Source organism: Streptomyces sp. NPDC060028 (genome assembly GCF_042736725.1).
GTDB lineage: Bacteria > Actinomycetota > Actinomycetes > Streptomycetales > Streptomycetaceae > Streptomyces.
The window spans coordinates 1-47,858 of sequence record NZ_JBHWVJ010000059.1 but is presented as its reverse complement, the minus strand read 5'-3'; the positions used below and the strand labels follow the sequence as shown (position 1 = coordinate 47,858).

At 72.4% G+C, this 47,858-nt stretch carries 44 protein-coding genes and 1 pseudogene; 25 read left to right on the top strand and 20 right to left on the bottom strand.

All coding sequences use genetic code 11. The annotated features are described in order from the left end of the window. The 6 genes and pseudogenes from ACFWBF_RS25930 to ACFWBF_RS25905 form a co-directional block, all read left to right on the top strand. Window positions 1-303, top strand: a pseudogene (locus ACFWBF_RS25930) (exopolyphosphatase); the annotation flags it as partial. Then, on the top strand, window positions 300-1,898 hold the full coding sequence (locus tag ACFWBF_RS25925; protein ID WP_385606072.1) for an acyl-CoA carboxylase subunit beta: 1,599 nt from the start codon (window positions 300-302) through the stop codon (window positions 1,896-1,898). The pseudogene ACFWBF_RS25930 and the gene ACFWBF_RS25925, both read left to right, overlap by 4 nt. Window positions 1,899-1,906: 8 nt before the next feature. Further along, window positions 1,907-3,835: a biotin carboxylase N-terminal domain-containing protein gene (locus tag ACFWBF_RS25920; RefSeq protein WP_385606082.1), complete on the top strand. Its 1,929-nt coding sequence runs from the start codon at window positions 1,907-1,909 to the stop codon at window positions 3,833-3,835. Continuing rightward, window positions 3,832-5,007, top strand: a complete 1,176-nt coding sequence (locus ACFWBF_RS25915) for an acyl-CoA dehydrogenase family protein (RefSeq protein WP_385606070.1) — start codon at window positions 3,832-3,834, stop codon at window positions 5,005-5,007. The genes ACFWBF_RS25920 and ACFWBF_RS25915 overlap by 4 nt, the downstream gene beginning before the upstream one ends. Window positions 5,008-5,017: 10 nt before the next feature. Beyond that, window positions 5,018-5,755: an enoyl-CoA hydratase family protein gene (locus ACFWBF_RS25910; RefSeq protein ID WP_385606068.1), complete on the top strand. Its 738-nt coding sequence runs from the start codon at window positions 5,018-5,020 to the stop codon at window positions 5,753-5,755. Then, window positions 5,743-6,384, top strand: a complete 642-nt coding sequence (locus ACFWBF_RS25905) for a TetR/AcrR family transcriptional regulator (RefSeq protein ID WP_385606066.1) — start codon at window positions 5,743-5,745, stop codon at window positions 6,382-6,384. The genes ACFWBF_RS25910 and ACFWBF_RS25905 overlap by 13 nt, the downstream gene beginning before the upstream one ends. Before the next feature lie 57 nt (window positions 6,385-6,441). On the opposite strand, the gene ACFWBF_RS25900 is transcribed toward ACFWBF_RS25905, so the two are convergent. Beyond that, window positions 6,442-7,548 (bottom strand): citrate synthase 2, encoded by a 1,107-nt coding sequence (locus ACFWBF_RS25900; protein ID WP_385606065.1) that lies wholly within the window; start codon window positions 7,546-7,548, stop codon window positions 6,442-6,444. Between the two features lie 241 nt (window positions 7,549-7,789). Here ACFWBF_RS25900 and pdxH point away from each other — a divergent pair, with 241 nt between their 5' ends. Together pdxH and ACFWBF_RS25890 are read left to right on the top strand one after the other, a co-directional pair. Next, window positions 7,790-8,413: a pyridoxamine 5'-phosphate oxidase gene (pdxH, locus tag ACFWBF_RS25895; RefSeq protein WP_385606080.1), complete on the top strand. Its 624-nt coding sequence runs from the start codon at window positions 7,790-7,792 to the stop codon at window positions 8,411-8,413. A gap of 448 nt (window positions 8,414-8,861) precedes the next feature. Further along, complete coding sequence (locus tag ACFWBF_RS25890; RefSeq protein WP_385606064.1) at window positions 8,862-10,190, top strand: PAS domain-containing protein; 1,329 nt, start codon at window positions 8,862-8,864, stop codon at window positions 10,188-10,190. Here ACFWBF_RS25890 and ACFWBF_RS25885 read toward each other — a convergent pair. Beyond that, complete coding sequence (locus ACFWBF_RS25885) at window positions 10,187-10,942, bottom strand: SIS domain-containing protein (protein WP_385606062.1); 756 nt, start codon at window positions 10,940-10,942, stop codon at window positions 10,187-10,189. The genes ACFWBF_RS25890 and ACFWBF_RS25885 overlap by 4 nt on opposite strands. A 225-nt stretch (window positions 10,943-11,167) precedes the next feature. On the opposite strand from ACFWBF_RS25885, the gene ACFWBF_RS25880 reads away from it, so the two are divergent. Beyond that, window positions 11,168-11,860, top strand: a complete 693-nt coding sequence (locus ACFWBF_RS25880; RefSeq protein WP_385225301.1) for a metal-dependent transcriptional regulator — start codon at window positions 11,168-11,170, stop codon at window positions 11,858-11,860. A gap of 404 nt (window positions 11,861-12,264) precedes the next feature. Then, entirely contained in the window at window positions 12,265-13,137 is an 873-nt protein-coding gene (locus tag ACFWBF_RS25875) for an alpha/beta fold hydrolase (RefSeq protein WP_385606060.1), read from the top strand. 44 nt (window positions 13,138-13,181) lie between these two features. Here ACFWBF_RS25875 and ACFWBF_RS25870 read toward each other — a convergent pair whose 3' ends face one another. From ACFWBF_RS25870 to ACFWBF_RS25855, 4 genes are all read right to left on the bottom strand, one after another. Continuing rightward, window positions 13,182-14,102 (bottom strand): hypothetical protein, encoded by a 921-nt coding sequence (locus ACFWBF_RS25870; RefSeq protein WP_385606058.1) that lies wholly within the window; start codon window positions 14,100-14,102, stop codon window positions 13,182-13,184. Between the two features lie 106 nt (window positions 14,103-14,208). Further along, window positions 14,209-15,813 carry a transporter gene (locus tag ACFWBF_RS25865; protein WP_385606057.1) on the bottom strand — a complete coding sequence of 535 codons (1,605 nt, stop codon included), beginning with the start codon at window positions 15,811-15,813 and terminating at the stop codon, window positions 14,209-14,211. Further along, window positions 15,810-16,727, bottom strand: coding sequence for an ABC transporter ATP-binding protein (locus ACFWBF_RS25860; protein WP_385606055.1), 918 nt, complete (start codon window positions 16,725-16,727; stop codon window positions 15,810-15,812). Before ACFWBF_RS25860 ends, ACFWBF_RS25865 begins: the two co-directional genes overlap by 4 nt. 133 nt (window positions 16,728-16,860) lie before the next feature. Beyond that, window positions 16,861-17,529, bottom strand: a complete 669-nt coding sequence (locus ACFWBF_RS25855; RefSeq protein ID WP_385606053.1) for a bifunctional DNA primase/polymerase — start codon at window positions 17,527-17,529, stop codon at window positions 16,861-16,863. A 233-nt stretch (window positions 17,530-17,762) separates the two neighbouring features. Between ACFWBF_RS25855 and ACFWBF_RS25850 the strand changes: the two genes are divergently transcribed. Both ACFWBF_RS25850 and ACFWBF_RS25845 read left to right on the top strand, forming a co-directional pair. Continuing rightward, window positions 17,763-19,145, top strand: coding sequence for a transcriptional regulator (locus ACFWBF_RS25850; RefSeq protein ID WP_385606051.1), 1,383 nt, complete (start codon window positions 17,763-17,765; stop codon window positions 19,143-19,145). 115 nt (window positions 19,146-19,260) lie between these two features. Continuing rightward, entirely contained in the window at window positions 19,261-20,637 is a 1,377-nt protein-coding gene (locus ACFWBF_RS25845) for a hypothetical protein (RefSeq protein WP_385606049.1), read from the top strand. Between the two features lie 40 nt (window positions 20,638-20,677). Here ACFWBF_RS25845 and ACFWBF_RS25840 read toward each other — a convergent pair whose 3' ends face one another. Then, window positions 20,678-21,955: an ABC transporter substrate-binding protein gene (locus ACFWBF_RS25840; protein WP_385606047.1), complete on the bottom strand. Its 1,278-nt coding sequence runs from the start codon at window positions 21,953-21,955 to the stop codon at window positions 20,678-20,680. A gap of 195 nt (window positions 21,956-22,150) precedes the next feature. On the opposite strand from ACFWBF_RS25840, the gene ACFWBF_RS25835 reads away from it, so the two are divergent. Both ACFWBF_RS25835 and purU read left to right on the top strand, forming a co-directional pair. After that, window positions 22,151-22,597 carry a hypothetical protein gene (locus tag ACFWBF_RS25835; protein ID WP_385606078.1) on the top strand — a complete coding sequence of 149 codons (447 nt, stop codon included), beginning with the start codon at window positions 22,151-22,153 and terminating at the stop codon, window positions 22,595-22,597. Window positions 22,598-22,611: 14 nt separating this feature from the next. After that, window positions 22,612-23,487, top strand: coding sequence for a formyltetrahydrofolate deformylase (purU, locus tag ACFWBF_RS25830; RefSeq protein WP_385606045.1), 876 nt, complete (start codon window positions 22,612-22,614; stop codon window positions 23,485-23,487). 108 nt (window positions 23,488-23,595) lie between these two features. Here the strand turns inward: purU and ACFWBF_RS25825 are convergent, their stop codons facing one another. Together ACFWBF_RS25825 and ACFWBF_RS25820 are read right to left on the bottom strand one after the other, a co-directional pair. Further along, on the bottom strand, window positions 23,596-24,864 hold the full coding sequence (locus ACFWBF_RS25825) for a maleylpyruvate isomerase N-terminal domain-containing protein (RefSeq protein WP_385606043.1): 1,269 nt from the start codon (window positions 24,862-24,864) through the stop codon (window positions 23,596-23,598). Next, the gene (locus ACFWBF_RS25820) at window positions 24,861-25,424 is read right to left on the bottom strand and encodes a sigma-70 family RNA polymerase sigma factor (RefSeq protein ID WP_385225452.1); all 564 of its coding nucleotides are present in this window, start codon (window positions 25,422-25,424) and stop codon (window positions 24,861-24,863) included. The genes ACFWBF_RS25825 and ACFWBF_RS25820 overlap by 4 nt, the downstream gene beginning before the upstream one ends. Window positions 25,425-25,744: 320 nt before the next feature. Between ACFWBF_RS25820 and ACFWBF_RS25815 the strand changes: the two genes are divergently transcribed. Next, window positions 25,745-26,269 (top strand): EF-hand domain-containing protein, encoded by a 525-nt coding sequence (locus tag ACFWBF_RS25815; RefSeq protein WP_385606041.1) that lies wholly within the window; start codon window positions 25,745-25,747, stop codon window positions 26,267-26,269. Window positions 26,270-26,462: 193 nt separating this feature from the next. Here ACFWBF_RS25815 and ACFWBF_RS25810 read toward each other — a convergent pair whose 3' ends face one another. Then, entirely contained in the window at window positions 26,463-28,010 is a 1,548-nt protein-coding gene (locus tag ACFWBF_RS25810) for a class I adenylate-forming enzyme family protein (protein ID WP_385606076.1), read from the bottom strand. A gap of 145 nt (window positions 28,011-28,155) precedes the next feature. Here ACFWBF_RS25810 and ACFWBF_RS25805 point away from each other — a divergent pair, with 145 nt between their 5' ends. The 4 genes from ACFWBF_RS25805 to ACFWBF_RS25790 all read left to right on the top strand — a co-directional run bounded on the left by ACFWBF_RS25805 (window position 28,156) and on the right by ACFWBF_RS25790 (window position 32,299). Further along, on the top strand, window positions 28,156-29,388 hold the full coding sequence (locus ACFWBF_RS25805; protein ID WP_385606039.1) for an amidohydrolase family protein: 1,233 nt from the start codon (window positions 28,156-28,158) through the stop codon (window positions 29,386-29,388). Then, on the top strand, window positions 29,388-30,545 hold the full coding sequence (locus tag ACFWBF_RS25800) for an acyl-CoA dehydrogenase (protein ID WP_385606037.1): 1,158 nt from the start codon (window positions 29,388-29,390) through the stop codon (window positions 30,543-30,545). The genes ACFWBF_RS25805 and ACFWBF_RS25800 overlap by 1 nt, the downstream gene beginning before the upstream one ends. A gap of 5 nt (window positions 30,546-30,550) precedes the next feature. Next, window positions 30,551-31,537 carry an acyl-CoA dehydrogenase family protein gene (locus tag ACFWBF_RS25795; protein WP_385606035.1) on the top strand — a complete coding sequence of 329 codons (987 nt, stop codon included), beginning with the start codon at window positions 30,551-30,553 and terminating at the stop codon, window positions 31,535-31,537. 312 nt (window positions 31,538-31,849) lie between these two features. After that, the gene (locus ACFWBF_RS25790) at window positions 31,850-32,299 is read left to right on the top strand and encodes an ATP-binding protein (protein WP_385606033.1); all 450 of its coding nucleotides are present in this window, start codon (window positions 31,850-31,852) and stop codon (window positions 32,297-32,299) included. A gap of 174 nt (window positions 32,300-32,473) precedes the next feature. Here the strand turns inward: ACFWBF_RS25790 and ACFWBF_RS25785 are convergent, their stop codons facing one another. The 3 genes from ACFWBF_RS25785 to ACFWBF_RS25775 all read right to left on the bottom strand — a co-directional run bounded on the left by ACFWBF_RS25785 (window position 32,474) and on the right by ACFWBF_RS25775 (window position 34,435). Further along, window positions 32,474-33,340, bottom strand: a complete 867-nt coding sequence (locus ACFWBF_RS25785) for an immunity 49 family protein (protein WP_385606031.1) — start codon at window positions 33,338-33,340, stop codon at window positions 32,474-32,476. A gap of 170 nt (window positions 33,341-33,510) precedes the next feature. After that, window positions 33,511-33,966: a hypothetical protein gene (locus tag ACFWBF_RS25780; RefSeq protein WP_385606029.1), complete on the bottom strand. Its 456-nt coding sequence runs from the start codon at window positions 33,964-33,966 to the stop codon at window positions 33,511-33,513. Window positions 33,967-34,183: 217 nt separating this feature from the next. After that, on the bottom strand, window positions 34,184-34,435 hold the full coding sequence (locus ACFWBF_RS25775; protein WP_385606027.1) for a hypothetical protein: 252 nt from the start codon (window positions 34,433-34,435) through the stop codon (window positions 34,184-34,186). Window positions 34,436-34,691: 256 nt separating this feature from the next. On the opposite strand from ACFWBF_RS25775, the gene ACFWBF_RS25770 reads away from it, so the two are divergent. Then, window positions 34,692-35,144, top strand: a complete 453-nt coding sequence (locus tag ACFWBF_RS25770; RefSeq protein WP_385606025.1) for a hypothetical protein — start codon at window positions 34,692-34,694, stop codon at window positions 35,142-35,144. A gap of 11 nt (window positions 35,145-35,155) precedes the next feature. On the opposite strand, the gene ACFWBF_RS25765 is transcribed toward ACFWBF_RS25770, so the two are convergent. Together ACFWBF_RS25765 and ACFWBF_RS25760 are read right to left on the bottom strand one after the other, a co-directional pair. Next, a complete protein-coding gene (locus ACFWBF_RS25765) occupies window positions 35,156-35,623 on the bottom strand; it encodes a hypothetical protein (protein WP_385606023.1) in 468 nt (155 codons plus the stop codon). Window positions 35,624-35,688: 65 nt separating this feature from the next. After that, the gene (locus ACFWBF_RS25760; protein WP_385606022.1) at window positions 35,689-36,615 is read right to left on the bottom strand and encodes a cyclase family protein; all 927 of its coding nucleotides are present in this window, start codon (window positions 36,613-36,615) and stop codon (window positions 35,689-35,691) included. Window positions 36,616-36,724: 109 nt separating this feature from the next. Here ACFWBF_RS25760 and ACFWBF_RS25755 point away from each other — a divergent pair, with 109 nt between their 5' ends. From ACFWBF_RS25755 to ACFWBF_RS25745, 3 genes are read left to right on the top strand one after another with little or no spacing between them, the layout of a single operon-like run. After that, complete coding sequence (locus tag ACFWBF_RS25755; protein WP_385606021.1) at window positions 36,725-37,636, top strand: SDR family oxidoreductase; 912 nt, start codon at window positions 36,725-36,727, stop codon at window positions 37,634-37,636. Window positions 37,637-37,648: 12 nt separating this feature from the next. Further along, on the top strand, window positions 37,649-38,887 hold the full coding sequence (locus ACFWBF_RS25750; protein ID WP_385606020.1) for an acyl-CoA dehydrogenase family protein: 1,239 nt from the start codon (window positions 37,649-37,651) through the stop codon (window positions 38,885-38,887). Beyond that, window positions 38,884-39,951 (top strand): Zn-dependent alcohol dehydrogenase, encoded by a 1,068-nt coding sequence (locus ACFWBF_RS25745; protein ID WP_385606019.1) that lies wholly within the window; start codon window positions 38,884-38,886, stop codon window positions 39,949-39,951. The genes ACFWBF_RS25750 and ACFWBF_RS25745 overlap by 4 nt, the downstream gene beginning before the upstream one ends. Window positions 39,952-40,066: 115 nt before the next feature. Here the strand turns inward: ACFWBF_RS25745 and ACFWBF_RS25740 are convergent, their stop codons facing one another. Further along, a complete protein-coding gene (locus ACFWBF_RS25740; protein ID WP_385606074.1) occupies window positions 40,067-40,678 on the bottom strand; it encodes a flavin reductase family protein in 612 nt (203 codons plus the stop codon). Window positions 40,679-41,083: 405 nt separating this feature from the next. On the opposite strand from ACFWBF_RS25740, the gene ACFWBF_RS25735 reads away from it, so the two are divergent. After that, window positions 41,084-41,881 (top strand): VOC family protein, encoded by a 798-nt coding sequence (locus ACFWBF_RS25735; RefSeq protein WP_385606018.1) that lies wholly within the window; start codon window positions 41,084-41,086, stop codon window positions 41,879-41,881. Window positions 41,882-41,897: 16 nt separating this feature from the next. On the opposite strand, the gene ACFWBF_RS25730 is transcribed toward ACFWBF_RS25735, so the two are convergent. The 3 genes from ACFWBF_RS25730 to ACFWBF_RS25720 form a co-directional block, all read right to left on the bottom strand. Next, the gene (locus tag ACFWBF_RS25730) at window positions 41,898-42,686 is read right to left on the bottom strand and encodes an enoyl-CoA hydratase/isomerase family protein (protein ID WP_385606017.1); all 789 of its coding nucleotides are present in this window, start codon (window positions 42,684-42,686) and stop codon (window positions 41,898-41,900) included. Window positions 42,687-42,788: 102 nt separating this feature from the next. Then, on the bottom strand, window positions 42,789-45,023 hold the full coding sequence (locus ACFWBF_RS25725; protein ID WP_385606015.1) for an acetate--CoA ligase family protein: 2,235 nt from the start codon (window positions 45,021-45,023) through the stop codon (window positions 42,789-42,791). Window positions 45,024-45,200: 177 nt separating this feature from the next. Then, window positions 45,201-46,382 carry a flavin-containing monooxygenase gene (locus ACFWBF_RS25720; RefSeq protein WP_385606013.1) on the bottom strand — a complete coding sequence of 394 codons (1,182 nt, stop codon included), beginning with the start codon at window positions 46,380-46,382 and terminating at the stop codon, window positions 45,201-45,203. Window positions 46,383-46,570: 188 nt separating this feature from the next. Between ACFWBF_RS25720 and ACFWBF_RS25715 the strand changes: the two genes are divergently transcribed. Next, complete coding sequence (locus ACFWBF_RS25715) at window positions 46,571-47,035, top strand: Zn-ribbon domain-containing OB-fold protein (RefSeq protein ID WP_385606011.1); 465 nt, start codon at window positions 46,571-46,573, stop codon at window positions 47,033-47,035. A 45-nt stretch (window positions 47,036-47,080) separates the two neighbouring features. Here ACFWBF_RS25715 and ACFWBF_RS25710 read toward each other — a convergent pair whose 3' ends face one another. Beyond that, entirely contained in the window at window positions 47,081-47,737 is a 657-nt protein-coding gene (locus ACFWBF_RS25710) for a pyridoxal 5'-phosphate synthase (protein WP_385606009.1), read from the bottom strand. Window positions 47,738-47,858 lie beyond the last annotated feature (121 nt).

The following is a 47,858-nucleotide window of genomic DNA, read 5'->3' as shown; positions in this document are numbered from 1 at the left end:
ACCTTCCGCACCCTGCTCCCCGAGACCTCCGGTCTCCCCGTCACCCGCCACCCCCTCCCGCACCTGCGCGCCCTGAACTTCACAGTCGAAGGCATCCTCGGCGACGGCGTGGCCGCGGGCCACCGCTTCGACCCCCAGGCCAAAGCCCTCGGCGAATGGCTCCGCGCCCGCCACCTCGACATCCCCACCCACCTGCTGCCGCCCCCGGCCCCGGCCCCGGGCGTCGGCTCCGTACCCACCCCCACCCCGCCGCCCGCCCAGGGCCAAGGCCCCGTACCCGCCCCGGAGGGGACCGGATCATGACCCGTCTCGGCACGACCGTCGACCCGCACGCCCCCGACCACGTCGGGTACCGCGCCGCCGCCCTGGAACGTCTCGCCGCCCTCGACGCCGAGCACGCCAAGGCCCTGCAGGGCGGCGGCGAGAAGTACACCGCCCGCCACAAGCAGCGCGACAAGCTCCTGGCCCGCGAGCGCATCGAGCTGCTCCTCGACCCGGACACCCCCTTCCTGGAGCTGTCCCCGCTCGCGGCCTGGGGCAGCGATTACCCCGTCGGCGCCTCCATGGTCACCGGGATCGGCACCGTCGAGGGCGTCGAATGCCTGGTCACCGCCAACGACCCCACCGTCCGCGGCGGAGCGAGCAACCCCTGGACCCTGAAGAAGGCCCTGCGGGCCAACGAGATCGCCCGCCAGAACCGCCTGCCCTGCATCAGCCTCGTCGAGTCCGGCGGCGCCGATCTCCCCTCCCAGAAGGAGATCTTCATCCCGGGCGGCGCGATCTTCCGCGACCTCACCCGCCTCTCGGCCGAGGGCATCCCCACCATCGCCGTCGTCTTCGGCAACTCCACCGCCGGAGGCGCGTACATCCCCGGGATGTCCGATCACACCATCATGATCAAGGACCGGTCGAAGGTGTTCCTCGGCGGTCCGCCGCTCGTCAAGATGGCCACCGGCGAGGAGAGCGACGACGAGTCCCTCGGCGGCGCCGACATGCACGCCCGCACCTCCGGCCTCGCCGACTACCACGCCCTCGACGAGCACGACGCCATCCGCCGGGCCCGCCGCGTCGTGGCCCGCCTGAACCACCGCAAGGCCCGCCAGGACCCGCCGAAGGCCGAGGAGCCGGCGTACGACCCCGAGGAACTCCTCGGCATCGTCCCCGCCGACCTCAAGACCCCCTTCGACCCCCGCGAGGTCATCGCCCGCATCGTCGACGGTTCCGACTTCGACGAGTTCAAGCCCCTCTACGGCACCAGCCTGGTCACCGGCTGGGCCGAGCTGCACGGCTACCCGGTGGGCATCCTCGCCAACGCCCAGGGCGTGCTGTTCAGCGCCGAGTCGCAGAAGGCCGCCCAGTTCATCCAGCTCGCCAACCAGCGCGACATCCCGCTGCTCTTCCTCCACAACACCACCGGCTACATGGTCGGCAAGGAGTACGAACAGGGCGGCATCATCAAGCACGGCTCGATGATGATCAACGCGGTCTCCAACTCCCGCGTCCCGCACCTGTCCGTCCTCATCGGCGCGAGCTACGGCGCCGGCCACTACGGCATGTGCGGCCGCGCCTTCGAGCCCCGGTTCCTCTTCGCCTGGCCCAGCGCCAAGTCCGCCGTCATGGGACCCCAGCAGCTCGCCGGAGTCCTCTCCATCGTGGCCCGGCAGTCCGCCGCCGCGAAGGGGCAGCCGTACGACGACGAGGCCGACGCCGGCATGCGCGCCTTCGTGGAGGCGCAGATCGAGTCCGAGTCCCTGCCGACCTTCCTGTCCGGACGGCTGTACGACGACGGGATCATCGACCCCCGCGACACCCGAACCGTCCTCGGCCTGTGCCTGTCGGCCGTCCACAACGCCCCCGTCGAGGGCGCCCGTGGCGGCTTCGGCATCTTCCGGATGTGAGCGCCCCCATGACCATCACCTCCCTCCTCGTCGCCAACCGGGGCGAGATCGCCGTCCGCATCTTCCGCACGGCCCGCGCCCAGGGCCTGGCCACCGTCGCCGTCCACTCCGACCCCGACGAGAACGCCCTGCACGTACGCGACGCCGACGCGGCCGTACGCCTGCCCGGCGCGGCCCCCGCCGACACCTACCTGCGCGGCGACCTGATCATCAAGGCCGCCCTCGCCGCGGGCGCCGACGCCGTCCACCCCGGCTACGGATTCCTCTCCGAGAACGCCGGATTCGCCCGCGAGGTCCTGGCCGCGGGCCTGACCTGGATCGGCCCGTCCCCCGAGGCCATCGAGGCCATGGCCTCCAAGACCCGCGCCAAGGAACTGATGCGCTCCGCCGGGGTGCCCCTCCTGGAGCCCGTCGACCCCGCCACCGCCACCGGCGCGGACCTGCCGCTGCTCCTGAAGGCCGCGGCGGGCGGCGGCGGCCGCGGGATGCGCGTCGTACGGGACCTCGACGTCCTGAAGGAGGAGCTGGAGGCCGCGTCCGCGGAGGCCCGCTCGGCCTTCGGGGACGGAGAGGTCTTCGCCGAGCCCTACGTCGAACGGGGCCGCCACGTCGAGGTGCAGATCCTCGCCGACGCGCACGGCACCGTCTGGGCACTCGGCACCCGCGACTGCTCCCTCCAGCGACGCCACCAGAAGGTCATCGAGGAAGCCCCGGCGCCCGGCCTGCCCGAGCAACTGCGCACGAGCCTCCACGAGGCCGCCGTGGCCGCCGCCCGCGCGGTCTCCTACCAGGGCGCGGGCACCGTCGAGTTCCTCGTCGCCGCCGACGGCCGCCCGTACTTCCTGGAGATGAACACCCGCCTCCAGGTGGAACACCCCGTCACCGAAGCCGTCTTCGGGCTCGACCTCGTGGCCCTGCAACTGCGGATCGCCGAAGGTGCGGCCCTGCCGCTCACGCCCCCGCAGCCGTCCGGCCACGCCGTCGAGGCCCGCCTGTACGCCGAGGACCCCGCCCACAACTGGCGTCCGCAGACCGGCGTACTGCACACCCTCGCCGTCCCCGGCGAGGTCCGCGTGGACACCGGCTTCGCCGACGGGGATCCGGTCGGCATCCACTACGACCCGATGCTCGCCAAGGTCGTCGCGCACGCCCCGACCCGCGCCGAGGCCGTGCGCGCCCTCGCCCACGCCCTCGCCGGGGCCCGGATCCACGGGCTCACCACCAACCGCGAGCTCCTCGTACGGTCCCTGCGGCACCCGGAGTTCACCGCCGGGCGCCTCGACACCGGCTTCTACGAACGCCACCTCGGCGAGCTGACCGAAGACGCCCCGGACGCAGGCCGGGCCACCACCCTGTCGGCCCTCGCCGCCGCCCTCGCCGAAGCGGCACCCGGCCCCGACGCCCCTCTCGCCGCCCGCCTCGGCGGCTGGCGCAACCTCCGCTCCCAGCCGCAGACCCGCCGCTACACCGCGGCCGGCGCCGCATACGAGGCCCGCTACCAGCCCCTGGACCACCCCGGCGTCCGGGTCCTGGCCGCGAATCCCGAGCTCGTCACCCTCGAAGTCGAGGGAATCCGGCGGCTGTTCCACGTGAAACAAAATTCGAACACCGCCGGTGTGCGTGAGATGTACGTCGACTCCGCACTCGGCTCCCACACCCTCGTCCCCGTGCCCCGGTTCGCCGATCCCCAGGACCGCACCGAGCCCGGCTCCCTCCTCGCGCCCATGCCCGGCACCGTCGTCCGCGTCGCCGAGGGCCTCGCCCCCGGCAGCGCCGTCACCGCCGGGCAGCCCCTGCTCTGGCTGGAGGCCATGAAGATGGAGCACCGCATCCTCGCTCCGGCCTCCGGCACGCTCACCGCGCTCCACGCCGCCACCGGCCAACAGGTCGAGTTCGGCGCCCTGCTCGCCGTAGTCCAGGAGGAACAGCAAGCATGAGCCCCGCCATCGGCACCACCGTTCTGGAAACCGAAGAGCACAAGGCCCTGCGCGCCGCCGTCGCCGCCCTCGGGCAGCGCTACGGCCGCGAGTACCTCACCCGCGTCGCCCGCGAAGGCGGCCACCCCGACGAGCTGTGGGCCGACGCCGCCAAGCTCGGCTACCTCGGGGTGAACCTGCCCGAGGAGTACGGTGGCGGAGGCGGCGGCATCGCCGAACTGTCCATCGTCCTGGAAGAACTGGGCGCCGCGGGCTGCCCCCTCCTGATGATGGTGGTCTCGCCCGCCATCTGCGGCACGGTCATCTCCCGCTTCGGCACCGAGGCCCAGAAGCAGGCCTGGCTCCCCGGCCTCGCCGACGGCAGCCGCACGATGGCCTTCGGCATCACCGAGCCCGACGCCGGCTCCAACTCCCACCGCATCACCACCACCGCCCGCCGCGACGGCGACGCGTGGGTGCTGACCGGCCGCAAGGTCTTCATCTCCGGCGTGGACATCGCCGACGCCACCCTCATCGTCGGCCGTACCGAGGACGCCAAGAGCGGGCGCCTGAAGCCCTGCCTGTTCATCGTCCCGCGGGACACCCCCGGCTTCACCCGGTCGGTCATGGACATGGAACTCCAGGCCGCGGAGAAACAGTTCGAGCTCGTCCTGGACGAGGTCCGGCTCCCCGCCGAAGCCCTCGTCGGAGACGAGGACGCGGGCCTGCTCCAGCTCTTCGCCGGCCTCAACCCCGAACGCATCATGACCGCCGCCTTCGCCATCGGCATGGGCCGCCACGCACTGGCCAAGGCCGTGGACTACGCCAAGACCCGCCAGGTGTGGAAGGAGCCCATCGGCAGCCACCAGGCCGTCGCCCACCCCCTCGCCGCCGCGCACATCGAGCTGGAACTCGCCCGCCTGATGATGCAGAAGGCCGCCCACCTCTACGACGCGGGCGACGACATGGGCGCGGGCGAGGCCGCGAACATGGCCAAGTACGCTGCCGGCGAGGCCTGCGTCCGGGCGGTGGACCAGTCCGTCCACACCCTGGGCGGCAACGGCCTCACCCGCGAATACGGCCTGGCCGGCCTCATCACCGCCTCCCGGGTGGCCCGAATCGCCCCCGTCAGCCGTGAGATGATCCTCAACTTCGTCTCGCACCAGACCCTGGGCCTGCCCAAGTCCTACTAGGAGGGACGACATGCCCCCGACCGTCGCAGCCGCGCACCACCGCGGGATCACCACGCTCACGCTCGACTCCCCGGCCAACCGCAACGCACTCTCCGCGGACCTCGTCGGCGAGCTGCGCGCAGCCCTCGCCGCGGCGGGCGCGGACCCGGCGGTCCGGGCCGTCGTCCTCACCCACACCGGCACCACCTTCTGCGCGGGCGCGGACCTCAAGTCGCCCTGCGACCCCGCCGACTTCCTGGCCCTGCTCAGGGAAATCGCCGAACTGCCCCGGCCCGTCGTCGCCCGCGTCACCGGCCACGTCCGGGCGGGCGGCCTCGGGCTGCTCGGCGCCTGCGACATCGCCGCCGCCGGGCCGCAGTCCTCGTACGCCTTCACCGAGACCCACCTGGGCCTGGCTCCCGCGGTCATCTCGATCCCGCTGCTCCCGCGGCTCGACGCGCGGGCCGCCGGCCGCTACTTCCTGACCGCCGAGCTCTTCGACGCCGCCGAGGCCACCCGGATCGGGCTGCTCACCCTGCACGCCGAGCAGGTCGACGAGGCCCTGGAGCCGGTCCTCGCGGGCCTGCGCAAGGCCTCTCCGCAGGGCCTGGCGCAGACCAAGGCCCTGACCACCGCCGCCGTACGCGAGGCCCTCGACCGGGACGGTGCCCGCCTGACCGAGCTGTCCGCGGGGCTCTTCGCCTCCGCCGAGGCCCGTGAGGGCATCACTGCCCGCTTCCAACGACGGGATCCCGCATGGGCACTGTGACCGACGCCGGCTCCGGCCCGGGCCCCGGCGCCGCGCCTGCCCCCGCGCCCGCCCCGGGCCCCAAGCAGGCCCGCAGCCGGGTCACCCGCCGCCACCTCCTCGACGCCGCCGTCTCCTGCCTCGCGGAACACGGCTGGGCGGGCTCCACCGTCGCCGTCGTCGCCGAGCGCGCCGGAGTCTCCCGCGGCGCGGCCCAGCATCACTTCCGCACCCGCGAGGACCTGTTCACCGCGGCCGTCGAATACGTCGCCGAGGAGCGCTCCACCGCCCTGCGCGAGCTGTTCCAGGCCGGCCCGGCGCCCCGGCCCGCCGTGGTGGAGGCGCTGGTCGACATGTACACGGGCGTGCTCTTCCGGGCCGCGCTCCAACTGTGGGTCGCCGCCTCCAACGAGGAGCAGCTGCGCCCCCGGGTCGCCGAACTGGAGACCCGGGTGGGCCGCGAAACCCACCGCATCGCCGTGGAACTGCTGGGCGCGGACGAGTCCGTACCGGGCGTACGGGAGACCGTGCAGGGCCTGCTCGACATGGCCCGGGGGCTGGGCCTGGCCAACGTGCTGAGCGACGACACCGCCCGCCGCGCCCGGGTCGTCGCCCAGTGGGCCCGGATCCTGGACGCGACCCTGGGCTGAGGCGGACGGCGGCGGCCCGCCGCACACGTCAGCCCAGGGAGGGGCGGGGCCGCCGGCTCAGGCGGTCTCCGCCATGTCGGCGTAGCCCTCGATCTCGCGCGGGTTGCGGACGCCCGGCCCGGTGTAGCGGGCCGACGGGCGCACCAAGCGGCCGGTGCGCTTCTGCTCCAGGATGTGCGCCGACCAGCCGGCGGTACGGGCGCACGTGAACATGGAGGTGAACATGTGCGCCGGGACCTCCGCGAAGTCCAGCATGATCGCGGCCCAGAACTCCACGTTGGTCGCCAGCACCCGGTCGGGGCGGCGCGCGTGCAGCTCCTCCAGCGCGGCCTTCTCCAGCGCGGCGGCGACCTCGTAGCGCGGGGCGTCCAACTCCTTGGCGGTACGCCGCAGCACGCGGGCGCGGGGGTCCTCGGCCCGGTACACGCGGTGCCCGAAGCCCATCAGCCGATCGCCCTTGTCGAGGGCCTTCTTCACGTACGCCACGGCGTCGCCGGTGCGCTCGATCTCCTCGATCATGCCGAGCACGCGCGACGGCGCGCCGCCGTGCAGCGGCCCGGACATGGCGCCGACGGCCCCGGACAGCGCGGCCGCCACGTCGGCGCCGGTGGAGGCGATGACGCGCGCGGTGAACGTCGAGGCGTTCATCCCGTGCTCGGCGGCGGAGGTCCAGTACGCGTCGACGGCCTTGACGTGCCGCGGGTCCGGCTCACCGCGCCAGCGGATCATGAACCGCTCGACCACGGACTCGGCCTTGTCGATCTCCCGCTGCGGCACCATGGCCCGGCCCTGTCCGCGGGCGGACTGGGCGACGTACGAGAGCGCCATGACGGCGGCCCGCGCCAGGTCGTCGCGGGCGGTCTGCACGTCGATGTCGAGGAGCGGTTTCAGACCCCACACGGGGGCGAGCATGGCGAGCGCGGACTGGACGTCCACGCGGATGTCACCGGAGTGCACGGGGATCGGGAAGGGCTCGGCGGCGGGCAGGCCCGGGTTGAACGCCCCGTCGACCAGCAGGCCCCAGACGTTCCCGAACGAGACGTGTCCGACGAGGTCCTCGATGTCGACCCCGCGGTAGCGCAGCGAACCGCCTTCCTTGTCCGGTTCGGCGATCTCGGTCTCGAACGCGACGACCCCTTCGAGCCCGGGTACGAAGTCGGACATGCGGCGGCTCCTCAGATAGTGCGAACACGCGCGGCTCCCGGCGTGATTCGCGGTCCGGCGCGGTCATCCCCGTTGATGCCCGGCACGGCCGAAGGTCACCCACGCGGGAACCCTCGGACCGGCCTCAAGATTTTGTCCGCTCCGCATGGCGCGGGGAAGCGTGACATACGGCACACCTCCGGCAGTCATACTGCGGCAGGATGGCCCGGTGACCGACCCCCAGGACCTTGACCCCGCCGTCATGCGCAAGCAGTACCGCTCGGAGATCGTCTTCGAGGACAGCCTCGCCGAGGACCCCCTGAGGCAGTTCGCCGAGTGGTTCCGCCAGGCGACGGACGCGCACCTCTTCGAACCCAACGCGATGGTCGTCTCGACCGCGACCCCCGACGGCCGGCCCAGCTCCCGCACGGTGCTGCTGAAGCAGTTCGGCGAGCGGGGCTTCGTCTTCTTCACCAATTACGGCTCCCGCAAGGGCCGGGAGATCGACGCCAACCCGTACGTCTCGCTGCTCTTCCCCTGGCACGCCATCGCCCGCCAGGTCATCGTGACCGGCACGGCCACCCGTATCGGCCGCGACGAGACCGCGGCGTACTTCCGCTCCCGGCCGCACGGCTCCCAACTGGGCGCCTGGGCGAGCGAGCAGTCCCGGGTGATCGACTCGCGCGCCGAGCTCGACCGGCGCTACGCGGAGCTGGAGGCGCGCTACCCGCAGGGCGAGCAGGTCCCGGTCCCGCCGGAGTGGGGCGGCGTGCGGGTGGTTCCCGACGCGGTGGAGTTCTGGCAGGGCCACGAGAACCGCCTGCACGACCGCCTGCGGTACGTCGCCGAAGGCGACAAGTGGCGGCTCGAACGGCTCTGCCCCTGACGCAGACGACCCGCGGGCTCTGGTTTCTCTCCTGCAGTGAGAGAAGCCGGCCGGACGTACCGGCGAGCCCGCGGGTCGGGTGACTGCTTGGGATTGGCGCCTGGCGTTCCCGCCGGGCACCGCACTGGGTGCGTGCGACGACGGGCGCTTTAGCCCGCAGCCACCTCACGCGTCCGGTTTCCGTACATTTCGGGAACCACCTCCCTTCTCGTGTACGGCAAAGCCTAGGCACCTCCTCCTGCCGTCACAACCGTTTATTTCCAGGGCCGATCATCAGGGCACCCCCGTACGCGACGCGATGGATGTGCGTCGTCTCGCCTGGGACGACGTCCGCCCCCGCTGACCGGATTTCTCGTACCCAATCCGCGGGAAGCGGGTGTGGGCTGCGTCACGTTCCAGTTCAATGATCTGACGTGCCGCACACGCGAACACCTGCAGGGGGTGCCAGGTGAGTGCTTCCGGACGTAGTGAGACCGCCGACGATCTGCTCGCAGCGCTGCTCGACGGGATGGACGCCGCCCTGTGCGCGTTCGACGCCGACGGCGTGATCACCCATTGGAACCGTGAGGCCGAGCGGGTCCTGGGGTGGTCCGCGGCCGAGGCCGTGGGGCGCAAGGGGTTCGCGGGGTGGGCCGTACGGGCCGCCGACGCCCAGGACGTACAGGACAGACTCATGGCCGCCCAGGACGTGCCGGGACGGCAGGTCCACGAGTTCGCGCTGCTGACCAAGGGCGGCGGCCGCGTCCTGGTGCGGACCCAGTCCGCCGGAGTGCCCGGCGCCGACGGCAAGCCCGCCGGGGTGTACTGCGCCTTCAGCGCGGTGCACGCGCAGATCGACCTGGAGCGGTCCATCGCCCTCAGCGAGGCGCTGATGGACGACGCCTCGTGGGGCGTCGTCCTCGTCGACGTGGACCTGCGCCCGGCGGTCGTCAACGCGCACGCCGCCCGCGCCTTCGCCTCCGGGCGCACCGCGCTGCTCGGGCGGCCCCTCGGGGACCTGCTGACCCAGGGGGTCGAGGAGCTGGAGGGCGCCCTCCAGCACGTGCTGGCCGAGGGCGCGCCGCCCAAACCCGTGGAGCTGTGGGTGTCCGTGCGCACTCCCGAGGGGGTGCGGCGGCGGTGCTGGCGGTGCGGCTTCCTGCGGCTGGCCTCGCCGCTCGCGGAGGAACCCGTACCGCTCGGGGTCGCCCTGCTGTTCCAGGACGTCACCGAGGCCCGCCGGGCGGAGCTGGACACCGCGCAACTGCGGTTCCGCTCGCACCAGCTGCACCGGGCGGGCCGGGCGGCCGCCGAGTGCGAGGACCCGGCCGAGGCGGCCTCCGTACGGCTGGACTTCGCCCTGGCCGGCTTCGCCGAGCACGCGCTGCTCGACGTACTGGAGCGGCCCGGGGACCCCGACCGGCCGCGGCTCGTACGGTCGGCCGCGTCCCCGCCCGGGTTCCCGGCGCCGGGGTCGATCCCCGTGCGGTACGAGGCCGGCCACCCGGCGCTGCAGGCGCTGGAGCGGTCCGGCTCGGTGCGCACCAGCGGGCCGCGCGGAGAGGCGGCCGAGGAGTGGGCGCGGTCCCGGCAGTGGCCGCAGGGCGCGGCGCACGGGCTGTGCGTGGTGCTGCGCAGCCGCGGCCGGACCCTGGGCGCGCTGACGTTCCTGCGCGGCCCCTCACGGGCCGCCTTCGAGCGGGCGGACGCCGCCTACGCGGAGGAGGTCGCGGCCCGCGTCGCGGCCGACCTGGACCTGGCGACGCGCGCGAGGCAAGAGACGGAAGGGGCGGACTAGTGGCGGAAGAAGATCCGGTCGCCGTACTCCTGCATCACGCGGCCGTTCCACTCGTGGCCGCCGTCGACGTTGCCCGAGCGCAGCAGCGGCGGCTCCAGTCCGCGGGCGGCGAGCTCGCCGGCCGCGGCGGCCATGACCGCCTGCATGATCGCGCTGGTCACCACGGTGGAGGCGGGGGCGAAGGGGGCCTCGATGCCGTCGAGGCTCAGTTCGGCGTCGCCGACCGCGATCTTGCTGTCGAGGACGATGTCGCAGTGGTCCTTGAGGAAGGTTCCGGACACGTGCCGCGACTTGGTCCCGGTCGCGTACGCCACCGAGGTCACGCCGATGACCTTGAGGCCGATGGCGCGGGCGTTCATGGCCATCTCCACCGGCAGGGCGTTGCGCCCGGAGAGGGAGATGATCACGAGGACGTCGCCGTCGGAGGCCGGGCTGCTGTCCAGTACGGCTCCGGCGAGCCCGTCCACGCGCTCCAGGGCGCTTCCGAGGGTGGCGGGCATGATGTCGATGCCCGCGGTGCCGGGGACGGCGAGGAAGTTCATGAGGGCGAGCCCGCCGGCCCGGTAGACCACGTCCTGGGCGGGGAGGGAAGAGTGCCCGGCCCCGAAGGCGAAGAGCTTGTTGCCGGCGGCCACGGCGTCCGCGATGACGACACCGGCCTCGGCGATGTGCGAGGACTCCTCGTCCCGCACCCGTTCCAGCAGCCCGATGGCGGCGTCGAAGAACTGACCGGCCAGCTTGCTCTCGCTCATACGCCGAAGGCCTTCCGGGGTGGGGTGCAGATGGATGCGTCGTCGTCCGTGTCCGCCGCTCACCGTGCGGTCTGGACCAACAGCCTGTCAATACGGACGTCAATCCCGTGGCCGAAGGCGCCACAAGACGTCCTGGAACGGCCTTGACCCGCGGCACGGGACGGTTGTCGGCCCGATGCGTCAGAATTGGGGGCAGGGCCAGCGCACGCAATCCGAGGGGCACGAATGTCCGGACTGATCGATACCACGGAGATGTATCTCCGCACCATCCTCGAGCTGGAAGAGGAAGGCGTGGTCCCCATGCGCGCCCGTATCGCCGAGCGGCTCGACCAGAGCGGCCCGACGGTGAGCCAGACGGTGGCGCGGATGGAGCGGGACGGCCTGGTGGCGGTGGCCAGCGACCGTCACCTGGAGCTGACCGAGGAGGGGCGCCGGCTGGCGACGCGCGTGATGCGCAAGCACCGGCTCGCCGAGTGCCTGCTCGTCGACGTCATCGGCCTGGAGTGGGAGCAGGTGCACGCAGAGGCCTGCCGCTGGGAGCACGTGATGAGCGAGGCGGTGGAGCGGCGGGTGCTGGAGCTGCTGCGCCACCCGACCGAGTCGCCGTACGGAAACCCGATCCCGGGGCTGGAGGAGCTGGGCGAGAAGGCCGAGGCGGATCCGTTCCTGGAGGACGGCATGGTCAGCCTGTCGGAGCTGGACCCGGGCGCCGAGGGCAAGACGGTGGTCGTGCGCCGGATCGGGGAGCCGATCCAGACGGACGCGCAGCTGATGTACACGCTGCGGCGGGCGGGTGTGCAGCCCGGTTCGGTGGTGAGCGTGACCGAGTCGCCCGGCGGTGTGCTGGTCGGCAGCGGTGGCGAAGCCGCCGAGCTGGATGCGGTCGTCGCCTCGCACGTGTTCGTCGCGAAGCGCTGACCGGGAGCGGAGCCCGGAGCGGAGCCGGAAGCGGAGCCCGCACCGTCACCGGAAGGCCGAGGTGTTGACGCACAGACGTACGGGCGGGCCGCGGGACCGCCCGTACGAGTGAGCCCGACGGGGTCGCTGCGGCCGGATGCTGTGTGATGTGGTGTGGGTGGTCCCGACGCCTTGCGGCGCCGGGACCAGTCCTCCCCTGTGTGACCTGGAGCCCCGAGCTCTCAAGGTCATCCCCTTCGGACCGTCTTCCCCGAGCGGCCCGCCTCCCTGTTGAAAGGATCTCCATCGGCCGGGGCGGTCAATCCTTGAGCAAGGTCACTCGAAAGAGCGGTGTTGCCGGCGAGAACCCCGTTTTCGAATGCGGGTTCGATACTGTGGCCGGGAGCGAAGGGGGTGCATCTGCGGTGGTACAGCGCTTCGATGTCACAGGGGCCGACGGCGTACGCCTGGCAGCCTGGGAGTTCAGGGAACCGCCCGCTCCGGCGGGTGCCCCCGGTGTGCTCTTACTCCACGGCCTGATGGGCCGCGCCTTCCACTGGGCCGGAACCGCCCGCTGGCTCGGTGAGCGCCGCCGCGTCGTGGCCCTCGACCAGCGCGGCCACGGCCAGAGCGAGCGCCCCGCCACCCTCCCGGCCCTCACGACCGCCCTGGGCCGCGAGGCCTTCGTGGCCGATGCCGAAGCCGCCGTCGAGCAGCTCGGCCTGGCCCCCGTGACCCTCATCGGCCACTCCATGGGAGCCCTCACCGCCTGGCAGCTCGCCGCCCGCCGCCCCGACCTCGTGGCGTCCCTGGTCATCTGCGACATGCGCGCCTCCGCCCTCGGGGCGGCCTCCCAGCAGGAGTGGGAGGAGTGGTTCCACCGTTGGCCGCTGCCGTTCCCGACCCAGGACGCGGCCCGCCGCTGGTTCGGCGAGGACGACCCCCGCGTGGAGCGGCCCGACCCCGGCCGCGGAGCGTTCTTCGCCGAGGTCATGCACCAGGCCGACGACGGGTGGCGCCCCGTCTTCTCCCGGCGCCAGATGCTCACGGCCCGCGAGACCTGGGTGCACGACGCGCACTGGGAGGAGCTGGCGCAGGTCCGCTGCCCGACCCTGGTCGTCCGGGGCCTGGACGGCGAACTGGGCCGCGCCGAAGCCCAGGAGATGGTCCGCGTCCTGCCGGCGGGGCAGTACGCGGAGATCCCCGACGCCGGCCACTACCTCCACTACGACCAGCCGGCCGCCTGGCGCGCGGCCCTGGAACCCTTCCTGGACGGAGTCAAGGCCGACGCCCCCTGACACGCCGCCCGCAGCGCACAGCACCGCACCGCGCCGGGTCCGGATCAGACCTCGATCCGGACCCACGTGTCGCCCGCGCGGAGCCAGAGCGTGCCGTCCCTGCCCTGGCCGCACTGCATCACCACGCGGCCCGGCAGCGGCACCCGCTGCCGGTCGGTGATCACGCACTCACCGTCGACCAGGTCCACGCGGACCAGCTCGGTGAACGGCTCGTCGTGCTCCCGGCGGCTCAGCACCGCGCGGTCGCCCCGTACGGCCAGCCCGTCCACGTACCGCAACGGGCAGCGGTAGCCGGCGGCCCGGCCGGTGGCGGGATCGATCCGGGTCAGGAAGGTGCCTCGGGGGTGGCTCCAGGCCAGCCAGGCGTACGGGCCTTCCGTGGCGGCCGTGAGGCCGTGCACCGGCCCTTCGGGGAAGCGGTGCGGCGGAACCCAGGTGGCCGCGCCGGCGGTGTTCCAGCCCGCCAGGCCCTCCCGGGACTGCGGGTGGGCCCCGAAGATGCCCTCGTCCCCGTACGCGGTCCAGATGCTCCCGCGGGCGTCGCTGACCAGCGCCGCGATGTCGTCGCCGAGGCACAGCGCCGCCTCGGGCCGGCCTTCGGGGGAGTACACCACGGCGTTGTCGCGCCAGGTGCCGTCCGCGTCCTGCCCGGCGCGGCCCGCCGCGAGGAGGAAGCGCGACTGCGGGAGCAGCGCGAGGTGTTGGGGCCGGAGCCCGATCGCGTCGACCGGTATGCGCCGCTCGGGTCCCCGCGCGGGGACGATGACGAGCTCGGCGTCGAAGGGGTTCGCCGTGCCCCACCCGGGCCAGCCCTTGACGTACTCGCTCGGGCTCAGGTGGCGACGCTGGACCAGCAGGACGGCGAGCTCGCCGTCCGGTCCCGCGCTCCACGACAACGCCCGCCATCCGGCGTGTGCGTCCGCTTCGGTCAGGCTCCACACGACGGGCGGTTCGCCAACGGTCATGGGTGTTCACCTCGGGGGACTCCGGCGGCCTACGCCGGCCGAAGATCCCCACGCTACCCGACGGGGCCGGCGGAGCCGCTCGGCCCCGACCGGCCCCGATCGGGCTTCAGCCCTTGCTCACCGCCGCCAGGATCTCCGGGAGCCTGCGGGCCACCGTCGGGGCGGCCAGCCGCAGTCCGGCCCAGGCGGTCAGGGTGCCCCAGGCCATGCCCAGCGGGAGCAGGATCCAGGCGAGGGACTCGTGGTCCCCGCCGTGGAGGTAGACGGTCAGGACGATCATCGGGGCGCAGATCACCGCCGAGGTGAACATCCCCCCGAAGATGCCCAGCCAGGCGAGCCCGCCCTGCCCCGGGGCGACGTTCTTGAAGGCGCCCTCCGTCGGGATGGAGTACGGGTAGCGGGCCGAGGCCAGCGCGCCGGTGCACAGCATCGAGCCGAGCAGGGCCAGCGCCAGCCCCAGCGCGGGCGGGAAGCCCCGCCAGTTGCCGACGAGGGCGGCGGTGACCGCCGTGACCAGGACGGTGTACGGGACGGTCACCAGGGCCAGGGCGCAGGCCCGGGCGCTCAGTTCGACGTACGCGTCCTGACGGTTCGAGATGGTCTGCGCGACCATCCAGAACGCCGAGGTGTCCTGGCCGAACTGGTTGTACATCTGGACGCCGAGCATCCCCGCGCCGAAGCAGGCGAGGTACACCGAGCCGGTGCCCTGCAGGGCGTTGAAGACCGGGACGATCGCGCCGATCGCCAGGGCCGTGACCCAGGCCGACTTGGTCTTCGGGTCGCGGACGACGTAGCGCAGGGTGCGCTGCATGGCCGCGCCGGTGCGGTTGTCGGGCAGCAGGGCCCACAGGCCGCCTCCCGCGTTGCCGCGTTCCTTCTCCGGCTTCGCCGCCGTGAGGGTCGAGCCGTCGGGGGTCACCATCAGCCGGGTGAGGCTGCGCTCCCAGAACCGGAGCAGCAGGGCCAGGCCGGCCAGGGTGATGGCCAGTTGGGCCGCGGCCACCCCGTACGAGCCCTCGCTCGCGGAGTCCACCATGCCGACGGCGGTCGCGGGCGGCAGCCAGCGGACCACGGCCTCGGCGGGCTCCAGGGTCTCCAGCCCGCCCTCCTGGAACAGCCGCTGGCTGCCGAAGTTGACCACCTGCGCGCCCACCGCGATCAGCAGGCCGCTGAGCACGGCCAGGTCGCGTCCCTTGCGGCTGGTCAGGAGCCGTACGTTCGCCGTGGCCACGGCGCGGGCGAGCGTGACGCAGCCCAGCAGCAGCAGCGGCGCCGCGACCACCGCGGCCACCGCGCCGGCGGCGCCCCGCGCGACGGCCACCACCGAGCCGACGGCCAGGCAGAGCGTGAACAGCGGGCCGATCCCGACCAGGGAGGAGGCGAGCAGGGCCCGTACGAGCGGCCGCGGGCGCAGCGGCAGCATGACGAGCCGGCTCGGGTCGAGCGTCTCGTCGCCGGTGGGGAAGAACAGCGGCATGAACGCCCAGCCGAGCGCGAGGAGCGCGGCCAGCAGGACGACGACGGTGCCCGCGTGGGCGTTGCCGTGCAGCAGGGCCAGGCCGAGGGTGATGAAGAAGCCGACCACCAGGGCGAAGACGAGGCTGCTGATCCAGGCGGCCTTGCGCTTCGAGGAGCCCTTCAGGCCGTTCTTCATCAGGGAGAGCTTGAGCCGGACGAAGATCGGGGTCAGCGGGACGGCGGTGGTGCTCATCGGGCGGCCGCCTCGGACGCGCCGCCGCCGGTCGTGCCGTTGCCCGCGCCGGTGCCCATGCCGTCGCCCGTGCCGCGGCCGTGGCCCGCGCCGTTTCCGCCGCCGAGCCAGTCCAGCGAGTCGCCGGAGGCCCGGCCCTGCGCGCCGACCAGCTCCAGGAACGCGGCCTGCAGCGAAGGCGCCGCGCCCCGTACGTCGGCCAGCGGGCCCGCGGCCCGGATCCGGCCGGCGGCCATCACGGCCACCCAGTCACACAGCGACTCGACGAGCTCCATCACGTGGGAGGAGAAGACGACGGTGGCCCCGGAGGCGGTGTAGCGCTCCAGCACCCCGCGGATGGTCTGCGCCGACACCGGGTCCACGCCCTCGAACGGCTCGTCCAGGAACAGCACTTCCGGGTTGTGCAGCAGGGCGGCCGCCAGGCCGATCTTCTTCCGCATGCCCGTCGAGTAGTCCACGACCAGCTTGTGCTGCGAGCCCGCGAGGTCGAGGACGTCCAGCAGCTGCGTCGCCCGCTTGTCGGTCTCCTCGCCGGACAGACCGCGCAACCGGCCCATGTACCCGAGCAGTTCGCGTCCCGACAGCCGCTCGAAGAGCCGCAGGCCCTCCGGCAGGACGCCGATGCGGGACTTCACCTCGGTGGGATCCGCCCACACGTCGTGCCCGGCGACGATGACGCGCCCCATGTCCGGGCGCAGCAGCCCGGTCACCATGGACAGCGTCGTCGTCTTGCCTGCGCCGTTGGGTCCGACCAGGCCGATGAACTGGCCCGCCGGCACCACGAGGTCGATCCCCGCCACGGCCACCTGCTCGCCGAAGCGCTTCCACAGACCCTCTATCCGTACGGCGGCCGGCGCGGTTCGCGCGCCACCCGTCCCGTGCGTCCCGCCCGTCGCATCACCCTGGTCCGGCATGCGCCTGCCTCTCGTCCTGTTCCCCGTGGTCGTACTTTCCTCACCATAGGAGGAAGGGGCAGAGGCCGAGCAGTTACTTATGTCATGAGTTTCCCGGGAGGATCCGTCAAGCTCTGACCTGCCGGAACACGCGTCACACCTGGCGCCGCGCCCGCTCCGCCGCCGCCTCGCGCCCGCACGCGTACGCCAGCGCGTCGATGAGCTCCTCCACGTCCGGCAGCCACCGGTTCGCGGCCGTCGGCGGCTGCGCCCACTGGACCGAGCCGCGCCCGCCGTAACGGGTCGGCGGCGCGGCCACGTACTCGCCCTCGCCGCGTGCCGCCAGATCGAGCTGGGAGGGCTGCCAGCCGATCTTGCGCAGCAGGTCCGCCACCTTGATCCCGGCGCCCGGCAGGACGAAGAACATCATCCGGTGGTCCGGCGTGACGGTCACCGGCCCGAGCGGGCGCTGCATCCGCTGGAGCCGCGCCAGGGCGAGGAAGCCCGCGGAGTCCGGCACGTCGAGCGCGTCGAAGGTGCGGCCCGTCGGCAGCAGGATCGAGGCCGTGCGGTGCTTGCCCCAGATCCGCCGGACCTGCACCGCGCTGCCCGAGGCCTGCGCCGCCCAGTCCTTCACGTTCGGGTGCGCACCCGGCGCCGGGCAGTCCTCCTTCCCGCAGGAGCAGTTCTCCCGGCCCTCCGAGTACTCCAGCCAGGTGCCGGCGAAGACATCCCAGTGCCGTTCTTCCGTGTACCGCACGGCATGGTCCAGCAGCTGCTCGCCGCGCTGCTTGGGGATGGGTGCGGTCTCCGTGACTGCCATGGTCTCTTCCACGTGCATCACAACTCTCGCGGTCATCCGGGGTTACGGGCGTAAACCAGCCGGTGGCCGGAGCATCGATCCTGCATGCGGGGCGCATCGATGCATGGACGGGGGCGCGTGGAAGGTCGGGGCGCCGGGGGTGGGTAGCGACTCGTAGCAGAGGGGAAGATTCTCCGCACATCAGGCGGGAAGTGATCATTCCATCGCTCTCCCGTGGCTTCAGGGGGTTTCTCATGACAGCCAGGCCTCTCGTCGCCCGCCAGCCGAACGAACGGCTGCAGGCGCTCATCCAGGAAGCCGGGTGCTCCAATGCCGGGCTCGCCCGGCGCGTCAACATGTGCGGCGCCGAGCACGGTCTCGACCTGCGCTACGACAAGACCTCCGTCGCCCGCTGGCTGCGCGGCCAGCAGCCGCGCGGCCGGGCGCCGGGGATCATCGCCGAGGCGCTCGGGCGCAAGCTGGGCCGGACCGTCACCATCGACGAGATCGGCATGGCCAACGGCAAGAACCTCGCCTCCGGCGTCGGCCTGCAGTTCTCCCCGACCGTCATCGGCGCGATCGAGCAGGTCTGCGAGCTGTGGCGCAGCGACGTGGGTCGCCGCGACTTCCTGTCCGGGTCCTCCGTGGCCGCCTCCGCCCTCGTCGAGCCCAGCCGCGACTGGCTGATCACCGGGGCCGACCCGCAGGTCGCCCGAAGCGGCGGCTCGCGCGTCGGCATGCCCGACGTGGAGGCCGTACGGGCCACCACCGAGGCGCTCAAGGACCTCGACCACCGCTTCGGCAGCGGGCACGTGAGGCCCGTCGTCGTGCACTACCTCAACTCAGTGGTGTCCGGGCTGATCGGCGGCTCCTACCGGGAGCCGGTCGGGCGGGCGCTGTTCGCGGCCGTGGCCCGGCTGACCGAACTCGCGGGCTACATGGCGGTGGACACCGGCCAGCCGGGGCTGGCCCAGCGCTACTACATCCAGGCGCTGCGCCTCGCCCAGGCGGCCGGCGACCGCGCGTACGGCGGGTACGTGCTGGCGGCGTCCATGAGCCACCTCGCCGCCGAGCTGGGCAATCCGCGGGAGATCGCCCAGCTCGCCCGGGCCGCCCAGGAGGGCACCCGCGGGCAGGTCACCCCGCGGGTGGAGGCGATGTTCTACGCCGCCGAGGCGCGCGGGCACGCCCTGCTGGGCGACGGCCGGGCGACGGCGGTGCTGTCCTCCCGGGCGGTCACCGCGCTGGAGCGGGCGGAGCCGGAGTCGGGCGACGACCCGCCGTGGATCCGGCACTTCGACACCGGGTACCTCGCGGACGAACTGGCCCACTGCCACCGGGACCTGGGCCAGGCCGACGCGGCGGGCCGGCGCGCGCAGGAGGCCCTGCGGGCGCTGCCGGCGGGCAAGGAGCGCCGCCGGGCCATCGGACTGCTGCTGCTGGCGACGGCCCAGGTCCAGCAGCGCGAGGTGGAGCAGGCCTGCCAGACGGCGACCAAGGCGGCGGACCTGCTGTCGGGGCTGCGCTCGAACCGGGGCGCGGAGTACCTGGAGGACTTCCGGCAGCGGCTGGAGCCGTACCGGGAAGAGGCCGCGGTAAGGGAGTTCGGGGCCCGTCTGGAGGCGGTGGTCGCCTGACGGCGGTGGACCGGGCTGCGGGCGGGCACGGGGTGGGCCTGACGCCGGTGGCGGATGACCGGGTAGCGTGAGCCGACGGTTCCGTAGGTTCGGACAAGTCGGAGAAGGAGTCCCGGTGACGGAGAACGGACAGGGGAACGGCCAGGGCAACGGCCCGCAGCCCACCCCACAGGCCGGTACGCCGTGGGGCCCGCCGGACCCGACGGCCGGGGCGCCGGGCCACCCGGAGCAGCAGCAGGGCGGTCCCGCGTACGGGTACCCGCAGCCCTACCCGTACCCGCAGGCAGTGCCGCAGCCGCAGCAGCAGGCGCCGGGACAGCAGCCCGGGCACGTCGTCGGGCCCGGCTACGAGGGGCCGGGCGATCCGCACGGGTACGGCTACCCGCCGCTGCCCGAGGCGGTCACGCAGTACATACCGCCCGTGCCGGCCGCCCCGCACGAGGAAGCGGCCACCCAGTACATCCCGCCGGTCCCGAGCGCCCCCGCCGCCCCCGCCGCCCCCGCCGCCCCCGCGCACGAGGAGGCGGCGACCCAGTACATCGCGCCCGTCCCCGCCGGGCCGGGCCCCGACCCGGCCGCGGGCTTCGACGGGCTGTTCCGCAACGACCCTCCCGGCGCCGACGGGCACACCCAGCACCTGCCGCCGGTCCAGGAGCCGGTGGCGCGGCGGCCGCAGCCGCGCCCGTACCCGCCGCGCGGGCAGGGCCCCGTACCGCCCCAGCAGCAGCATCAGCAGTACCCGCCGCAGTTCCAGCAGCCCCCGGCGCCGGCGCCACAGTTCCAGCCGCAGCCGCAGCCGCCGCAGTACGCGACGCCCCAGCAGCAGTTCCAGCCGCCCGCGCCCCACAGCCCCCGCCGGGTCTCGCCCGCGATCATCGCCGCCGGGGTCATCGGGCTGGTGGTGGCCGGGCTCGGCGTCGGCTCGCTGCTCGGCGACGGCGGCGGCAAGCCGCAGAACAACGACCCCGGCGCGGTGGCCGCCCCGCCCGCCACCGCCAAGGGCTCCGCGGCCCCCGGTGAGGCACCGCTCGACCCGGCGCAGCCCCAGGCGGTCCAACTGGACAAGCTCCTCGCGGACAGCAACGACAGCCGCGCCAGCGTGATCCGCGCCGTGGACGACATCAAGGGCTGCCGCAGCCTCGACCAGGCGGCCACCGACCTGCGGGGCGCGGCCCGCAAGCGCGAGGAGCTGGTGACCCGGCTCCAGGAGCTGAAGGTGGACAAGCTCCCGGACAACGCGAAGCTCACAGCCGCCCTCACCAAGGCCTGGCAGGCCTCCGCGGACGCCGACAACAGCTACGCGGACTGGGCGGACGACGTGAACCACGACAAGGACAAGTGCAAGGACGGCAAGGCCAAGTCCACGGACAACGCCTCCGAGGCCAACAAGTCGAGCGGCGAGGCCACCAAGGCCAAGGACTCCGCGGCGGCCCAGTGGAACGCCATCGCGGCCAAGTACGGCCTGACCAAGCGCGACAAGTCCCAGCTCTAGTCCGCGCCCCGGTCGCGCGTGCGTCGCGCCCCGGTCGCGTCTAGTTCGCGCGCGGGGCCTGCTCCAGGGCCGGGGTCATGTCCATGGGCTGCTCGCCCGGCTGGGCGACGAGGCGGCCCTGCTGGACGATCTGGAAGGTGACCTGGCCGTTCACGATGCGCGGGAAGCCGGCGACGGCCCGCATGTCCTGGTAGCGCCAGCTCAGCTCCGGGGTGAGTCCGCCGGTCTTGACGGCCTCGGACTGGTTCAGGGCGCGGGCGAGCTTGCGCGCGGTGATGCCGTCGCCGTCCTTGAACCGCTTCACGACCTCGCTCAGCACCGTGTACGCGATCCAGGTGGTCTGCGCCCCCGTGTCGTCGGCGTCGAGGTTGTCCTCGCCGAAGCCCTGGTCGGAGATCACCTGCCGCATCGGGGCCCAGAGCGGATCGGCGGAGACCGGGTACCAGCTGGTGAGGTACGCGCCCTCGAAGGGGCTGTCCTTGCCGCCGGTGCGGTCGACGAGGGACTGGCTGACCGAGCCGAGCACCGAGGAGATCTGCGGCTTCTTGTTCTGGACGTCGGCGCGCCGGAAGGCGTCGAAGAAGGTCTCGGTGTGCTCGCCGAGCACGGCGGCCACGCAGCCCTTGTCCTTGCCGCCGGAGGAGCCGGCGAGCGCCTCGCGGGCCTGCGGGGCGAAGTCGGCGGAGTCCTCGGCGGCCCGGATGTCGTCGGCCTCGGCCATCTTGTTGGTCTTGAGGCCGGCGTTGAGCAGCACCGGCAGCGAGTCGCCCGCGAGGGTGTCGGGGCGTACCAGCGCCACCTCGCCGCAGGCACGGCCCAGCTGGTGGCCGGCGCCGGCGAGGAGGACGGGTTGGCCGCCGTTGACGGGGTAGGAGAGGGTGGACTGGAACTCCTCGGGGGAGACCCCGTACCCGCCGATGAAGGGGATGCCCTCGGCCTCCAGCGGGGCCATGAAGGCGCGCCCGTGCTGGCTGTACGAGCCGACGACGGCGACGGCCTTCTCGGCGATCGCCTTGCGGGCGCAGTCGGCGGCGCCGGCGGGCGTGTTGTGCTCGTTGCAGGTCAGGACGCGGAGCTTGTGGCCGTTGATGCCGCCCTTGGAGTTGACCCAGCGTTCGTACGCCTTGGCCATGGCTGGCATCCCGGGCATGTTGGTCGCTTTGGTGCCCTCGGGCGCGAAGGTCATGACGGTGATGGCTGACTCCCCGGAGCCCCCCGGGCCTCCGGGGAGCGCCCCGCATCCGGCGACGAGACACGCACCCGCCGCGGTGGCCACGAAGGTGCGGTACAGGGCTGCCGTGCGTTGCCGATCGGTCATGGTCGCAAACGATTCCGCGCCGCGGGGAACTCAAGTATGAGGTGTACACAACATGAGGTGGCGCGCAGGTGAATTGCGGGAGGCGGCCGCGCACAGGCGCTTCAAGATCGCGCAAGAGATGAACGTACGATCGCAAGCGTGACATTCGCCCAAGGTTCGAAGAACTCTTCCCGCCGTGGCGGCCGCTCCTCCACCATGGGCGGCATGCCCCTCAACGACATGCCGTGGTGGCGCTGGCGCAGCAACGTGCGCTCGGCGCTGCACATGCTTTCCGATCCGGCGTTCCAGGAAGAGATCTGGCTGGCCGGCGCCGAGGGGTACGGGGACGTCACCGACGCCGTGTACCGACTCGTCGAGGACACCTGGCTCGACAGCTGGTCCGCCGAGAAGTACGTCGGCACGATCTTCCGCGACTCCCAGGAGGCGGCTCTGGTCGACCTCGCGGTGCTGCGGGTGTTGCGGATCCTGCACCAGATCGGCCCCGACGCCCCGGTCTCCGGCTACCTGGAGCACCACGCCTGGCCCGAGGCGGTACGGGCCGCTCGCGAGGCGCACGTACGGCTGGCGACGGCGGACGGCGACGATCCGGACGCGCGGCCCCGGTCTATAGAACTGCTGAAGATCCTCACCCGCGCGGTGTGAAAGGCTGTGCCGTCATGAGCGACGACACCCAGCCCCAGCAGTCCCAGCAGTACGTGCTGACCCTCTCCTGCCCCGACAAGCAGGGCATCGTGCACGCGGTGTCCAGCTACCTCTTCATGACCGGGTGCAACATCGAGGACAGCCGTCAGTTCGGCGACCGGGACACCGGCCTCTTCTTCATGCGGGTCCACTTCTCGGCGGAGGAGTCGGTGACGGTGGACAAGCTGCGGGCCAGCTTCGCCGCCATCGGCGACAGTTTCCGCATGGACTGGCAGATCCACCGCTCGGACGAGCGCATGCGGATCGTGCTGATGGTGTCGAAGTTCGGGCACTGCCTCAACGACCTGCTGTTCCGCTCGCGGATCGGGGCGCTGCCGGTCGAGATCGCGGCCGTGGTGTCCAACCACACCGACTTCGCCGAGCTCGTCGGCTCGTACGACGTCCCCTTCGTGCACATCCCGGTGACGAAGGACACGAAGGACGCGGCCGAGGCACAGCTGCTGGAGCTGGTGCGTGCGGAGAACGTCGAGCTGGTGGTCCTGGCCCGGTACATGCAGGTGCTGTCGGACACCCTGTGCAAGGAGCTGAGCGGGCGGATCATCAACATCCACCACTCGTTCCTGCCGAGCTTCAAGGGCGCCAAGCCGTACCACCAGGCGCACGCGCGCGGTGTGAAGCTGATCGGCGCGACCGCGCACTACGTGACGGCCGACCTCGACGAGGGCCCGATCATCGAGCAGGAGGTCGAGCGCGTCGGCCACGAGGTCACCCCGGACCAGCTGGTGGCCGTCGGCCGCGACGTGGAGTGCCAGGCGCTGGCCCGCGCGGTGAAGTGGCACAGCGAACACCGGGTCCTCCTGAACGGCACCCGCACGGTCGTCTTCGCGTAGGCCCTGGCCGGGCGTTTCACGGGGCTCGCCCGGGCTCGATCCAGCCTCCCCGGGCAACATTCAGCAACGCCGGCGAGGCTGAAGGGGAGGCCAGAGGCCGAAACGGGACTACAGGCGGCTCAGGGACGCGGCGGCGAAGAGGACGTCGCGGATGGCCTCGCGGTCGCCGTGCTGCCCGACGGCCGCTTCCTCCGGGGAGATGTGGCCCGCGGCCAACTGGCAGAACTCCGCCCCGTCCAGCGCGATCCGCGCCACCGTGTGGTCCGGCGACGGCCTGGCCGCGGGGGAGTCCAGGGCGATGTCCCAGCCGCCCCCGCCCGCGCCCTCGATCTCCAGGTGCAGGGTCCGCCCGGGGGCGCCCGCCGCGACCAGGCCGCGCGCCGGGGCGGCGAGCCCCGCTCGCCGGCGTACGGCCAGCGCGGCCGGCAGGAGCCGAGCCGCCAGGTCGATCATCCGGTGCATGTGCGGCCCGGACGGCGGGTCGTACGGGTAGTCCACGGCCTCCGCGATGTCCCACGCGTGCACCCAGCACTCGAAGGCCCGCTCCAGGAAGGCGTCCCCGAGCGGCAGCGCGAACGAGCCGTAGTCCACCGCCAGCTCGGCGACGCCCCGGCCGGCGAAGGACACCGTACGCACCAGGGTGTGGCCCTGCTCCCGCCAGGGCTCGCGGACCTTCCGCGTGGTCGGGTACGGGGAGGAGCTCCAGAAGTGCTCCGTACGGACCCCCGGCCCGCCCACCGGTGCCTGCGGGCCCAGCGGGTCGTCGAGCCCCAGCGCGGTCGCGACGATGCCGTCCACCGACAGCAGGTGCCCGATCACCCCCGCGACCGTGGTCCGGTGCGACTGCCGCCGCTCCTCCTCGAACCACTTCAGCCGCACCGGGGTGTGCCACTCCGAGTCCCCGAAGTCGCGCAGCAGCGCGTCGAGCCGCGCGGTCTCGGTGTCGTACGGGGTCGCCCACGCCGGCACCGGGATCCGGGCCGGCCGCTTGCCCAGGCAGTCCTCCAGCACGCGCGAGCGCAGCAGCGGCTTGAGGTCGAGGCTCTCCTCCGGGTGCAGCAGCCCCACCGCGTCGCGCAGCCGCAGCGCCTCCTCGGCGCACGGCGCGCACTCGGTGAGGTGGTCCTCGACGGCCTGCGTCTCCTCCGCGGAACACGCCGCGAGCGCCCAGGCACCGAGCAGGGACTTCAGTACGGCATGCGTCGGCGGGGGCACGGACGGCGTCGGCGTCGGCACGGGCTCCGGCACGGGCTCCGGCACGGGCTGCGGCGCGTGCCGCGGGTCGAGGTCGTCGGCGGGTCCGCGCGGGCCCGGTATCCGCGCCGGGCCGCCGGGCCGCTGGTATCCGTCGTCGGGCGACTCGGCGGGGCCGTTCATCGGGGGCTTCCATATCCGGGCTGGGCGGCGTCCTCCTGCGGGAGGGCGTTGGCGGTCGACAGCAGCTGCAGCCCCAGGCGCAGCCTGCGCCGGGCCTCGTCCTCGCTGATCTGCAGATCGGCGGCGGCCTGGCGGTAGTCCCGGCGCTTGAAGTACGCGAGTTCGAGCGCGGCACGCAACGGCGCGGGCATGGAGGTGACGATGTAGTCCGCGCGGGCGGCGGCGTTGGCACTGCGCACCTTCTGCTCCAGCTCCTCGCGCGAGCCGCGGCCCAGTTCGGCCTGGCGCAGCCGGGCGACGGCCTGGCCCTGGGTGATCCGGGCGACCCAGGAACGCATGGAGCCCTGCTTGGGGTCGTACGCGTCCGGGTTCTCCCAGATGTAGCCGAACACCTCGCGGGTGATCCGGTCCGCGGCCTTCTCGTCGCCCAGCACGCGGTGCGCCAGGCTGTGCACGAGCGAGGCGAAGCGGTCGTACAACTCCCCGAGCGCGGCGGCCTCGCCGCGGGCGAGACGCTGCTGCATGCGGCGGTCCCAGCGCGGTGGTACGTCCTTCGGCATCAGTGCCCCCAGGCGTGCGGCCGTGTGTCGACCCATCGAATGTAGTCGGCACACGGCCGGATGCGCCCGTTTTGCGAGAACCTCGCCCCGGAAGAGCGCACTGCGTGATAGGAGCGTCGCGACGGGTGAAGTGTGCGGCGCGGTAGGACACATGGGCCCACCGGCACGCACAGGTGTACGCGCCCCGCCGCGCTCCCCGTGCGCTGGTTCGATGCGGCCACCTGGTTGACCTCTTCGCTTAACGCGCAGGCCACGGAGGCCGTACGCTCCGCATTGTCTTGATCTGAACCCCACGCACATGTGAAGGCGGAACGCCGAATATGGACAGCGCAGAGTACGAGCGCAAGATCGCCTCCCGATTCGCCACCTTCGACCAGGACAAATCCGGCTATATCGATCGTGAGGATTTCAGTACGGCAGCCAAGAACGTGCTGGCCGAATTCGGGACGACGGCCCGCTCCGACAAGGGCCAGGCCGTCTTCGCCGGCGCCGAGGCGTTCTGGCAGGGCATGGCCGGGATCGCCGACGTGGACGGTGACCAGCGGGTCTCCCGCGAGGAGTTCGTCACCGGCGCGGCGAAGCGGCTGCGGGACAGCCCGGAGCGCTTCGCGGAGATCGCCCGGCCGTTCCTGCGGGCCGTGATCGCCGTGGCCGACGAGGACGGCGCGGGCGCCGGCGCGACCCCGGCCGCGGCGGCCCGCGTCCTGCGCGTCCTCGGCACCGCGCCCGAACTGGCGGAGCCGCTGGCCGCCGCCCTGGACGCGGACGGCGACGGCCGCATCTCGGAGGCCGAGATCCTGAAGGCCTTCGCCGGCTACTGCGGCGTGGAGGCCCCGGACGCGTGACGCCCTGGTGCTGTGACCGGAAAGGTTCACCGGGGCGCGGTGTCCGGTGCGGCACCTCGCCGTGTTGTCGGACCGCGCAAGTGCGTCCGGTACGAGACGCGGTCCTCCGCCTTGCGATGCACCGCACCGGACACCGCGACCCGGCCAACCTTTGCGGCCACAGCACTAGCGGGCGGGGCCCCGGCCCCGCCCGCTACGCGTACCGCTCGCGGAGCTTGTACTTCAGCACCTTGCGCAGGGCGTCGTTGCGGGGGAGCGCCTCGACCAGTTCGAGCTGTTCGGGGAGCTTGTGCGTGGCCAGGCCCTGGCCGCGCAGGTGCGAGGTGAGCTCCGCCAAGGTCAGGGGGGCCGCGCCCGGGGGCTGTTCGACCACGGCGCAGACGCGCTCGCCGCGGTCCTGGTCGGGGAGGCCGATGACCGCCGCGTCGGCTATGCCCGGGAGCAGGTGGAGCAGGTCCTCGATCTCCTTGGCCGAGATGTTCTCGCCCTTGCGGATGATGACGTCCTTGCTGCGGCCGGTGAGGACCAGGTAGCCGTCCTCGGTGAGATGGCCCAGGTCGCCGGTGATCAGGTAGCCGTCGGGGTCGAAGACCTCCGCCGACTGGTCCCGGTTCAAGTACCCCTGGCAGACGGCCTCGCCGCGCAGCCGCACCTCCCCGTCCGTCCCCGCCGGGAGCACCTCGCCGTCCGGGCCCGTGATGCGGATGGACATGCCCGCCGGGGGGCGGCCCTCGGTGGTGGCGAGGTTCTGCGCGGTGTCGTCCGGGGCGCCCATCGTGATCATCGGGACCTCGGTCATGCCGTAGCCGTGGGTCAGCTGGCAGCCCAGCTCGCGCACGACCGCGTAATAGATCTCCGGGGGTTTGGGGGCGCCGCCGCCCGCCAGCAGGCGCAGGGTCGGGATCAGCTTGGCGGCCGGGTCCTTGCGCTGCTCGGCCAGGAACATGGAGTAGAAGGCGGTCGAGCCGCCCGCCACCGTCACCCCGTGGCGCCGGTAGCCGTCCAGCGCGCCGGGCATCGCGAACTTCTCGAACAGCACGGCGGGGAAGCCGTACAGCAGCAGCATCACCGTGTAGTCGGGCCCGGCGATGTGCGCGAAGGGGAAGGCCATCGAGCCGACGTCGGCCGGGCTCAGGTGCAGGGCGTGCGCCAGGCAGGAGCCGCCGGCGATCAGTGAGCGGTCGGTGTGCAGGACGCCCTTGGGGTCGGAGGTGGTGCCGGAGGTCCAGTAGATCCACCGTACGTCCGTGCCGTCGGCGGGGGGCGGCGGGAGTGCGGCGGGGTCGCCCTCGGGCAGGGTCTCGTACGCCTCGAAGACGCCGCGCGCGCCGAGCCGCCGGGCCATCGCGAGGTGGTCGAAGCCCCGCCAGAGGCCCGGGACGGCGAAGAACTCGGCCTTGGACTCGCGCAGCGCGAAGCCGACCTCGCGGTCCCGGTAGAAGGGGATGACGGGGGACTGGACGGCGCCGATGCGGGCTAGGGCGACCGAGAGCAGCACCGTCTCGATGCGGGTGGGCAGTTGCCAGGCGACGACCGTGCCCGGGCGCACCCCCATGTCGTACAGCCCTGCCGCGACCCGCTCCGAGCGGTCGCGCAGCTCCCCGAAGGTCAGCCGGCGGTCGTCGGCGGGGTCTTCGGCGGCCTCGATCAGGACGGTGGCGTGCGGGGTCAGCGCGGCCCGGCGGACGACCAGGCCCCACAGGGTCGCGGACCGGCTCAGCTCTCTCGCGGTGTCCGTCATCCCAGACGTCATCCCAGACCTCCCCATAGCTGACGGATAGTCAGATCCAGCGGAGAGCGTAGGGCTCCGGCGCTTGTCGGTCCAGGGGTGGCGGGTCTAGCTTGTTTCTGACGATCCATCAGATTCGCGAGGGGACACGGACACCATGGAACTGCCTCGGATCATCAGCGTCGACGACCACGTCATCGAGCCCGCGCACCTCTTCGACGTCTGGCTGCCGGCCAAGTACCGCGACCGCGGCCCCAAGGCGCTCACCGCCGGCATCGGCGAACTCGCCTACACCGGCGGCAAGTACGTGATCACCATGGACCCGGACGGGCCGCCGACCGACTGGTGGATCTACGAGGACCTGAAGTTCCCGTACAAGCGCAACATCGCCGCCGTCGGCTTCGACCGCGACGACATGACCCTGGAGGGGATCACCCGCGAGGAGATGCGCCGCGGCTGCTGGGACCCCAAGGCGCGGCTGCTGGACATGGACCTCAACCACGTCGAGGCGTCCCTGTGCTTCCCGACCTTCCCGCGCTTTTGCGGCCAGACCTTCGCGGAGGCCCACGACAAGGAGGTCGCGCTCGCCTGCGTGCGCGCGTACAACGACTGGATGGTCGAGGAGTGGTGCGGCGACAGCGGCGGCCGGCTGATCCCGCTGTGCATCATCCCGCTCTGGGACATCGACCTCGCCGTCGCCGAGATCCGGCGCAACGCCGCCCGCGGGGTGCGCGCGGTGACCTTTTCCGAGATCCCGACCCACCTGGGCCTGCCGTCGATCCACTCCGGCTACTGGGACCCCTTCTTCGCCGTCTGCCAGGAGACCGGCACGGTGGTCAACATGCACATCGGGTCCAGCTCCCAGATGCCTGCCGCCTCCCCCGACGCGCCGCCCGCCGTACAGGCCTCGCTCAGCTTCAACAACGCCATGGCCTCGATGATGGACTTCCTGTTCAGCGGCGTGCTGGTGAAGTTCCCGACGCTCAAACTGGCGTACAGCGAGGGCCAGATGGGGTGGATCCCGTACGCCCTGGAGCGCGCCGACGACGTGTGGCAGGAGCACCGCGCCTGGGGCGGGGTCAAGGACCTGATCCCCGAGCCGCCGTCCACCTACTACTACCGGCAGATCTTCTGCTGCTTCTTCCGCGACAAGCACGGCATCGCCTCGCTCGACGTCGTCGGCCGCGACAACGCCACCTTCGAGACCGACTACCCGCACGTGGACTCGACCTTCCCGCACACCAAGGAGGTCGCCCTCGACCACGTCAAGGGCCTCGACGACGAGACGGTCTACAAGCTGATGCGCGGCAACGCCATCCGCATGCTCGGCCTCGATCTCGACCGCGACCTGGACCTGGACTTCGGCCGGGACAAGGACCGGGTCAAGTAGTGGACCTGACCTACACGCAGGAGGAAGAGGACTTCCGGGCGCGCCTGCGCGAGTGGCTCGCCGAGGTCCTCCCCAGGCTGCCCGCCAAGCCCTCGCCCGACGACTGGCCGAGCCGCCGCGCGTACGACCTCGGCTGGCAGCGCCGGCTGTACGACGCCGGGTACGCGGGCCTGCACTGGCCGGTCGACGCCGGCGGCCGCGGGGCCACCCCGACCCAGCACCTGATCTTCCTGGAGGAGAGCGAGCGCGCGGGAGCCCCGTACGTCGGCGCGAACTTCGTCGGGCTGCTGCACGCCGGGCCCACCATCGCCGCCGAGGGCACGGCCGAGCAGCGGGCGCGCTGGCTGCCGCCCGTACTGCGCGGCGACGAGGTGTGGTGCCAGGGGTTCAGCGAGCCGGACGCGGGCTCCGACCTGGCCTCGCTGCGGACGCGGGCCGTCCGCGACGGCGACGAGTACGTGATCACCGGGTCGAAGATCTGGACCTCGCACGCGGAGGTCGCGGACTGGTGCGAGCTGCTGGTGCGGACGGACGCGCAGGCCCCGAAACACCGCGGGATCTCCTGGCTGGCCATGCCGATGGACGCGCCGGGGGTGGAGATCAGGCCGCTGCGCACGCTCGCCGGGACGACCGAGTTCGCGGAGGTGTTCCTGGACGAGGTACGGGTGCCGGTCGCCAACCGGGTCGGCGCCGAGAACGACGGCTGGCGGGTCACCATGGTCACGCTGTCCTTCGAGCGCGGCACCGCCTTCGTCGGCGAGGTCGTCGCCTGCCGCCGGACGCTGGCCGAGCTCGCCCGCACGGCCAGGGCGAACGGCCGCTGGGACGACCCGGTGCTGCGGCGCCGCCTGGGGCGGCTGTACGGGGAGTTCGGCGCCCTGTGGCGGCTCACCCAGTGGAACGTCAGCGAGTCGGAGCGCGCGGGCGGCGGGGTGCCCGGAATCGGCGGTTCCGTGTTCAAGCTGGCCTACTCGCACGCCCGCCAGGAGCTGTACGACACGGCGGCGGAGGTCCTGGGGGCCTCGTCGCTCTCCCTGGACGAGGAGTGGACCCTGGACCGGCTCTCCTCGCTCTCGTACACCATCGCGGCCGGCACCTCGCAGATCCAGCGCAACATCGTCGCCGAGCGGATCCTCGGCCTGCCGAAGGGGCGGTGAGCGGGATGGACTTCCAGCCGACGCAGGACCAGCGGGACCTGCGGGCAGGGGTACGGGACCTGCTGGCCGGGCGGTACGGGCGCGAGGCGCTGCGCGCGGCGGTGGACGGGGCGGGCGACGGCGGTGCGGGCGCCGGCGGTGCGGGCGCCGGCGGTGGCGGCGCGGGTGTGGTGGACCGGAAGCTGTGGCGGGAGCTCGGCGAGGCCGGGTTCTTCGCGCTGCGGCTGCCCGAGGCCGACGGCGGGGTGGGGCTGGGCCTGCCCGAGGCCGTCCTGGTCTTCGAGGAGGCCGGGCGGGCGCTGCTGCCGGGGCCGTTGGTGGCCACGCACCTGGCCGCCGGGGTGGTGCCGGGGGCCGCCGCCGGGACGGCGGTGGTGACGGCCTTCGACCTCGGGGGGCCGCTGGTGGCGTACCTGGCGGAGGCCGACGCGGTGCTCGGGGCCCCGGCCGGGGCAGCGGTCCCGGCGGGGCGGCCGGTGCGCTCGGCGGATCCGCTGACGCCGCTGCACCGGGTGTCGGAGGGGCTGGGCGGGCCGGGGGCGCCGGGGGCGCCGTGGGACGTGGCGGCGTACCGGGAGGAGGGGGCGCTGCTGACGGCGGCCCTCCAGGTCGGCAGCGCGCTGCGGACGGTGGAGCTGGCCGTGGAGTACGCGGGACAGCGCGAGCAGTTCGGGCAGCCGATCGGGGCGTTCCAGGCGGTCAAGCACCTGTGCGCGCAGATGCTGGTCCGGGCGGAGGTGGCCCGCACGGCGGTCTACGCGGCGGCGGTGACGGCCGACGCGGGCGAGGTGGCGGCCGCGAAGCTGCTGGCGGACGAGGCCGCCGTACAGGGCGCCCGGGACTGCCTCCAGGTGCACGGCGGGATGGGCTTCACGTGGGAGGCGGACGTGCACCTGCACCTGAAGCGGGCCTGGGCGCGGGCGGAGCAGTGGCGCACTGCGGCGGAGGCGGAGGAGCTGTTGGCGGCGGAGCTGCTGGGTAGCTCCTTGTGACGGGAGGGGCACGGGAAGGACGGCGAGGGACGCATGTCCGATTACAGAGAGTTGATATCGGTTTGTGTCCTTCGCGCGCCCTCTTACGGCCCTGAGACGGGGGCCTGCTCCGGTACGCTCCCACGAATGCGAGCGGTTGAGCGGCGCGAGCGCCGCACAGTATGCACCACGCCTACTACTTCGCGCTGGAATATGCCCGAAGCGCTTGTTGTGGTGACTGTATGTCAACCATGCTGCTCCGCAAGGGGGTCACACTCGGTGACCCCATCCTGTCGCGAGGCGAAGTGTCCGCCGGTTCGGATGGTGTGAGCGGTGCAGGTGCTTCAGGTTCAGCTGGAGGTAGGACCGGATCCCGCCGAGGTCGGCCGGGCCCGTCGATGGGCGCGGTCGCGGCTCGCGGGGTCGGGCATAGGGGATGACGAGCCGCTCGCCGAGACGCTGATCCTGCTGATCTCCGAGCTGGTCACCAACGCGGTCGTCCACACCGGCTGCCCGGCCGTGCTGCGGATGCTCTTCGGCGGCCCGGGCGTACGGGTCGAGGTCGCGGACGCGAGCGACCGGGCGCCGGCCCGCCGGCAGGCGGCCGGGGACGACACGGGCGGCCGCGGCCTGGAGCTGGTGGACGGCCTGGCGGACCGCTGGGGCTGGCAGCGCGAGGGCGGGGGCAAACAGATCTGGTGCGAGATCGACCGCGCGTCCAGGCAAGCGGGCGGCGCGTCGGAAATTCACACCCCGGCCCGGGAACCGCACGTGTACCTCTAACGAGGTGTTGACGGTTCGTCAACTGTTGATCACCCTTGTGTAGAGCGATTCGTCGCGAGGGGACGCCAAGGGTCCTTGCCTTGACGAGTGCGGGTCGCGGGGTGGCGGCTGCCGTGCCGCGCTCGGGGCGTGCACGCGCGCACGCCGCCACCCGCAGGACTGCATCCGCACGGCTCAGGTGTCGAATTCGCCCACCCGATTGCGCTTGAGCAGAGCTCTCGGCAGGTACTCGGACTCGACCTCGATGGGCAGGTCGGCGTCGTACGCCATGCAGGCGATGGCGAGCGGGCCGAGGGCGACCAGGCCCTCGCCGCTCAGGGCGCGGGCCTCGTTCGCGGTCCAGTACTCCTTGTGCCACGTCAGCGCATCGATCAACGCTGCGTTGAAGCCCTCCGCATCCTGGCGTTGGTAGCGGTGAAAGAGTTCGAGGGGTGGGTAAAGGATCTTCAGCATCAGCTCTTTGCCGGCGATCTGCGCGGTCTCCGGGGCGGTGCCGTTGACCGCGGTGATCAGGGTGTCCCAGGTTTCCCGCCGCCCGAACCACGCGTTCTGCAGCGTCTCCACCCACGCGTAGATGTACTCGTCGAACTCCGCACCCGACTCGCGGAGGAACGAGACCGGCACTTGGGCCAGCCGGTTGAGGCGGTCGTTCTCCCGACAGATCGCCGCCAGGTAGAACGATGTGAGCCATTCGCCCGCGTGAAGGTACTCCCGGGGTCCGGTCGCGGGCAGGTTCTTCACCCCGCCCGTGCTCCCGACACGGCACGGCACGGGCCCTTCGGCAGCCGTGCCCGAGACGAACAGGCCGGAACCGACCTGCATGGCCGTGACCCACGCCTCCCATGTGGGGAACTCGGCTGCGGTGGGGTCCGTCAAGCAGTGCCACTTCGCTGCGATCAGCGTGTAGTCCAGCGCGTCAAAACGGTCGAACTCCGATGTTTCGAGTTCGTCGAGCACTTCCCTGGCAGCCGTGACGACGGGCGCCATGGCTTCGACCGCATTGTCCGTGCGGAAGTCATGGCGGCGAAGGTACGTAGCCACTTGCCCCCCTCCAACCAGAGGTTCATACGGCCGGGCCGCCAGCCGAGGTCTCCTGAGGGCGGCCTTCAGGTGGCGTTACGGCGCCAGGAGGTCAGCGCAGGCGTTCGACTTCGGCAGGGTGCGGCCCCCGCGACCTCCTGCACGGCGCGTCGCGGAGGCGGCGGGGTGCGTCATTCGCTGTCGCCGGCCTGCACCGCCAAGCGCAGGGTGAGTTCCGCGCTGGCCAGCATCCGCGTAATTTCGATCGGGAGGCTGGAGAATTCCTTCATCACCACGTCGGCAGGGTCGATCCGACGGCTGTGGCCGTCCCGCCCCGTCGCCTCGATGACAAAGCGGTACCCTCGGGGCGCATTCGGGTCGTCCGCGACACACCACTGTGCTCCGTGCTTCTGAATCAGGTAATCGGCGACGTAGGACATCAAGTCGCTGTGCAGCGTAAGCCAGTCCGACTGCTCGAATTCACTCAGCGGGGCACGTGAAACGTAATCTTGGAGAACCGGAATGAGGCTCATCGGGTCACGGCTGTAGATCTCGGGAGTCACTCCGAGCATGTCGGCTACCTCGACGATGTTCTGGTGGCCCTCCTCAATCCATTCCTGGAGATCCGGTTCGCTTGCCTTGGCCACGACTTGAGCCTTCCATTGATTCCTCAGGGCCTGCGACGGGGGCGCGTGTAGGAAGACCCAACGTCACGCCGCCCGGTATGGAGGTGAGCGCCGTGGCGGTGGCGAGTTCGGCCAGGCCTGTCCAGGCCTGGCCCGCGGCGTCCCAGCCGTCGACGCCTATGAGGGTGCCCACGACCCCGTCGATGATGACGCCCTTGCCGAAGTCCCAGGCGTGTTCTCAGATCTGCATGCCGGTACGGATTCCTCGACCGCCTCGCCCCAGCGGCAGCGACTTCGTCGCGAACAACTGGTCCGCTTCCGGGGCCTCGTAGTAGCCGCGCAGGCCACCGAAGGTGGTGTGCACGTCGCTTGCGGCGGTGGCGGCCGACGTTCCGCCAGTGGAGATCGCCTTGATCTTCGTGTCCAGGAGCGGCAGATCGCCGGTGAAGACCGGTACCTCCGCCGGATCGACCGGCGCGTTTCCGCTCACTCGTGTGCACCTTGTGACCCCATCGGTGATCCTCCCCCGTGTACCGGTCCGCCCCGTCCACGACGAAGGAACGTTTCTCCAGAGAGGCCGTCACCTCTTCGTCGCGAGATCCATCTCTATCAACTCGCCCGTCGCTGCTGCAATCAGCAATCGGCCAAGGTGTGGGCGCCGGTTAGCCTGCTGGGCGGAAAATCGCTTGGCGGGAGGCGGGTTCCGGGATTGCTCGTCCTGCTTTGCTTGTTTCGGAGGCTTGTTCATGACCACCACCACACCACCGCGGAATCACAACGGCCCGCTCTGGGGCGTCGCGCCGCGGCCGACCGCCTGTCGGGGGTGCGGGGCGGCGGACGCCGCGGACTTTGCGGTGCGGGCTCATGTGGGGGTGCTCGTCGTGATGCGCTTCCATCGTGTCGACGGTCCGCTGTGCCGGCGGTGTGGGCGGGCGACCGTGCGGGCGATGACCACGAAGACGCTGTGTCAGGGCTGGTGGAGCCCGTTCTCCCTGTTCATCTTCACGCCGTTCACGCTGGTGTGGAACCTGATCGCCGCCATGAAGTTCGCCAAGCTGCCGCTGTCCGAGCCGGCGCCGGGGCGGGCGCCGCTCGACGAGGGGCCGCCGGTTCACGCGCGGCCGCTCGCCTACGTCGGCCTGTTGCCCGTCCTCTGGGTCATCTGGTTCGTCGTCGGCGGGATCGCGGGGTCCAGCTGAGTCGGGGGTCCCTATTTCACCAGGTACTGGCAGATTTTGGTGTCGGCCTTGCCGTCCTGGTTGTCCGCGACCTTCTTCCCGTCGACGGTGATGACGCAGCCCGCGGCGTGGAGCATGCCGTCGGAGCCGTGTACGGATCCGGGGACGACGGACACGGATTCGCCGATCTTCTTCTCGGCTTCGGTCGTCAGGGTGATGGTCCCGGTCTTCTTCCAGGGCAGTGTGACCTGCTCCATCTTGTTCGTCTGGAGGTTGTAGTAGACCTGCGACTGGCCGGTGCCGAGGACTTCGAGGGTGACCTCGTGCTTGACCTCGCCACCGCCGGTGTTCGGCTGCGACTTCCCGTTCCCGGTCGTGTGCCCGGCGGTGGCGGTGGTCGCGCTCGTCGGTTTGGCGGCGGCTTCCTTGCCTTCGCTGCCGCAGCCCGTCAGTAGAGCCGCGGTCAGGACCAGAGTCGTACCGGTGATGATTTTGCGCATGCTTCCCCCTTGCGGATGAGTTCGTGATCTTAATTCCGGCTAGGGGTTACGCGTATCGGGCCAGGTCAGAGGATGGCGACCGGGGCGACCGGGGTGCCCGTGCCGCCGACGAAGGGTTCGGGCATGGCCGAGAGCAGGAAGGCGTGGCGGTTTTCTTCTGCACAGGCTGTGGACAACTTTTCGAGATTCCAGTTCTGGCCCTGGTGCATGCCCATCTCCACCAGGTCGAGGGCGTGGACCGGCAGCCACAGGTCCTCGATCTCCGGGGGGAAGATCTCGAAGGTCAGGGTGTCGTTGGCGACCGCCGCCACGTCCCGGGCGTGGAACCACTCCGGGGTGCGGACGGACAGGCCCGGGGACGGGAAACCGTAGCCGTGCTTGTCGCCCGCCAGGTAGACCTGGATCTGGCCGGTGCGCACGAGGACGATGTCGCCGGCCCGGACCGTGACCCCGCCGAACTCCTCGGCCTGCGCCAGGTCTTCGGGCGTGACGGCGTGCCCCCCGGGGAGCCGGTCCAGGCCCTTTGCGCGCGCGACGTCGAGGAGGACCCCGCGCGAGACGATGTGCCCGGCCTTGTCGATGCCGCTGAACTCGGCCCGCGCGTGCGCCGTGATCGACGAGGCCGGGCGGCCGTTGTAGATCTTGCCCGAGTGCGAGACGTGGGTCAGGGCGTCCCAGTGGGTGCCCGCCTGGAGGCCCATCGTCACGGCGTCGTCGCTGCACGCCACCGTGCCCGGCCCGAAGATCTCCTGGTTGATCTGCACCATCGTGTGCAGCGGGTTGATCCGGCCCGGGATCATGCCGGCCTGCACCCCGTCCTCCTTCAGCGGCAGGGCCAGGGGTATGCGGCGGCCGCTGAGGATCTCCTGCGCGGCGGCCCGTACCACCTCGTCGGTGATCAGGTTCAAGGTGCCGATCTCGTCGTCGGCGCCCCAGCGGCCCCAGTTGTTGACGCGCTTGGCGATGTCGTGGAACTCGGCCGGCAGGGCCATGACCTCATCAGCTCCTTGGGAGAGGCGAGTGCGACTAGGGCTTGTGCAGCAGCATCTGACTGGTCATAGAATCTAACGGACCGTCAGAAAACGCGGGAAGGGGCCGGACGTGGGGAACTTCTTGGCAGGCAAGGTCGTCGCCGTCACCGGCGCCGGCCGGGGCATCGGGCGGGCCGTGGCACTCGCCGCGGCCGCCGAGGGCGCCAAGGTCGTCGTCAACGACTACGGCGTCGGGATCGAGGGCGGAGAGCCCACGAGCGAAGTGGCCGAAGCGGTGGTGAAGGAGATCATCGCCGCAGGCGGGGAGGCCGTCGCCGTCGCCGACGACATCTCGACCATGGCCGGCGGCCAGCGCATCGTCGACACCGCCCTCGCCCAGTACGGGCGCATCGACGGCGTCGTCTGCGTGGCCGGCATCCTGCGCGAACGGATGCTGTTCAACATGTCCGAGGAGGAGTGGGACCCGGTGGTCGCCACCCACCTCAAGGGCACCTTCACCGTCTTCCGCGCCGCATCCGCCGTCATGCGCCGGCAAGGCACGGGCACCCTCATCGGCTTCACCAGCGGCAACCACCAGGGTTCCGTGGCGCAGGCCAACTACAGCGCCGCCAAGGGCGGCATCATCTCGCTCGTGCGCAGCGCCGCACTCGGCCTCGCCAAGTACGGGGTCACGGCCAACGCCGTCGCGCCGGTCGCCCGTACCCGCATGTCCGCCAACGTTCCCATGGAGCTCAAGGAGATCGGCGAGCCCGAGGACGTCGCGGCGCTGGTCACCTACCTCCTCAGCGACCGGGCCAAGGCGGAGTCCATCACCGGACAGGTCTACACGATCGCCGGCCCGAAGATCGCCGTCTGGGCCCAGCCGCGCGAGCTGCGCGCCGGGTACGCGGAAGGGTCCTGGACCCCCGAGAAGATCGCCGACTTCCTGCCCGGCACCGTCGGCACCGACCCGATGCCGATGCTCGCGCAGCTGGAGGCCATGGCCAAGGCGGCGGCCGCCAAGGACCGCCCGAACGCGTAGAGGAGCGGCGGGGTGGACTTCAGCTTCGGAGCCGAGGACGAGGAACTGCGCGGCCGCGCCCGGGCGTGGCTGGCCGAGCACCTCGTCGGCCCGTACGCGCAGGCCGTCGGCCTCGGCGGGCCGGGCAGCGAGCACGAGGGCGTCGGGGCGCGGCGCGCGTGGGAGCGCGAGCTGGGCCGCGGCGGCTGGATCGGGCAGGGCTGGGAGGTGCCGGACGGCGCGTACGGGCAGCGGCGGCTCTCCCTGACCGGGCAGGTGGTGTGGGCCGAGGAGTACGCGGCGCTGCGCGCGCCCGGCCGGGTCGGCCACATCGGGGAGAACCTCCTCGCGCCGACGCTGGTCGCCTACGGGTCCCAGGACCAGCGCGACCGCTTCCTCCCCGGCATCGCGCACGGCGAGGAGCTGTGGTGCCAGGGGTACTCGGAGCCGGGCGCCGGCTCCGACCTCGCGGGCATCCGTACGACCGCGGTACGGGACGGGGCCGACGGGCTGCTGCGCGTCACCGGGCAGAAGATCTGGACCTCCCTGGCCCGGGACGCGGACTGGTGCTTCGTACTGGCCCGTACCGAGGCGGGCTCCCGGCGGCACCGGGGCCTGTCCTTCCTGCTCGTGCGCATGGACCAGCCGGGGCGGATCGAGGTCCGGCCGATCCGGCAGATGTCGGGGACGAGCGAGTTCAACGAGGTGTTCTTCGACGGGGCGGTGGCGGCCGAGGTCGTCGGCGGCGAGGGCAACGGCTGGTCCGTGGCCATGGGCCTGCTCGCCCTGGAGCGGGGGGTCTCCACGCTCGTCCAGCAGATCGGGTTCGCGGCGGAGCTGGAGCGCGTGGTCGCGTCGTACGCAGCCTTCGGCGCGGGTTTCGACCGAGCCTCCGCCCCAGCCTCCGGCGCGGACCGCGACCCCGTGCTGCAGGACCGCCTCGTACGGCAGTGGGCCGAGCTGCGCACCATGCGGTGGAACGCCCTGCGGACCCTGGGTGCCCAGGGTGATGCGGGGGCGCCGAGCGTGGCCAAGCTGCTCTGGGGCGGCTGGCACCGGCGGCTCGGCGAGCTCGCGGTCGAGGTCCGCGGCGCGGCGGCGACGGCCGGGCCGGCGGCCTGGGCGCCCGGGCTCCCGTACGAGCTCGGGCTCGACGAGGAGCAGCGGCTGTTCCTGTTCACCCGGGCCGACACCATCTACGGCGGCTCGGACGAGATCCAGCGGAACATCATCGCCGAGCGCGTGCTCGGCCTGCCTAAGGAGTCCAGGTGAGAGGCGTCGTGTTCGACGGCAAGCAGGCCCAGGTGGTCGACGACCTGGAGATCCGCGATCCGGGCCCGGGGGAGGTGCTGGTCGCGATAGCGGCGGCCGGACTGTGCCACAGCGACCTGTCGGTGATCGACGGAACGATTCCGTTTCCGCCGCCGGTGGTGCTGGGGCACGAGGGCGCCGGGGTGGTGGAGGCGGTCGGCGCGGGGGTCACGCACGTGGCCGCGGGGGACCACGTGTCGCTGTCGACGCTCGCCAACTGCGGGGCGTGCGCGGACTGTGACCGGGGGCGGCCGACCATGTGCCGCAAGGCGATCGGGATGCCGGGACAGCCGTTCTCGCGGGGCGGGAAGCCGCTGTTCCAGTTCGCCTCCAACTCGGCCTTCGCGGAGCGGACGATCGTCAAGGCCGTACAGGCGGTGAAGATCCCGAACGACATTCCGCTGACCTCGGCGGCGTTGATCGGATGCGGTGTCCTGACCGGGGTCGGGGCGGTGCTGAACCGGGCGAAGGTGGACCGCGGCGAGTCGGTGGTCGTCATCGGCACGGGCGGGATCGGGCTGAACGTCCTGCAGGGCGCGAGGATCGCGGGCGCCACGACCATCGTGGCGGTGGACGCGAACCCGGCCAAGGAGGCGGTGGCCCGGCGGTTCGGCGCCACGCACTTCATCGACGCCTCGGCGGTGGCGGACTCGTCGGCGGCGGTGAAGGAGATCCTGCCGACCGGCGCGGACCACGCCTTCGAGTGCGTGGGCAGCGTCAAGCTGATCCGCCAGGCGATCGACCTCCTGGACCGGCACGGGCAGGCGGTCCTGCTCGGCGTGCCCGGCTTCAAGGAGGAGGCGTCCTTCCAGGTCTCGTCCATGTACCTGGACAAGACGATCATGGGCTGCCGGTACGGTTCCTCGCGCCCGCAGCGGGACATCGCCCTCTACGCGGAGCTCTACCTGCAGGGCAGGCTGCTGCTGGACGAACTGGTGACGGAGCTCTACCCGGTGGAGGACTTCGCCAAGGCGGTGGACGACGCCCACCACGGCCGCGTGGCCCGCGGTGTGCTGACCTTCTGACCCGGCGCGGCACGGAAACCGGGACCGGCCCTGCTCACTCGGAGCAGGGCCGGTCCCGGCGTGTGGGGGGAGGAGGCGCTCGGTCTGCCAGGTGGTCTCGGTCCGCCAGGCGGCTTCAGTCCGCCAGGCGGCCGAAGCGGCCCTTGTGGAAGAGGAGGGGAGCGCCCTCGCCGGCCGCGCCCATCGCCTCGACGCGGCCGACCACGATCAGGTGGTCCCCGCCCGTGTGCACGGCGTGGATGCGGCAGTCGATCCAGGCGGGCACGGCGTCGAGCTTCGGCGATCCGGTGACCGGGGCGGGGCTGTGGGCGATCCCGGCGAACTTGTCGGAGCCACTGACGGCGAAGGCCCGGCACAGGGTGCCCTGTTCGGCGCCGAGGATGTTGACGCAGAACACCCCGGCGCGGGCGATGCGGGGCCACGTGGTGGAGGTGCGGGCCACCATGAAGGTGACCAGGGGCGGGTCGAGGGAGAGCGAGGCGAAGGACTGGCAGGCGAAGCCGGCCGGTCCGTCCTCGTCCTCGCCCGCCGGGGCGGTGATGACCGTGACCCCGCTGGCGAAGTTCCCGAGCACGGCCCGGAACTCGGCCGGGCTGACGGGCGCGCGCTCGTCCTCGCCGACGGCCCGCAGGTCGGGGCGCGGCAGAACTTCCACGGGCTCCGGCTCCGCCGCGGCGGAGGTGGGGGAGCCGACTGACCTGAGGTATCGGACGACGGTGGCCGCCATCCCTGCGTGTCCCATCACATGACCGATTGAAGCTGACGGTTCGTCAGATGGGAAGAGAAGTGTAGGGTCCGCCTCGATTGAACGTGTTCAAAGAAAACCGGGGGGCCCGTTGTGTGGGACGACGTGCGAGAACGCGGCGCACCCCGGAGCTGTTCCCCCTCGACGGCGATCCGGACGGGGGTGCCACGCGGCTCCTGCGGCGGGTGGGTACGGGCGGCGGGGCTGCGCCCACCGGGTGAACCGCCGAGGCCCGCGGGACCGGCGCAGGCGGTACGGGATGCGGGCCGGGCCCGGGTTCGGCATCGTGGCGGGGGTCGGCGTACCGCCGTACGTACGCCCGACCGGAACCCGGGAACCCCGGAACCCGGCCCCACCCGGCCACCCCGGCCCCACAGGAGGCATCGCATGCTCGGCACCGACTACCGCACCGGCTCACCGAACTGGCTCGACCTCGGAAGCCCCGACACCGGGGCGGCCGCCGCGTTCTACGGCTCCGTCTTCGGGTGGCAGTTCGTCTCCGCCGGGCCCGAGGCCGGGGGCTACGGGTTCTTCCAGGTGGACGGGAAGACCGTCGCCGCGCTCGGGCCGCTGACCCAGGAGGGCGCGCAGTCCGCGTGGATGGTGCACTTCGCCAGCCCCGACCTCCAGGCCACCACCGAGGGCGTGCGCAGCGGCGGCGGGCAGGTGCGGATGGAACCCATGGACGTGATGGGGGAGGGCTGGCTGGCGCAGTTCACCGACCCGCAGGGCGCGGAGTTCGCGTGCTGGCAGCCGGGGAAGACCGCCGGGCTGGGGCTGACCTCGGTCGAAAGCACCCTGCTGTGGGTCGAGCTCCACACCCCCGACCCCGTCGCGGCCATCGCCTTCTACGCGGGGCTGTTCGGGTGGCGGTCCGAGGAGATGGAGGCGCCCGGGATGACGTACCGGGTGCTGAGCACCGCGGACGGCGGCGACCCGCAGCACACGTCCTTCGGCGGGGTCGCGCCGCAGGGTGAGGGCGCGGGCGGCGGGTCGACCACGGTGCCGCGCTGGGTGCCGTACTTCCACTCCGCGGACGTCGACGCCCACGTGGGGGTGATCCAGGGCGCCGGCGGCGCGGTGCTGATGCCCGCCGCGGACGTCCCGGACGTCGGGCGGATCGCGTGGGTCGCGGACCCGGCGGGGGCCGTGTTCGCGCTGCTGAAGCCCGACCCGCGGATGTAGCCCGCCGGGCGGTGCTTCAACGGCCGAGGTACTTGGGCGTGCGGCGCTCCACGAAGCTCGCCACGCCCTCGTTCGCGTCGGCCGTGGTCATGTTGATCTCCTGGGCGGTGGCCTCGGCGGCCAGCGCGGTCGCCCGGTCGCCGTCCAGGGACACGTTGACCAGCTGCTTCGTCATGGCCAGGGCCCGGGTGGGGCCCTGCGCGAGCCGCTCCGCCCATGCGCGGGCGGTGGCCTCCAGCTCCTCGGCCGGGACCACCTTGTTGACCAGGCCGAGCCGCTCGGCCTCGGCCGCGGGGAGGGCGTCGCCGAAGAACATCAGCTCCTTGGCCTTCTGCGGGCCGACGAGCCGCGGGAGCAGGTACGCGCCGCCGCCGTCGGGGACCAGGCCGCGGCGTACGAACACCTCGATGAAGCGGGCCGGCTCGGCGGCGATGACGAGGTCGCAGGCGAGCGCGAGGTGGGAGCCGATGCCGGCGGCGGTGCCGTTGACGGCGGCGATGACGGGCTTCTCGCAGTCGAGGACCGCGGTGATCAGGCGCTGCGCGCCGAGCCGGATCATGCGGGCGACGTCGCCGGCGACCCGCTCGCCGGCGGTGGGGGCGCCGCGCAGGTCGGCGCCCGCGCAGAAGCCCTTGCCGGTGGCGGTGATGACGACCGCCCGGACGGCGGGGTCGGCGGAGGCGTCGGCGAGCAGTGCGATGACGCGTTCGCGTTGGTCCCAGGTGACGGCGTTCATGGCGTCGGGGCGGTTGAGGGTGATCCAGGAGACGCCGTTGTCCAGGCGGTGGAGGATCTCGTCCGTCATGGAATGAACTCCCGTTCCAGGGTGGGTGGGTGTCGCCGCACGCCGGGCGCGGCGCCGCGCCCGGGGTCCGGGGCGGAGCCCCGAGGGCCCCGCCCAGTGGGCTCAGTGGCAGATGGCCAGCGCGTCCAGCGCCACCGCGCCCTGGCCGCGCGGCAGCACCATCAGGGGGTTGATGTCCAGCTCGGAGAGCGAGTCGCCCAGTTCCAGGGCCATCCGCTGGACCCGCAGGATGACCTCGACCAGCGCGTCCACGTCCGCCGGGGGCGCTCCCCGGACCCCCTCCAGGAGGGCGTGGCCGCGCAGTTCCGTGAGCATGTGGCGGGCCTGGTCCTCCCCGAAGGGCGGCACGCGCACCGCCGCGTCGTGCAGGACCTCTACGAGGACCCCGCCGAGGCCCACGGTGACGGTGGGGCCGAAGAGGTCGTCCTGGGTGACCCCGACGACCATCTCCACACCGCGTTCGACCATCTGGCAGACCAGGATCCCGTCCAGCGGGACGTTCTCGTACCGCGCGATGTCCGTCAACTCCCGGTACGCGTCGCGGATCTGGCTCGCCGAGGTCAGGCCGATCTTGACCAGCCCGAGCTCCGTCTTGTGGGCCAGCTGCGGGCCCGAGGCCTTCATCACGACCGGGTAGCCGACCAGCCCGGCCGCCCGCACGGCCGCGGCCGCGCTGGTCACGAGCTGCTCGCGGGGCACCCGTATCCCGTACGCGCGCAGCAGCTGTTTCGCGGAGTGCTCGCTGAGCTGCTGGCCCGGGCGCATCAGGGCCTGCGCCTTGCGGTAGGAGGGCGAGGGGGTGCGGGGGGCCTCGTCGAAGGGGGAGCGGTAGGCCGCGGTGAAACGGTGGTGGCCGAGATAGGCCCGTACGGCGGTGATGCAGTTGCCGAAGGTACGGAAGGTCGCCACCCGGGAGGAGCCGAGGAGCGTGGTGCGGTACGCCTCCTCCGTGCCGACCGGGGAGCCCCAGATCACGCAGATCAGCTTGTCGGTCTGCTCGGCGGCGTCCACCAGGTCCTGGGCGAGCTTGTCGCTCATCGGCGGGAAGGGGCCGGTGATCGGGCAGATCAGGACGCCGACGGACGGGTCGGCCAGGATCGCGTCGATGATCTTGCGGCCGCGCCAGTCGCCCACGGGGTGGCCGCCGTTGTCGACGGGATTGGCGACGTTCAGGTACTCCGGGATCCACTCGTGGAGCTCGTCCTGCTTGGCCTGGGAGAGGGCGGGGAGGCTGAGCCCCGCCTCGGTGGCCAGGTCGGAGAAGTGGGCGCCGGTGCCGCCGGAGATGGAGTACACGACGACCCCGTCCGCCGTGGGCTTACGGGCCCGGGCGAGCAGGGCGGCGGTGTCCTGGAGCTCGTCGAGGCCGTCGACGCGGATGACCCCGAACTGCCGCATCGCGGCGTCCACGACGGTGTCGGCGCCGGTCAGCTTCCCGGTGTGGGAGGCGGCCATCCGGGCGCCGGTCTCGGTGCGGCCGACCTTGACGGCGACGACGGGTACGCCGTTGCGCGCCGCCCGGTCGGCGGCGAGGAGGAAGGCCCGGCCGTCCTTGAGGCCTTCGACGTAACAGGCGATGGCTCCGACCTCGGGCTGCTCGGCGAAGTACGAGATGAAGTCGGAGGTTTCGAGGTCGGCCTCGTTGCCGGTCGGCGCCCAGTGGGACAGGCGGATGCCCAGCTCCTGGAGGGTGTAGACGGGCCGGCCCTGGTGCCCGGACTGGGTGATCAGCGCGATGGCGGGGCCGTCGAGGTCCTCGCGGAACCTCTCGAAGGCGTTGAGGTTGGTGTTCGGACCGAGCAGGCGCAGGCCCGAGCGCCGGACGGCGGCCGCGAGGCGCGCCTGGGCGGCGGCTCCCGCGTCACCGGTCTCGGCGAAGCCGGAGGCGAAGGCGACCGCGAACTTCACCTTGGCCTCGGCCAGTTCCTCGATCACGGGGAGCGGGTCGGCCACCAGGAGGACGGCGAGGTCGACCTGTTCGGGCAGGTCGGCGACGGAGGCGTGGCACGCCAGCCCGAAGACGGTGGTGCGGGTGGGGTGCACCGGGTGGAGCCGGGCTCCGACGCGTTCCGCCCAGGCGATGAGCTGGCGGGTGATGCCGGTGTTCGGTCTGCCCTCGGCGTCCGAGGCGCCGATGACGGCCACGGACTCGGGCCGGAAGAACCGGTCCAGGTCGGGCGCATCGGCGTGCAGGGGCCGACCGCTGACGTCCAGCGCGACCGTGTCCTCGGCGGACGGCGCCGCCGTGGAGTGGACGGCGGTTCTGGGGGTCTCCCCGCAGGCCTCGACGCGTGCGCGGAAGTCGGTGGTGAGGGTGCCGTGAGTAGATCCAAGCATCGTTCCGCCCGCTCCTGCTCGATGAACCTCGATGGGAACCTCAATAACTGACGTGTAGTCAGATTACTGAACTGACGTGCCGTCAGGAACAGGGCTGCGCAGGAAAGGTGGTGGAGGTGATGTGTGGAACGGTGACAGACGCGCTCGGGGTGGGTCCAGGGCGGTATTCGGCCGAGGTCAGCCCGCCTGGGGCCGGTGGCGGCGGGCCACGGCCCTGGCGATCTTCTCGGCATCCAGGGCCATCTCCCGGAACATCCCGCTGATGGGATTGCTGAACCCGGTGAAGTACAGGTCAGGGGCGTGCGCGGAGGTCCGGTCGCCGTGCGTGCGGGGCCGGCCGCGCCCGTCCAGTACGTCGAGCTCCCCGACCAGGCCCTCCAGCGCCCGGCGGTAGCCGGTGGCCGCGATCACCGCGTCCGGGGTGATCCGCGAGCCGTCCGCGAGCACCACCTCGGCGCCGTCGAAGGAATCGACCGCGGCGACCGGTTCGGCGCGCCCGGCCCGCACGGCATCGATCAGGCCGACGTCCTGCACCGGTATCGCCCCCTGCCTGACCCTGCTGTACAGGCCGGTGGCGGGGCGAGGGAGCCCGTACGCCGACAGGTCCGGGACGGAAACCTTGGCGACGAGCGCGCCCAGCCGGTCCACGAGCCCCACGGGCAGTCGGCGTACCAGGATCCCGGTGCGCTGGGCCGGCCAGCCGGCGGTGGAGCGGCGCACGATGTGCGGAGCCGTGCGCACCGCGAGCCGGACCCGGGCGGCCCCGCCCTCGACCAGGTCGACGGCTATCTCGGCGCCGGTGTTGCCGACCCCGACGACGAGCACGTCCCGGCCGCGGAAGGGCTCGGGATTGCGGTACGCGCAGGCGTGCAGCAGCGGATTGCCGTACGTGTCCCGGCCCGGCCAGTCGGGGAGCGCGGGGGTGTGGTTGAACCCGGTCGCCACGACCACCGCCCCGGCGGCCAGCACCCGGCCGCCGGTGGCGTGCAGGGTCCAGCCCGCCCCGTCGGCGGAGCGCTCGATCCGGGTCACCTCGACCCCGGTGACCAGCTCCAGCTCGTGGAACTCGGCGTACTTCTCCAGGTACCGCACGACGTCGTCGCGCGAGACCCACCGCCCGAACCGGCGCGGCATGGCCAGGCCCGGGAGGGCGGAGAGCCGGCGCGTGGTGTGCAGGTGGAGCCGGTCGTAGTGGCCCCGCCAGGAGGCGCCGACCGACTCGGCCTTCTCCACGACCACCGCGCGCACCCCGCGGGCGCGCAGCGCGGCGGCGACGGCGAGGCCGCCGGGCCCGGCGCCGATGACGTACACGGGGCGGGGCTGGGTGGTCATGTCGGGTGCTGCGGGGACTCCGGGCATGAGGTGTGAGCGTATCGCCACGCAGCGTTGATGGGTCTCGGACGAGGAGGGAATCGATTGCGGATCGATCACGGCCGGGGGGCCGGGCCCTTGCGGGAGGAGGCCGAATCCGCTGAACTGACGGTACGTCAGGTATGGATCCCGGCGGAGACTCGGGTGGAGATGGGGCTGTTGTGGGGAAGAACGGCGTGAACGGACTTGTGGGTACGAGTACGAGTGCGAGTGCGAGTGCGAGTGCGAGTGCGAGCACGGCGCGCCACGACCTGCCGGAGATCGACGAGTTCACGCGCCCTTACTGGGACGCGGCGGCCGAGGGCCGGCTCCTGCTGCGCCGCTGCGGGGCCTGCGCACGGGCGCACCACTACCCGCGCGAGTTCTGCCCGTCCTGCTGGGCGGGGGAGGACCGGGTGACGTGGGAGGCGGCGAGCGGCCGCGCGACGCTCTACACCTGGTCGGTCATCCACCGCAACGACCTGCCCCCGTTCGGGACCCGGGTCCCGTACGTGGCGGCCGTCGTCGACCTCGCGGAGGGCCCGCGGATGATGACCGAGGTCGTCGGATGCCCGGAGGGGGACCTCCGGATCGGGATGGACCTGGAGGTCACCTTCCGCGAGGCGGCCGAGGGCGTGTGGGTGGCGGTCTTCAGACCGTAGGGGAGGCCGGATGCGGGACGCGGGAGGTGTCCGGGCCCGTACGTCTCACGGCCAGAGCAGCTCGCGGGTCCAGGCGGACGCCGGGGTACGGGTGTACCGCAGGCGGGTGTGGCGGCGGGTGGCGTCGCCCTGGAAGAACTCCACCTCGGCGGCGTCGAGCACGTACCGGGTCCAGGTCGGCGCGGGCGCGTCCGGCTCGGCGCCGGCCCGCTCCCACGCCGCGGCCGAGGCCCGGGCCAGGTCCTCGGGCGAACCGAGGACCTCGCTCTGCCTGCCCGTGAGCGCCGCGGCGAGCGCACCCCGCGAGCGGACCGCCAGGTCCGCCCGGCTCTCCTCGGGCCCGCACGCGGTGACCCGGCCCCGGATGCGGATCTGCCGGGCCACGGTCGGCCAGTAGAACCCGAGCGCCGCGTCGGGGTGCGCGGCAAGCTGCCGGCCCTTGGCGCTGGTGGAGTGCGAGGCGAAGTGCCAGCCCCGCGCGTCGGCGTCGTGCAGCATCAGCGTCCGCACGTCGGGCCGCCCCTGCCCGTCCACGGTGGCCAGACTCATGGTGTGCGGCTCGAGCTGCCCGGCCTCGGCGGCATGCGTGAACCACTCGCGAAACAGCGCCAGCGGCTCGATCGGCGCGACGGCGGTATCGAAGCCGGGGAGCTCGGCGTCCCAAACGCGCAGCGAGTGCAGGGTGCGGTGAAAGTCGTCCATGGGCCTATGGAACACCAGGTCGGGGGCAGGGAGGGCCGGGACTGGGCTCGGGCGGGGGCGTTGACGGGGTTTGGGGGTTTCCCGTCAGTCTCATCGTCTCTCCGCGTCGGCCCGGCCTGTC

Bases quoted from the DNA above. Each gene is read 5' to 3' on its own strand.
- purU (WP_385606045.1), top strand. From the start codon at position 22,612: ATGAGCGACGACACCCAGCCCCAGCAGTCCCAGCAGTACGTGCTGACC.
- ACFWBF_RS25905 (WP_385606066.1), top strand. From the start codon at position 5,743: ATGGGCACTGTGACCGACGCCGGCTCCGGCCCGGGCCCCGGCGCCGCG.
- pdxH (WP_385606080.1), top strand. From the start codon at position 7,790: ATGCGCAAGCAGTACCGCTCGGAGATCGTCTTCGAGGACAGCCTCGCC.
- ACFWBF_RS25860 (WP_385606055.1), bottom strand. From the start codon at position 16,727: ATGCCGGACCAGGGTGATGCGACGGGCGGGACGCACGGGACGGGTGGC.
- ACFWBF_RS25855 (WP_385606053.1), bottom strand. From the start codon at position 17,529: ATGGCAGTCACGGAGACCGCACCCATCCCCAAGCAGCGCGGCGAGCAG.
- ACFWBF_RS25870 (WP_385606058.1), bottom strand. From the start codon at position 14,102: ATGACCGTTGGCGAACCGCCCGTCGTGTGGAGCCTGACCGAAGCGGAC.
- ACFWBF_RS25730 (WP_385606017.1), bottom strand. From the start codon at position 42,686: ATGACGGACGAGATCCTCCACCGCCTGGACAACGGCGTCTCCTGGATC.
- ACFWBF_RS25850 (WP_385606051.1), top strand. From the start codon at position 17,763: ATGACAGCCAGGCCTCTCGTCGCCCGCCAGCCGAACGAACGGCTGCAG.
- ACFWBF_RS25865 (WP_385606057.1), bottom strand. From the start codon at position 15,813: ATGAGCACCACCGCCGTCCCGCTGACCCCGATCTTCGTCCGGCTCAAG.
- ACFWBF_RS25820 (WP_385225452.1), bottom strand. From the start codon at position 25,424: ATGCCGAAGGACGTACCACCGCGCTGGGACCGCCGCATGCAGCAGCGT.
- ACFWBF_RS25815 (WP_385606041.1), top strand. From the start codon at position 25,745: ATGGACAGCGCAGAGTACGAGCGCAAGATCGCCTCCCGATTCGCCACC.
- ACFWBF_RS25735 (WP_385606018.1), top strand. From the start codon at position 41,084: ATGCTCGGCACCGACTACCGCACCGGCTCACCGAACTGGCTCGACCTC.
- ACFWBF_RS25825 (WP_385606043.1), bottom strand. From the start codon at position 24,864: ATGAACGGCCCCGCCGAGTCGCCCGACGACGGATACCAGCGGCCCGGC.
- ACFWBF_RS25900 (WP_385606065.1), bottom strand. From the start codon at position 7,548: ATGTCCGACTTCGTACCCGGGCTCGAAGGGGTCGTCGCGTTCGAGACC.
- ACFWBF_RS25810 (WP_385606076.1), bottom strand. From the start codon at position 28,010: ATGACGGACACCGCGAGAGAGCTGAGCCGGTCCGCGACCCTGTGGGGC.
- ACFWBF_RS25840 (WP_385606047.1), bottom strand. From the start codon at position 21,955: ATGACCGATCGGCAACGCACGGCAGCCCTGTACCGCACCTTCGTGGCC.
- ACFWBF_RS25765 (WP_385606023.1), bottom strand. From the start codon at position 35,623: ATGCGCAAAATCATCACCGGTACGACTCTGGTCCTGACCGCGGCTCTA.
- ACFWBF_RS25770 (WP_385606025.1), top strand. From the start codon at position 34,692: ATGACCACCACCACACCACCGCGGAATCACAACGGCCCGCTCTGGGGC.
- ACFWBF_RS25915 (WP_385606070.1), top strand. From the start codon at position 3,832: ATGAGCCCCGCCATCGGCACCACCGTTCTGGAAACCGAAGAGCACAAG.
- ACFWBF_RS25740 (WP_385606074.1), bottom strand. From the start codon at position 40,678: ATGGCGGCCACCGTCGTCCGATACCTCAGGTCAGTCGGCTCCCCCACC.
- ACFWBF_RS25710 (WP_385606009.1), bottom strand. From the start codon at position 47,737: ATGGACGACTTTCACCGCACCCTGCACTCGCTGCGCGTTTGGGACGCC.
- ACFWBF_RS25805 (WP_385606039.1), top strand. From the start codon at position 28,156: ATGGAACTGCCTCGGATCATCAGCGTCGACGACCACGTCATCGAGCCC.
- ACFWBF_RS25795 (WP_385606035.1), top strand. From the start codon at position 30,551: ATGGACTTCCAGCCGACGCAGGACCAGCGGGACCTGCGGGCAGGGGTA.
- ACFWBF_RS25920 (WP_385606082.1), top strand. From the start codon at position 1,907: ATGACCATCACCTCCCTCCTCGTCGCCAACCGGGGCGAGATCGCCGTC.
- ACFWBF_RS25880 (WP_385225301.1), top strand. From the start codon at position 11,168: ATGTCCGGACTGATCGATACCACGGAGATGTATCTCCGCACCATCCTC.
- ACFWBF_RS25910 (WP_385606068.1), top strand. From the start codon at position 5,018: ATGCCCCCGACCGTCGCAGCCGCGCACCACCGCGGGATCACCACGCTC.
- ACFWBF_RS25835 (WP_385606078.1), top strand. From the start codon at position 22,151: ATGGGCGGCATGCCCCTCAACGACATGCCGTGGTGGCGCTGGCGCAGC.
- ACFWBF_RS25885 (WP_385606062.1), bottom strand. From the start codon at position 10,942: ATGAGCGAGAGCAAGCTGGCCGGTCAGTTCTTCGACGCCGCCATCGGG.
- ACFWBF_RS25925 (WP_385606072.1), top strand. From the start codon at position 300: ATGACCCGTCTCGGCACGACCGTCGACCCGCACGCCCCCGACCACGTC.
- ACFWBF_RS25720 (WP_385606013.1), bottom strand. From the start codon at position 46,382: ATGCCCGGAGTCCCCGCAGCACCCGACATGACCACCCAGCCCCGCCCC.
- ACFWBF_RS25760 (WP_385606022.1), bottom strand. From the start codon at position 36,615: ATGGCCCTGCCGGCCGAGTTCCACGACATCGCCAAGCGCGTCAACAAC.
- ACFWBF_RS25725 (WP_385606015.1), bottom strand. From the start codon at position 45,023: ATGCTTGGATCTACTCACGGCACCCTCACCACCGACTTCCGCGCACGC.